The organism is Gracilibacillus thailandensis, from assembly GCF_010994055.1.
In the GTDB taxonomy this organism is placed as follows: domain Bacteria; phylum Bacillota; class Bacilli; order Bacillales; family Amphibacillaceae; genus Gracilibacillus; species Gracilibacillus lacisalsi.
Genome location: NZ_WJID01000010.1, coordinates 1 through 57,671, shown reverse-complemented (window position 1 = coordinate 57,671; position 57,671 = coordinate 1). Strand labels below are relative to the sequence as shown.

Below are 57,671 nucleotides of genomic sequence, written 5' to 3'. Positions count from 1 at the left end.
ACCAGAAGGCTTTCGAGCGATTACCACTAGCCCACTATTTATGGAATAGCTTTTTTGTTTCAACTGTCGTGATGCTAGGACAATTAATCGTAAGTGCGTTAGCTGCTTATGCTTTTGTTTTCATTCCTTTTAAAGGTAGACACATTGTCTTTTTTATCTTTATCTCAACCATGATGATTCCATGGGAAGCGACCATGATTCCCAACTTCCTCACGATTCAGCAACTAGACTGGATTAATAATTACCAAAGTTTAACGATACCTTTCTTTGCTATTGCATTCGGAACGTTCCTATTACGACAACACTTCCTTACCATACCTAAAGAACTAAAAGAAGCTAGCGATATCGCCGGATTACGCTCTTTTAAATTTTTTTGGAAGGTTGTCATTCCATACTGCCGTACATCCTTTGTAACATTAGGAGCTTATGGATTCTTGACAACGTGGAATATGTATTTATGGCCGCTACTTGTGACGAACAATGACCAGGTAAGAACCGTTCAAATCGGTTTAAAGCAGTTACAAACACAGGAAATAGCATCAGAATGGGGGGTGGTTATGGCAGGAGTCATTATCGTCATCATTCCAACGTTAATCTTGTTGTTTTTAGGGCAAAAACAATTGCAAAAAGGGCTTGCCCAAGGTGCACTTAAATAATAAGGGGGAATTATTCAAATGAAAAAGCTATTACTATTGTTTTTAACAGTAAGTTTACTAGTATTTATCTCGGCATGTTCTAATGATGCGGAGGGAGAGGAACCTGAAGAAGATACTTCAGGTGAAGAGCAACAAACTGATGAAAACAGCGAAAATGAAGACACAAACGAAGCAGAAGCAACTAATGAAAAGGTGGAAGCTGTGTTTTGGCATGCGATGTCCGGTGGTGGACAAGAGTCTATTGAAGCAATTGTTGATAATTTCAACCAATCTCAAGACCAATATACGATAATCCCTGAATTTCAAGGTTCTTATGAAGAGGCATTAACCAAATTCCGCAGTGTTGGTGGAACAGAAGATGCACCGGCGATCATCCAGACCTTTGAAGTCGGTACAAAATATATGATTGATAGTGGTTTTATTGAACCAGTTCAATCTTTCATTGATCAAGAAGGATATGATATTAATCAATTAGAAGAAAACATTTTGAACTATTACACTGTCGATGATCAACTATATTCAATGCCATTTAACTCCTCTACTCCAGTCATGTTATATAATAAAGATGCATTTGAGGAAGCAGGTTTAGATCCTGAGGATCCTCCACAAACCTTTGAAGAAATCAAGGAAGCAGCGGAAAAACTGACGGTTAAAGACGGTGATAACACAGAAAGATACGGTTTCTCGATTTTAAATTATGGATGGTTTATTGAAGAATTAATTGCTACGCAAGGTGGACTCTTTGTCAACAATGATAATGGTCGCAGTGAGGAAGCAACGGAAGCCGTATTCAACGGTGAAGAAGGGTTACGAGTATTCCAGTTAATCGACGAAATGAATAAAGCTGGTACATACGGTAACTTTGGATCTAATTGGGATGATATCCGTGCAGCATTTCAAACTGAAAATACGGCGATGTATTTAGACTCTTCAGCTGGTGTTGCTGGCACAGTTGAAAATGCACCGTTTGAAGTTGGCGTTGCCTATATTCCTTTTTCAGAAGAAGCTGAGCGTAATGGCGTTATTATCGGTGGTGCCTCCCTTTGGATGTCAAATGGAATTGAAGAAGAAAAACAACAAGCAGCTTGGGAGTTTATGAAATTCTTACAAACACCAGAAAGCCAAGCAAAATGGCATATTGATACAGGGTATTTTGCTATTAACCCTGCTGCGTATGATGAAGAAATTGTACAAGAAAGATGGGAAGAGTTTCCTCAACTAAAAGTTACGGTTGATCAATTACAAGAAACAAAACCTTCTTATGCAACACAAGGTGCATTAATTTCCGTTTTTCCTGAAGCTAGACAACAAGTTGTTACCGCCATGGAAAATGTATTACAAGGCACTGATCCACAAGAAGCTTTAGATCAAGCAGCTGAAGAAACGAATCGTGTAATCGAACAAGCAAACCGTGCAAATGAATAAGTTAAAAACTAATGGTGCTTAATTAGTAAAAACCCAGTTCAAATGAACCGGGTTTTTACTGCTTCCACTTTCTATTTACCTTAACGATAGATCTGATCTATTTTGTTATACTCGTCATCTGTTAACTGAACATCTAATGTTTTTAAATTATCGGAAACTTGACTTGGTCGTTTTGCACCTGGAATGATCGCATCAATGACTGGATTTTTCAAATACCAAGCTAGTACGACATGAGCAGTTTCTGCCCCTTTGGCAGCTGCAATTTGTTTTACTTCTTCCAAACGAACTAATTCTCGTTCAAAACGCTCTCCTTTAAAATGTTCCATGTTTTGACGTAAATCTTGGAACTGATCACCTTTTTTATATTTACCTGCTAATAGACCGGCAGCGAGTGGAAAATAAGGCACAAATGAGATCCCATGCTCCTTCAAATAAGGGAAAAGTTCTTCTTCTGCCTGACGGTTGATTAAGTTATACTCCCCTTGAAAAACATCAACATATCCATCTTTGTTAGCTTCTTTTAGTTGTTCAAGTGAAAAATTCGATACACCGATTGATCTTATTTTACCTTGCTTTTTTAATTCAAATAACGCTCCAACCGCTTCATCTTTAGGAGTTTCCTCGTCAGGAAAATGAATATAAAACAAATCGATATAATCTGTCTGTAACCGGTTCAGACTCTCTTCTACGGTCTGTTTTAGAAAAGCTGGTGAATTATCCGTAATCATGTCATTTCCTTTTGGACGATGAGCACCTTTTGTGGCAATGATCATTTCCTTTCTTTTACCAGTTTCAGTTAATACTTTACCAATCAATTCTTCAGACCTTCCAGGTCCATAAATATAGGCGGTGTCTAAAAAGTTAATCCCTTCATTCATTGCTGTACGAATTAACTCTTTTCCTGTTTCTTCATTTAAATCAGGATACAAATTATGACCACCAACTGCATTTGTTCCTAGACCGATTGGATTGATATATAAATCTGTGTTCCCCAATTGAATATTCGCCATCATAATCCCTCCGTTATTATTGTAATTCTTTAATGACGGCCTCCGGTTGTTTACCACTTAAACCTTGTAACATATTTTTAGCCTCGAATAATTTCATTTCTTCTCGTGTCTCTGCGGTTGCAGATCCTATATGCGGTAAAGTAACGACATTATCCATTTTCAATAGTGGATTATCTGGTTCTATAGGTTCTTGTTCAAACACATCCAGCCCAGCTCCAGCAATTTCCTTTCCTTCTAAAGCTTTAATCATCGCTGCTTCATCGACCACTTTACCTCGCGATGCATTAATAAAAAAGCAAGAGTCCTTCATTTTTTTAAAAGCATCTGCATTAATTAAATGCAATGTTTCTTTTGTTAATGGAGTCATCAGTAATATAAAATCAGATTCTTGCAACAAAGAATCAAGCTCCTGATATATTACCCCTAACTCGTTTTCCACTGTTTCTTTACGAGATCGGTTATAGTATGTAACCTCCATTTCAAAGTCTAGTTTTGCTCTTCTAGCCACTTTCTCTCCGATTCTGCCCATCCCTATAATTCCTAGTTGCTTATGATGGACATTGTGACCAAATAATGGGGTGTCAACTGCTTTATCCCATTTACCTTGCTTGACATATTGATCTAACTCGGTAATTCTTCTTGCGCTACTAAGAATTAACCCGAAAATAAGATCTGCAACTGTTTCATCTAATACATATGGTGTGTGTGTCGCTATGACTTCTGAACGTTTTAATGCATCGACATCAAAATTGTCATAACCAACAGAAATATTACTCACTACTTCCAGTTGACCTGCTTGATCTAGTAATTCATCATCAATGAGGTCTTTCGCTGTTATCAATCCATGAAAGTTGCCAATTGTATCTAATAGTTCTTCTCGAGGCATTTGTTCTGGACTATCCCATGTTGTTAACTCTACATGTTCTTGCAGATAATTTTTTACTGTTTCGGGAATTGGTTCGGTGACTAATACTCTTTTTCGCATATGTACCTCCTGAATTTACCAAGTTAATCTTATAATATCACGAACTGTTTGAATAATCGAAAAATGCGCATATAAGAAAAACCGGGAAGCCCACCCGGTCCTTTTCATTGACCAAAATAATATATCGATGGTATAAAGTAGTTATTTTGAGATGGATATTGAACGTAACAACCGCTACGGCTTGCCCACTTCGCTTTCCGTGGGGCGTGTCTTCAGCTAACTTTTGTAAAGAAGATCGCTTTGCAAAAGTGGATCTTCAGATCACGCTGATCCCACAGGAGTCGAAGTGGACGCCTACGCTAATTAATGCTCTACAATGAATGTACTCACTGACATTTCAATTTTATTACACAGGTTAAGAAAGCTCGAGAAGTTAGCAGTCACAAACGTTGTAGAACAGTTTCGTAGCGGAGGCCGTCCACTTCCACTCCTACGGGATGATTTTCGACTAAGATCCACTTTGGTAAGCGCTCTTTGCTTACCAAAGTTAGCTTAGGCGAAAATCCCGTGGAAAGGGAAGTGGACAGCCGCAGCGATGGTTTCCTGTACAAGCTATTTCAAAATGGTTACTATGCTTGCAAATGCGCTGATACCACGGATTATATACTTTCTTATATTATAAGAAAAACCGGCAAACTCTGCCGGTCCTCCCTGTCACACTTTTAAATTAGATATAAACTGCGAACTTATGAAAATTTGTTGCTAACATTTATTGAGCGGACATTGAATCCCTTATTTGGTTCATTTTGGCTTAAATGAGCACAAATTTCGATGAATAGCGGAATAGATGTCCGCGACCACGCTAAAAACAGCACTTTTGTTACAAATAACGGAACAAATGTCCGTACTCAGCTAAATTTCACCCGGGGATCACTATACTTCACACTTGAGTATTTGGTGTAAACTATTCTTCACAGTATGCATGGTACTTAACTATGTATACCCCTTTAGCCTTCCGCACGCATTTTCATGATGACACCTGCTGTTTCTTCAATTGACTTATCAGAAACGTTAATGACAGGACAATCGAGTTTTTTCATCAACTCATTAGCAGTTTTTAATTCTCGCTTAATTTGATCCATAGAAGCATACTTAGACTCTGCAGGTAATCCTAACGTTTTTAGTCTTTCGGATCTGATTTTTAATAAATGACCTGGATCAATGGTCAACCCGACAATCATGCGATCAGCTGGTTGAAATAACTCTTCCGGAGCTTCCATATCTGGTAGGATAGGAAGGTTGGCTGTTTTGATTCCTTTATGTGCTAGAAATATGCTTAATGGCGTTTTAGAAGTTCTTGAAACTCCAATTAATACTACATCAGCTAGTAATAAACCTTTTACATCTTTTCCATCATCATATTTGACTGCGAATTCTACTGCTTCTATTCTTTTAAAATACTCTTCATCTAATACTTGGCGCTGGCCAGGTTCTGGTTTCGGATTGCCATTGAATGTGTCTATATATGCTTGCATCATAGGCCCCATTACATCAACTGCTCGTATATCATAACGAATAGCATCTTGTTGCATTTTAGCTCTCAACTCAGGTTGAACGAGTGTATATGCAATAAAACTATCGTTTGACCTTACTTCTTGAACAATTGCTTCAATTTCTTCTTCTGTTTGGATATGACTATATCTTTTTACTTGCACATCTCTACTAGTAAATTGTCTAACTGTTGCCCTTACAACCGCTTCTGCAGTTTCACCAACTGCATCCGAACACACAAAAATAAACGACTGATTATCTTGCATTTTAAGACTCCCCTTTATGCTGTACTTCAGATCCCATGTTAATTAATGCTTTTACAATATTTGTTTTGGTTATTCGACCAATCACTTTATAAACTCGGCTATTGTCAATGTGTTTCACAACTGGTAAACTATCTACTTCGTAATACACCATCATTTTCGCTGCTTCGTAAACACTTTGATCAGGGGAAATTGTGTAGACTTTTGGTTGCCTTGTCATGACTAATTGCACTGGCATTGACGCCGCTTGAGGATTTCCTAAAGTAACCTTTAGGAGATCTTTACGAGATACAATTCCCTCTAATTGGTTATTATCATCTACAACGATTAATGTTCCAACATCCTCTAAAAAAAGTGATATAACAGCATCATTCACTGTTGTCGTACCCTTTACAGTAACAGCAACTCCTTGAATATCTTTGACAAGCGTTTGTTTCCAAATATCATGTTGATTCGTCTGATTTACATTCTTAGATAAAAAGTAACCTACTTTCGGTTTGGCTTCGATATGCCCTGTCATTACTAACACGGCTAAATCAGAACGAAGTGTGCCTTTGCTTACACCAAGCATTTCTGCAATTTGTTCTGCAGTAATAGGTTCATGCTTTGTTAAAATATTCATAATTTCTTTTTGTCTTTTAGTAAAATCGATCATAATCTTCCTCCCAAATTTCAAACCAAAACAAACGCAATGATTATAGGACCATCATAACATAATTTCAAAAGGGAAATGGGAAAGTACATATTAATATCAGATTAATTATATGTAGAGTTCTTTTTGCTACAAAGGAAGCGTTATCCAATAGTATAAAAAAGGACGAATCACAATAGATTACAAATCTATTTTATTATTGTATGATTAAATTTAACGCTTACATGAGAGGACTTGTACATATGCATTTAAATAAGAAGACAAATTTTTATTTATTATTATTTGTGATTTTCGGAGGTTTTTTAATTTTTGGTGTCTCCGAAAATATAAAAGGTCCAGCAATTCCTGATATGCAACAGGAATTATCATTATCTGATGGAACATTGGGTGCTTTATTAGCAATTAACGCTTTTGGATTCTTACTTGCTTGTACATATACGTCTTGGCTGATTGCCAAAATCGGAGCAAAAACTACGAGTATACTAACCTTTACTTTAATGGCGATTTCTGGCCTATTTATCTATTTTTCTACTAATTTCGCCTCTTTGGTAGGTGCTTATTTCCTACTATATATCGGAAATGGCATGCTTGAAATTAGTCTTGCGATCATTGCTGCTCGATTATTCACCAAAAATACTGGAACCATGCTGAATTTATCGCATTTCTTTTACGGACTTGGATCAACAGTTGCACCAATTGTTGCTGCACAAATGATGGGGTGGGAAATCAATGCCACTGTTTTAGGGTGGCGAGGAATGTATTTAATCATGCTCTCCTTATCGGTTTTGCCTATTATTCCAGTTGTGTTAAGTCGTTTTCCGAAAGAGGAAGGTGATGATGAAGAAGACCGAACATCTATCAAAAAATTAACCAAAGATCCAATCGCTTGGCTGATTGTATTTGCATTAACAATGGGTGTTACAGCCGAATTAGGAATCGCAGCCTGGCTTGTTAACTATTTAGTCAAAGTTAGTGAATGGACCATTGCAGATGCTTCAGGTATGCTATCCATTTTCTTCTTTTCCTTTATGTTAGCAAGACTTTTACTTGGCCCTGTAACCGATAAATTTGGTTATGCGATATCGATTATTGTTTTTTCGTTTTTAGCAGGTGTGTTAAGTTTAATCCCTATTTTTACTGGTGATCGTCTCGCTATTCTCTTTGCAATTGCTGGCTTCGGAATCGGCCCTATTTATCCAACAATGATGGCACTCTTAGCAAGGAAATATACACGAGGAACAGATACAGCAATTACGTTTACAGTGGTTCTTATTGGAATCGGTGGTGTAATAACCAATTTAATTATTGGTTATATCATTGAATGGGTAACAAATCTCTCTTTCGGTACTACATTTGCAGAGAGTAACAAAATCGGAATGCAAGCAGGTTATTTCTTTATCAGCATGACCGCGATACTATGTGGACTTGCAACGATAGAGATATATAGAAGATTGAGAAAAGAAGGAAACGTATTATAGATTGGATTTTTCGTTTTTTTCATGCATAGACTGTTTTTTCAGAACTATATACTGTCGGTGAGATAGATATGTTCTTCTAATCTCACCAACAGTTTTATTTCAAAAGGTAGGACTCCTATATAAATACTGCCCCACCATTTGGGCTGATAAACTGACCACAGAAAAAGTCACCTTCGTTGGAAGCTAGTAAAAGTGCTGTTGCAGCAATCTCTTCCACTTTCCCTAATCTTTGAAGCGGGATATCTTTCTCTTTTTCAATCCATTCAGGTTCCATATCTGATAAGATCATATCAGTACCCACTGGGCCAGGTGCTAAAGTGTTTACTAAAATATTCGGAGCCAATTCTAAGGCAAGACTTCTCGTTAAACTATTTACAGCGCCTTTAGCTGCAGTATAATGGGTATAATTTGCCCTACCTTTAATCGACAATTCAGATGAGATGTTGATTATTTTTCCAACACTTTCCGAATCAATGATAGGAATAAAGTTTTTACACATGAGAAACACCCCTCGAAGATCTACATTCATCAGATGGTCCCACTCCTCTGTAGACATCTCAACTAGAGGTTTTTCCTCTCCTATTGTCCCAGCGTTATTGACCAGTATATTAATTTTCCCAAATCTATCTTCTGTCAACTTAGCTAGTCGATTGATATCTTCTTCCTTACTAATATCTGTTGGAACAGCTAAACACTCTACACCGAATGATTGGATCTGCTGGAGAACGGAATCAACATTTTCTTCATTAGGCAAATGGGTAAAAATGATATTTGCTCCTTCTTTTGCAAATTGAATAGCAATGCCCTTTCCTATCCCTTTACTACCTCCTGTAATTAGTGCAACTTGATTTTTTAACTTCATCATCATTGCCCCTTTCTATAATTGATTAAGCGTTTTGTTCATGAGTTAATGAGACATTTTCATCATTAGAAGGTGTCGTCTCCACTTTATGAGCCTCTAGAGCTGCTTCACTAGGGGTGGTAACAAAGGAAACGGCAAACATAACAATACCAGATATAAGAAAACTAAAAAATCCGGGAACTTGAAGCAGCGTCCAAATTAAGCCACCTTCACCTGGCAAAGGAACACCAAACATCGTTGTTGCTAAGTAAACAACGAGTCCTACACCAATACTCCACCACACAGCTTTTCCAGTTACCCCTTTCCAAAATGGCGGTATAACTAGTGGCCAAATTAATGTTACAAGAATGATATCCCATGCTAAGTATGCTAAGGATAAGATTTCTTCAAAGGCAATTGATAGCACTAGAGCAACTAATCCACAAACAACAATCGCAATTCGAGAAATAAGCAGAAAGCGGTCTTGTTTTGGTTTCGAATCAATAAAATCTAAATAAATATTTTTAGTGAATACACCAACAGCTGCCATATAACACGCAGCAAGAGTTGACATCGCCATACCTGCCATAGCTGTCAGAAATAGACCAGCAAAGATAGGATGCCAATACGTAACGGTGTAAGTTAGTAATAAAGGTTCTGCATTGTCTACACCTGGAAATATTGTCCTAAAAGCTTCTCCGATCATACCTGGCGTCCATGCAATTAATAAAACTACGATACCGGCAATGATCATTGATTTAGAAGCGACTTTTGGACTTTTGGCTCCACATACTCTTTGTCCCAAATCAGCTGCAGCTATGTCGCCAATCGCTAGTACTAGAAATAACGACCAAAATTCTGCTCCTGCTTTTTGGAACAATTTATTAGGGTCCCACCACTCAGGATTAAAAATAGTTCCATCTGATGTGACTGCTATCACGACTGTGACGGCAATAATGCCGATGACCGATATAATTCCATTCAAAATGTCAGCATATGCTAGTGACCATAAACCACCCATAATACAATAAACTAAAGTTAAAATAACAAAAATAATAGCTGCTGCCCAAAGTGGTATATTAAAGATGGTTTCAATTATTAATGCACCACCGACAGTCAGTGCTCCAGCATTAAAAAAACCAAATGCAATAATGGTAATCGTCCCAGCAAAAGCTCCTAATTTTTTATCAGCAAATCGAAGACCGTAATAATCACCAATTGTCCAACCTTTTAGTCTTCTGAGAGGCTTTACCCAAGTAAAAGCTCCAATTATCATACAAGTTCCTAAACCACCCATTGTGGCAAATGCTTCCCAACCTCCTAGAAAGTAACCTGAATCAATTGCACCAAGATAAAAAGGTGCTGCAAGTAAAGCTGCTGTCAGACTCCATGTAACTAGGGGCAACGGAAGGTCCCAGTTAGCAATGATTAAATCCTCTGCGGAATTAACACGTTTATAGCCTTTAAACCCTAAATAATAGATTGCTATCATAAAAATAATAAAGATTGATATTATCATACGCTTTTTCCCCAATCTGTCTGTATATTTTATTCTGTACGAAGTAGTAATTTTCTCTTTCAAAAATTGATGTTGTCTATCTTGTCATGAGGAAAAATCAACAGCGAATAATTTCCTTTTTTCGCTGTTGATTTAATGGTTGCTTGTAACCTATTACAACTTGAATTGACCTACTAATTTACGCAGATCTTCAGACAATTTTGCAAGTTGCTCAGAGCTATCCGCAACACTTTCCATAGAACTACTAGTTTGTTGAGATGAAGCTGTGGTTTGCTCAACTCCAGCTGCAGCTTCTTCCGAAGTAGAAGCAATATTTTCAATTGAAACGCTCATCGTGTTACTACTTTGCGATATGTCTGCTAAATTACTAGAAACAGTTTGTATGTTGCTAGCCATTTCTGATAAAGAACCTGTAATGTTTTTAAAGGTTTCATCTGTATTTTTGATGAGATTTGTTCCATGTTCTACTTCTTTATATCCACCTTGTAATGATTGAGCTACATTACTAGACTCTGCTTGAATAGTATCAACAATTCCGGTAATGTCAGTAACAGATACGGAAACTTGCTCAGCCAATTTTCTTACTTCATCGGCAACTACCGCAAAACCTTGGCCATGTTCACCTGCTCTTGCAGCTTCGATTGCTGCATTTAATGCTAATAAGTTCGTTTGTTCGGCAATATCCATAATAACGGAGACAAGCTTAGAAATTTCTTGTGATTGTTGATCTAAGCCTTGAACTTTTTGAACGGCATCTTGTACAATTTGATCAATTTTAACCATTTGTTGATTAGACGATGCCATCAACGAACTACCATTTTCTGTTAATTCTTGTACTTCATTGGATGACTGGAGTATGTAATCACCATTCTTATTAGCATCTTTTACTTTATCGGAAAATGTTTCCATCAAGGAAGAAAGCTCTGCCACACTTTCTGCTTGTTGCTCAGATCCTGTTGCTAATTCTTCCATAGTGGTAGTAATTTGTTCAGAGCCAACTTGTACTTCTTTTGCCGACTTATTTAACTCCTCACTTTGGTTTGATAACACTACCGTTGTATTAGAAATACCTGAGATTAATTCTCTTAACTTTACTAACATATTGTTAAATGCTTCTGTTAATTTACCTACTTCATCGTTGGAATTGACTTCTAAATTTTCATGAGTCAAATCACCTTGAGCTATGCCCGTAGCTACTTGAACAACTCGGTCGAGAGGTTTAGTCATTTGACGAATAACGATGTAAATAAGCAGACTTAATACAATTACACTAATTACACCTATAATGGATTGAAGTAGAATCGCTCCATTAATAACTGATGATATGTAATCAGCTGAATAATCAATACCTAGCACGGCAACCTGGTTACCTGATTCATCTTTTAAAGGGACAAAAACAGTTCGCCAAGTTCCGAAAGGATCTTCAAAAATATCTGTTACACTCGGCTCTCCTGTTTCCATAGCTTGATGAGCATGTAATAAGTGAATATCTGCTAAATCATTAAAAGACTCACCAGCATTATAAATCTCATTTAAATTTTCTGTATATGCTACAGGAATAATACTATCTTCACTTTCCATCTCCCAAATGTAGCTCCACTCCATAATACCTTGTTCATTCTTAATCTCTTCCAGCATTTGTTGTGCTTCTATGAAGCCTGGATCATTTTCACTATCAGCTTCAAGCATTTGACTCACTGTTTCCCCATTCAGTTGCATTGCAGTTAATATACCTACACTACGCAACTCCTGTTCCAGGTCATCCTGTGCATTACTTTCTAGACTTCGAACACTGAGCCAAGTCAATATTACTATACACAAAATAACAACCGGCAAGATAATGAGGGATATCTTGTTTCTTAATGATAAATTGGCAATTTTAAATTTCATAATAATCCACCTTTTCTGTATGATTGATTGTTGTGAAAGATAAGGAATTTTATCCTTAAACAGGCATTAAATAGATATAAAGAATCAGTCATTACGCACCATTTTCAACTATACAACATATCAAGAAGATTGTAATGGGACTTTTAGATGAAAATTATAACTTTTTATCTAGGACTTAAGAATAGGTATCATGAAGAATAGCTGATAGACACTTGAATCCACTTAAAAATCCATACTGATTGAGAAAAAGCTTAGTGCGGCCGTTTAACTTTAGAATCAACTGAGATAATGTTCGTTTCATGAGGGAAGCTGCCTAATAATACTGTTAGATTTCCTTGTAAAATTGAATTAACAAGGAAATTTGCCCATGAAAATGAACAGTTTTCCGTGTAAAAAGTAAGTCTATCATTAGTCCGATGTATGCAAATTAACCTAACTCTTTTAAAGAGTTTGCTTTTTTTATAATCTTTGCAATTGTTTATTGCGAAATTGCTCTCGTTTGTAGCTTAGTCAACCAGTCTAATTCAAAGAAAAAGAGCTTTGTGACATAAAAAAAGTGACCCCTGTATAGCACAGGAGTCACCTTTCTTGCATAGTCTTTTTTAAAGCATTGCTACTCTTCATAGCAATTGTTGACTTTTTATTATTCAGTTAACTCTTCAATTAATAATTCTTCGACAGTTGCTGTTCCATTGTCTAGCATTTGAACTTCAGCGTCAATGCTGTCTCCTTTTTCCAAGAAAATGGCTAGTGGTGATTTACTCGCATTTACTGTATAAATGGTCGAATCGTCTGTTAATAAAAACTGTACGATTTGCCCTTGTTCAGATGATGTAACTAATACGCGATCCACTTCACCTGTTACTTGCTCTGTCACCGTTTCATCTGTTGCGCCAACATTGCCAGGGGCTTGTAACAATGCCATTCGATAAGCATCTAGTGTTTCATTGGCAGTATCACCAAAGACAACAAAATCAGAATCATTCGCCTTAATATAAGCGTATTGCTTATGCAATCCATTTGGATCTAAGACGTTGACCACCCATGTCGGGTTACCATCAACATTATAAAGAACTGGCATATAGCCTTTCCATTTTTTCTCAGGGAATTCTTTATTCACAATTTGTTTCGCACCCTCACTGTCCATAATTCCATTGTTCTTTTCTCCACCATAATAGATGAGTTCTCCCGTTCTCGCATCTACTAATGTATAGCCTAAAGCTGAATCGATATTTTCCTTTGGTGATGTCATATCAGTAAAGTAGAACATGTCACCATTCTCATCAAATATTGGTGTTACTCCAGATTCTGAACCAGATTCATTAGGAATTTTAACATCTCTTTTACCAAACACACTGTTCAACCAACCATGAATATATTTACCAAAGTAATTATTCTCTAAAGTAGCCATTTCAGAGCTGACAGAGCCTTCTATAAATTCTGGGGCTTCATTAGTATCAAACATCTGCATATCCCCAGAAGTAGGATCGATCACCACTACTTTCAAGTCTTCCAAATTCGGTTTATTCGTTACATGCATCGGGCGATATATGGTTTGCACATACCAAGGTTTTCCCTCATCATCCACTTCAATCTGTGCTTCACCACTTTGAATGTAATGTGGATACTTATTATAAATGACCCTTTGAACATATTTATTGAAGTAACTTGAGTTTGTATATTGCATGGCGCTATCATGAAACGCTGGTTGGGCATTTACATTCGTTGCTGAAATGGTAAAGTAACCTGCTGTTTCTTTTCCTCTAAGATACTTCCAAAAGCCTGCAAATTCTACAGGAGCCACATATACAATCTCTTCCTTAACTTTTTGAACTTGGAGTTTTCCTAAATCATAAAATTGCGGATTCGGAACAACACTCATTGCTTTCTGAATTTTATTTCGCGCAAATTCTGGCGCTACTGTGATTGGCGTTTCATCTTTAGTTAACGGCTCTGCCTCTTCTTCTTCTTGAACGGTAATACTTTGATGTGCTTCATCTAGTGTCGTAAATCCTAAGATAATTACAACAATTAACCCTATTAACCCAACTCCAAAAAAGATAATAAGAGGACTTAATACCTTTGTTTCTACTTTTTCCCCTGGTTGAATCACATATAATAATAATGGCAATAACACTACTACTACGATTAAATTAGCGATCAACATGTTCGGTACAGTAATCGCCGGCATCATAAAATAGAAAATGACACCTGTAATCACATAACCGATTACGAAAATAATCAGACCATGTTTCATAATCCGTGAAGCATTTAAAGAAGAAATGCTTACGGTAATGATTAAGCCTACCACATATAAAAGCATTGCAATAACAGTTGCAATTAACACACCTATCATTCTAAATTCCTCCTCTTCTCACTATTAATTAATACGAACAAAAGAAAGGAAAGTTTCAAATTTTTATTGTAATTCATCTTCAGTTAGGCGAAAAATTGGCTTAATACCCCCACCAAACCTTGAGCCAAACTCACTCACAGTATAGTCATCAACTGACAATATTTTTTCATTTGACCCATATGGTACCCAACCAAACGTTACCTCTGTTGGAGGAGATGAAATGGTCAAAAAATCATCTACTTGATCTGAGGTTTGTTGGAGATCAACACTCACTTCTTTCCAAACACCTGAGATCTCTTCCACTCCGTATTTTTCCCTTGCTACATCGATTCTTTTCGTTAATTGTAATGCTGGGTAATAATAATTGTTTCCTTTCGTTGTGCCATACTGTCGCTCTCGTTGTCCAATTATTTCAACATAACTTAACGTGGGGTCCGGAAGAACATTCCAAATTAAATACAAATCACTTTCGTTCAAATTCCATACCGTATAAGATCCCATCGCATTATGTCCCATCAGTAACCAATCATTATCTTGCCATTTCCAAAATGCTTGTGCATACATTTCATCTGTAGAGATGAAAAAAACTACAACGTGCTGTTCATCTAAAAAAATAATTTCCTGTATTTCCGCTACCTCTAGTTGATGATGTTCATTAATATGGTCTATGATCATGTCTTCCGATAAAAAGGGATCTGGTTCTGAAAAATAGTAATGCCAGAAACTACTATAAGTAGAATTAAAATACTAATGAAAATGACCGTTTTTTTATGCTTCATTCGTTAGTCACTCCCACAATCGCTTCTCCGTCTCAAAATAGTACTGTTGCTCTCGAGTAGAAATAAGCAGATGTTTACCATCTTTACTTACATATACAACAGGAATATAACCGCTTCCCCACTCAGCTTTGACACCTTCTACCAAATAAGGGAATTCTTCAGCATGCTCTTGCTCCACATTCATTTGTTCATCACGCCATTGGTTAAAGTCTAGTTCTTTTCTTGTAGCTGTATCCAATGCTTCAGAAAATGTATCTGGGTCCAATGAGATATTATATTCTCCTGAAGAATGAATTGTCTTTACCTCTGCATTTTCAACATTTGCCAGAAAGGTTTGCACTTCATCATCTGGATAGATTATCGATTGTAATAATATCGCTATTAGTCCTGACAAGATAAATAAATAACTAGACAAAAACCCCCACCAGACAAACGTACGTGCTCGCTGCCAACGCTCTGAATCCTTACGCATAAAAAAATAGACAATCCAAACACCTAAAGGTAAAACAGGAATTCTCCATTCATTTTCTATATTCCAATGAAAATCAAACGTAAACATTCCAACAAAAATAAGGATGGCAACTTTCCAAATCGCCATCTCTTCCTCATTCTTGCGATAAAAATAAATAGCCCCTAATACAATCACTAGCCATACGGGAATAAAGGATAGAAACTCGACTATGTGTACAGTAATCATCAAGACACCTCCTACGGTAATGGAACATACCCAGTTTGTTCGACAAGAGATTGGCCTTGCGGTGACTGCATCCATTCAATAAAGGGTGATACATTCGGATTATCACTTCCCGCAGTTATCGCATAAAATGCTGCAACGACTGGATAGGTATTGTTTTGGATATTTTCTTTTGTTGGTGCTACATCATTAACGGCAACATGTTTTATATCACCATTCTCCACCATTTCTTGTGAAAAATAACGGAAGGAATAACCGATCGCATTTCCCTTATTTCGATAGTTCAACGTTTCGCGGATAATGCCAGCCATACCAGTTACAATCTCATCAGCTGGTGGATCCATTAGCGATTTTCCATCCATAAAACGAATTAAGGCAGACTGACTGCCACTTCCCTCCGGACGTTGAAAAGCGAGAATTTCCTCATCATTCCCCCCTAGCTCTTTCCAGTTGGTAATCTCTCCAGCATAGATTCCTTGAATTTCTTCCACTGTTAATGATTCTACCGGATTATCATGATGAACAAAAAAGACAAATGCTTCTCTACCAATTGGTGTGAGTGACAAATCTACGTTTTTTCTTTCTGCTTGTTGATATTGTTCTTCTGACGGTTCGGCAAGAAATGCAATATCTATCGCTCCGTCTATTAGATTATCGAAAGCACCAGAAGTCTGACTAGATATCACTTCACTGTTGCTTACACGATACTCTTTATCCGGATAAACTGCTTGAGCAAACGCAGCATAAACGGGGTATAGTGCTGTAGCACCATCTAATCGCGGCAAATTCTCTTCTATTTGTAAAGTTGACTCTTCCCCAAGTGTAACTGCTTGCGTATTCTCTGCAAATGGTTGATATTTGCTAAGATCAACATCTTGTGTACTGACAATTTCTAGACTTCTTAAATAATATTGATAACCTTCATAACTTCCAACAGCGATACCGGCTAACAATAAAAAAGTAATGCTAATTATTTTCACAGCACGGTTTTTCCATTTTTCATAAACAAGTAGAATAGAAATTATGATGAAGCCAATTGTCACAATTGGAATAAAACTCCCATAAAACGCTTGACTCTTTGTCGAAAAAGAAGCGAACCACAAAACCGCTCCAGCAAAACCAATTCCAAATACCATGATCAAACTAGCAAAAAACTTCATATGTACACCCTCCGGAAAATACTAAATTATACACAATATGGAATGAATCAGATTATATCATATTTCAAAGGGTGTGAGAATATTGCATTTTAGTATATTTGCTCTAGCCAATCTTGAATCGTCGTCTCCTCCCTGATTTGTTCCACTTGCTTTTGTTCAATAATAGTTCCATTCTTCATAACGATTACTTCATCTAGAATGGGCTCTACCTCCAATAACTCATGAGTAGTTATAATTAAAGACTGTGATTCTAAATCAATAAATTGAATAATACCTTTAATTATTTTTTCTTTTACTAGCGGATCAAGACCTGCCAACGGTTCATCTAATACTAAGAAAGGAGCTTCTCTTGCAATTGTCACTGCAATTTTGACTCTGCCTAATTGCCCTTTGGAAAGGTATTTGATCTTTTCTTTTCGATTTAATGTAAAAAACTTTATCAATGCATTAGCACGTTCCTGGTTAAAATCTGGATATTGTGACTGATAAAATTCGATTAACTCCTCAATGGAAAAATAATCATAGAAATAAGATTGGTCCGGACTATAAGAAATCTGTTGACTTCGGTCATTTTCAAGATTAATAGTCCCTTGATTAGCTCGTAATATACCAGCTAACACTTTTAAAAGGGTTGTTTTCCCACTACCATTTTCACCGATTATTCCAATGATTTTGCCAGTCTCAATTACAAATGAACAATCTTGCAACACTTTACGAAACTTCCTTCTTTTACTGATATGCTGTACTTCAAGCATCATGCTCCCCCTCTTTTAAACTTAAGATTATTTCCTCTTTACTAAACCCTAGTGCCCCCATATCCTCCACAAATTGGTCAACATATTGCTTTTTCAACTCTTCGCGAACCTGAGTAATTAACCGGCTATCCTCTGTAACAAATGTGCCCTGTCCTCTTTTCGTGATCGTGATCTGACGCTGATCCAATTCTCGATAAACTCTTTGAATCGTATTCGGGTTAACTCCTACTTCGATCGCATACTCACGAACTGACGGCAATTTTTCTCCAGATTGCCTTATGCCACTCACTATTTCCTGAATAATTGTATCGACCACCTGTAAATAGATCGGCTTATCCCGTTGAAACTGCTGAGGCATTGGCTACACCTCCACTCTTTTTACAAGCACCCATGTAAAAAAGCGGTAAAAGCCATATAAAATCAAGCCAAACGTTAAGAGTAAGCTTAGTGACAATTGGTCATCCACCATAAAAATGGTAAAGGGGACATCAACAAAAGATTTGGCTTCGACTAACCAAACATTTTCTAAAAAAGACAGGACCGACAAAATCGACCCTAGAATCCTGATCACTACATATAGTAAAAAAAAGACAGCTACAATACTTAAAATAAACCCGAGATTTTCTTTCAGCCATTGATGTATTACCCACGCAATATAAACCGACACTGAAATTTGAATTGAAATAAACAGGATAAATAAAAAAGTGGCAAGTAATATCTTTAATAGTTGAGCAAAAGTGTAGTTGGTCATGTTAAAAAGGAAAAAAATAATTGCCATTGCAATCATTAACCCAAAATATATTCCAGTCAAAAACAATCCATGCAAAAATTTCAGCTGTATTTGCTTCGATATTTGTAACTTTGAAAAGAGAAACATGGAGAGTTGATTCGTTTCCATATTAAGACTAAATAACAGAGTCGCTGGTAAAACAATCATACTCATTGTAGATAAATCTAATAGAAAATGTTCATCCAACGGAGAAGATCTTTGATACATCATAAAACAGGTTAATGCGATAAATACTAAGAGCATAACAACATGATACCCTCTCATCATTACCATTTCTTTTTTCCATAAACCTTTGTAAATACTCACTTCCATCGCTCCTTGTATTAGTGTACTATCTAAATAGTACACTAATACAAGGAAGGATGCAATATAAAAAAGCTCGGTTCGCTCCGAACTTTTTACAGCAATAATACCATTCGTATTGTTTTTAGTATATGTCCATCGAAGTTATCATCAAATTCTTCCACTTCCTGAAAACCTTTTGCATCATAAAAATGCCGTCCAATGCTGTTTTCCTTTTCCACATCCACATATATTTCCTTGACAGCTTGAAGTTTTTGGATGCCTTTGTCTAGTAATGATGTACCGATTCCCTTTCCTTGATACGCAGGCATTAAATAGATAGCATGCAACTCTACCTCCCCGTTATTTTTCACCGTTGAGAAGTTGGCAAAACCGACAAGTTGTTCTTCCATTTCAGCAACTAATAGTATCGAATTTTCCAGCCTTTTTTTCATCATTTCTTCACTATATGCCGAAGCTAAAAATTTCTTTTGTATTTCAGTGGGGATAATTCCTTGATATGTAGCAAACCAACTTGTTCTCGCAATTATCTGTACCTGTTTTATATCTCCATACTCCATATTTCTAATAGTTAATGTCATTTATTATCACCTCTCCCATTTATTGTACAACAAGGAGATCGAAAAAAGAGGTACCAATCTAGAAAAAAGATTGTACCTCAAGTCATTTTATTCATATCTTGTAACATCAATTTCATCCAATATCATATCATTTAACTTTTCATTTACCACTAACTGAAAACGATGAAGCTGCTCCCGTTGTTGCGCATTAGCACTTGCCATTACCCGATCAATGCTCTGTGATAATTTCTCCAATTCCAAATGTGCGTTTGTATAATCTTCGTTTAATAAAAACTGATTACGATTAGACATATCTAACTGCTCTTCCGCTTGTTGAATAATATGTTGTCCTTCAATAAGTAAATTTTCTATTGAATCTCTTGTTGCCATCGTGATCACCTCAAATTTATTGTATGACAATCGCTAAATATCATACACTTTTTAACAATTGTTTGCTAAAATACAGAAGAACACAGAACACTTTTTTCAGAGGAGTAATCAACATGAAAGCAATCATCCCTTTTTCTCATCAATTATTAGAAGAGGTTGTCAGAGAAGGAGACAGTGTTATTGACGCAACCTGTGGAAACGGTAATGATACCTTAAAGCTAAGTAAGCTCGTTGGTGACACAGGAAAGGTATACGCATTTGATATTCAGAAAGAAGCTATTGAACAAACCAAAGGCTTGTTAGCAGATCACCAAATAAACAATGTCAATCTCATTCATGATGGTCATGAGCACGTAGCTTCTTATGTAAAAGAACAGTTGATTTCAGCTGCTATTTTTAATTTAGGTTATTTACCTAAAGGAGACCATTCGATTATTACGACACCAGATACAACGATCAAAGCGATCCGCTCCATGCTTTCACTATTAACAACTAAAGGACGAATTGTATTAGTGATATATCACGGACATAAAGGTGGTACTACAGAAAAAAATCATGTATTAAACTTTTGCACAGAATTGGACCAAAAACAATATCAAGTCTTGCAATATCAATTTATTAACCAGATAAATAATCCACCGTTTGTAATTGCGATTGAAAAGCTTAAATAATGTAAAGGGCTGAAAGTTAATGAAGCAAAATAAATATGATAATGATCAGTTTTTTTCTGCTTATAAAAGTATGCCAAGATCAACTAATGGTCTTGAAGCAGCGGGAGAATGGCATATTGTTAAAGAGTTAATCCCTGACCTACAAAATAAAGATGTTCTCGACTTAGGTTGTGGTTTCGGATGGCATTGTCGATATGCACGTGAGCAAAAGGCAAATTCAGTAATCGGTGTAGACATTTCAGAAAAAATGTTGCAAGAAGCAATAGAGTTGACCAATGATTCAGCAATATCTTATATCAAACAACCGATAGAAGACATCCGTTTTAATAATGCTACATTTGATGTTGTATTCAGTTCATTAGCGCTACATTATGTAAAAGATTATCAAGCAATCTGTAACAAAATATTTGATTATCTCAAACCTAGTGGCACTTTTCTTTTTTCTGTTGAACATCCGATTTTCACAGCAAGAGAAGAACAGGACTGGTATTATGATCTGAACGGCCAACGATTACATTGGCCTGTTGATCATTATCATACAGAAGGTATACGGCAAACCTCATTCCTTGCTGATAATGTCATCAAATATCATCGGACGATTTCGACATATATCAATGGTTTAATAGCAGCTGGTTTTAGTATTAAAGCAGTCGAGGAATCCACCCCATCTGAGGAGATGCTACCAGACATGCAGGATGAACTACGCAGACCTATGTTTTTAATTATATTGGCTAAAAAAATATAAAGTGTGACTTTCTTTGTTGGGGTTTTAATGGCAATTAGTACCGTGATGAATAATATACGGCGATCACCGCTCTCGTTGGATAACTAGCTCCCCTTCAATATCAAGAGATCTTCCTTGAATATCTGCCTTTATTCAAGGAAGAAGGTTACTTTTCCAAAGAAATACATACTATCGCTCCGAAAAGAGGGCTTCAACCGGCTCTATTGTTTCTTTTAGTTGATAAGCTATTTCTCCTTCACCAACATCATTTCGCTTCACAAATAGATTATCATCAGAAAACAAAAGTTTAATTACGATATTTCCCTGAAGTTCGATCACTAATTCTCCCTCAGTCTCGTCGATATTTTTTCTACGATTTTCGTTGCAGGATAGTCGTTAAAAGCTTTAATAATCTTCTGATTTATATTGATTTCCTTTTGATTTACATACATTCCCTCAACCGCTTCGATATCTATGGGCTGATGAAGTAAAAGATCATCCATCAAAGCGCTTTGTTCTTGTTGCTGTTTTCCAACAAATAGTCCAAACAAAATGAAAACTAAAGCAATAGAAACATACATGTACTTCTTCATCTTATTAACCTTCCACCAGAGCTTGGTAAACAAGTAATTGACCATCTTTTTCAACTAGTATTGTAGATAAAAACTCACTACTTTGATAATCGCTACTCTTATTGGCATAAAGGATCGTACCTTTTTCTAATTTAGTAGCAAAGCGATCGCGATAAAACCATTGGCGATCTGTTTGTTTGACTATTTCGCCGATCACTTCACCTGTCTGGTAACCTGTCCGTAGCCATTCTCTATCTGTTACATTTTGATAAACCACTCCATCCCATTGGATAATATCGGCATCAGGATTTTCACTTAAGATATTTCGTGCATTTGGATTGCTAATGGAAGAGGAATTTGCCGAAACCAATAATATAACGATGAGGAATAAAATAGATCCAGCGACAAAGTATGTTAACCTCATTAACCACCCTCCAATCGTTTATCACAGTCAAGCAACACAATAATGATAAGTAAGTATGAAAGATAGCAAACACCAACCTAATAAGTTTCGCTAATGATCAGTACCGTCTCACCTTATATAATAGGTCGTTTTTTAAACGGAAAGGTTACAAAATAGATTAATTGTCCTTCCCTTTGAAACCAAATAACAGACAACCTGAGCAGACTGCTAATCTGCTCAGGTTAATTTCTTCCTGCCAATCGATTGTATATTTTAATATTCCAATGAAAGAATTGAGACTTACGCCCACTTACTCGAATTAAGCGTTTGACAATCGTTTCAAACTGTTTCATCTTTTTCACTTTGGGGTCTGCTAAATAAAGACCGACTAAGCCGTGCTGGATCATTTCGTGAAAAGCGCGGTCCGGTAAAGTTTGAACATGGTGATTGGTCTGTTCTACAAAATAGACAAGACGTTGTTCTAATTCCTGTGGAGTTTGATAGTAATTACAGAAGTTTAAATCCCCTTCCTCTTCATCTTCCTGTTGATCAATAAAATAATCCAACATAATATGTAAGCCTTGTAAGAAAGGAAAATAACTATCAAATATTTTTTCTGCTAATTCTTCTGTCATTTGATCGTTTAGTCCATATGAAACCATACAAAAAATCCCTAGCGTAGAACCTGTACAAGCGGAAAACTCATACCAGCTTAACATCGGCCATCTTTGTTGGTGTTGCTGAAACCAACTTTCTAACCGTGGAATACGCTCATTATGAACGACATGTTTATGTACTTGCAAGTCGCTGTAAAGTGATTCTAATTGAACCATGTGGGATTGAAAAATCGAGTAATGACGAATCTTAAGTAGTACTTGTTGACATGTTTGGACCAGATCAACTAAATAATCACCATCTGCTTGTTCCTCACGATATTGATAATAGTTCTTAACTTCGTTTCCCGGTGATAACGCATCCTCCATGGATTGGTGGAGCATACGGAAATCGGTTGGATCAAGTGACGTACTCCGATCACATAAATTATCTAAATAATCACTAATCGTTTGATAGGCAACAATAAACCGAATTGCCTCACGCCACATATCTCCAGCTAATAAGCTGTATACACTGCCACCCTGACAGTGGAATTTTTTATCCTTAATACTAGCTAAAGCTTGTGTACGAAGTTCTTCATTAGGTATTTCTTTGGCACGCTTTGACCAATATCTCAATTCACTTTTTACTTGTGGAAATATTTTTTGATAGACATTTTTCATTAAGATTGGTGCATTTGTTGGGACGTTTGTGGACAACTTTTTTCCCTCACTTTACTGTTATTACTTCTATATCAATATGATATCATATATTTAACTAGATACTAGGAGGTTATCATACATGTTATATGGTTATAAAGGAAAAACACCTTCAATTGACCAAACTGCTTACATTGCACCAGATTGTGTCATTACGGGAGATGTTGAAATTGGAGCATATTCTAGCATTTGGTTCAAAACAGTGATTCGCGGTGATGTCGCACCGGTTAAAATCGGGTCCTATTCCAATATTCAGGATTTATCCTTACTCCATCAAAGTCCGGACATGCCCTTGATCATTGAAGACCAAGTTACAGTCGGACATCAAGTTACGTTACATTCCGCTGTGATTCGTAAACATGCATTAGTCGGCATGGGATCGATCATATTAGATGGTGCAGAAATTGGGGAAGGGGCATTTGTTGGTGCAGGCAGTTTAGTACCACCCGGTAAAAAAATTCCACCACGTACACTTGCTTTTGGCAGTCCTGCTAAAGTAGTTCGGGAATTAACGAAAGAAGATATTGATGAAATGGAACGCATTCAAGAAGATTATGTGAAAAAGGCCCAAATCTATAAAAAGACTCAGCCATCAGATTTGGAGCTGTGATACAGAAAAACAAGCTTGCTCATTATACATGAACAAGCTTGCTTTCTGTTTTATCCTCTTCCTGTAATTCTGAAATATCAAATCTTTTCTCGATATAAATTTGGTGCCATAACATAAACATGAAAACTGTCCATAGTTTTCTGCTATTATCTTTTTTACCTTTACCGTGTTGCTCAAGCAAATTAAAAATAACATGTTTTTCTAGCAAATGATCTGTTGCACTCTCTTGGATAAGATTTTTTGCCCATCCATATATCTCATTCTTTAACCAGTGACGAATGGGAACAGGAAAACCTAACTTCTTACGATTCAATACATGATCAGGGACTATGCCACTTGCGGCTTCACGTAAAATATGTTTGGTCGTGCCATTTGCTATTTTCTTGGATACTGGTATCTCTCTAGCAACGTTAAATACTTCCTTATCTAAAAACGGAACGCGTAATTCCAATCCATGTGCCATTGTCATTTTATCTGCTTTCAGTAGAATATCACCTTGTAACCATGTTTGCATATCAATATATTGCATTTGATGTACTGGATGCTCTTGTTCGATTTGATCATAAAGTGGAGCTGTTACTTTTTGATAGTAGAATTCTTTCCGATAAGTCCTTAACAGCCATTGTTTCTCTTCCTCTTCAAACATTTTGGCATTTCCAATATACCGCTGCCTTATTGGAGTTGTACCTCTCGCTAAGAAGCTTTTTCCTTTAACCCCTTCTGGTAGCACATCAGCAACGCGCGCTAGTAAATCTTTTGCTGGTGTTGGAATCGATTCAAAGACTCGTAGTGATTCAGGCTCGCGATATATATTGTAACCTCCAAATAATTCGTCCGCTCCTTCCCCTGATAACACTACCGTTACATGTTTCTTTGCTTCTCTAGCAACAAAATATAAAGGGACACAAGCCGGATCTGCCAATGGTTCATCCAAATGCCAAATAATCTTAGGTAATTTCGCTACATACTCCTCTGGTGAAATTATATAAGTATAGTTTTCTACTCCTAATCGATCCGCTGTCTCTTGTGCAACATCGATTTCAGAATAACCGTTTTGTTCAAATCCAACCGAAAAGGTTTTTATATTCGGATGGTATCTTTTTGCTATGGCAACAATAAATGAAGAATCGATACCACCAGACAAAAAAGAACCTACCGGAACATCACTACGCATATGCATCGCAACAGATTGATCTAAAGCAGTCTGAATCCGTTCTATCCAATCCTTATTTTCATAATGTTTCACTTTAAAATCTGGTTGAAAATAACGATAGCTTACTAATTGCCTATCTTTTTCTTTTATAAAATAACTACCCGACTCTAACTTACTTATATCTTCATTCATTGACAGTGGCTCAGGTACATATTGATAGGTGAAATAATGTTGGAATGCTTCTTGATCTATTTGCTCTGACTCTGTAAGTAAACTTTTCTTTTCAGAAGCAAAATATACCCCCTCTTCCGACTCTTTATAATAAAACGGTTTGATGCCGAACATATCTCTAGCTCCATATAGACATTGCTCTTCTTTATCCCATATTAATAATGCAAACATGCCCCGGAGTTCACGAAATATATCAACACCTTTTTGTGAAAACATGGAAATAATCACTTCTGTATCAGATTCTGTCGAAAAAGTCATTCCTTGATTCTCTAGTGTTGCTTTCAATTCTAGGTAATTATATATTTCGCCATTGAATACCATGCAATAGCGATCGTCATGATAAGTGAATGGTTGTTGTCCACTTTCAACATCAATAATACTTAACCTTCTAAAACCAAATATAATATGCTCATCTTCATAGTATCCTTCATCATCAGGTCCTCTATGCTGGATGATACTATTACGGTTTTCAAATTCTTTTCGTTCTATAGAATCTAACCATTTTGGTTCTGCTTTTAATAGGCCAATAAAACCGCACATCCTGTTTCCTTCTTTCCTAAGAAATTTTCCATCACTTATTTGACGATATTTATTTCTTAGTGTTACACATATTTTTCTTTTCTATTAGAAAAACGCAGAGTAACCATTAGCAACGTTCAAAATAGACCAATGCTCATTTTCACACATGGCCTTACATGCCCTTTTTCGAACCAAAAACTAGTGGATCTTTAGGTCAAACAATTCTCACAGGAGTGCAAGTGGGCTGATTTTATCCTTTCTTTTCATATTAAGAAAAGCGCAGAGCGCCCGTTTAGAAACGTAGCGACTGGAACGCATCAACTGAGATAAAGGAATCACGGTGAGTTTACGAACCGATGATGACTTATCGTAGGGCGATTCGTGAAGTCGCCTAGTTTCTGGGCGCTCGGAGCTAGACATCTTCGCAAATTTTATACTTTCTTGTCTATTTAAGAAAAACCGGGAAAGCCCACCCAGTAGTTATTATGACATGAATAATAGGCGTAATAACCGCAGCGATGGTTTCCTGTACAAGCTATTTCAAAACGGCTACTCTGCTTACAAATGCGTTGATACCGCGGATTATACTTATAAAAAAAGACCAAATACTATTAATTGTACTTGGCCTTTGTTCATTATATTTAATTTACGCTTTGGACAAGAATGACTTTAGCACGTCTACTTTGTCTGTATTTTCCCATGGGAAATCTCCATCTGTACGTCCAAAGTGACCGTACGCAGCTGTATTTCGGTATATTGGTCTTCTTAGATCTAACATTTTAATAATGCCTGCTGGTCGAAGATCGAAGTTTTCACGAACTGCTTCAACCAATTCTTCTTCTGAATACTTTCCAGTACCAAAAGTATTAATTGAGATAGATACAGGCTGTGCTACACCGATAGCATATGCCAATTGTACTTCACAATTTTCTGCTAAACCTGCAGCCACGATATTTTTCGCCACGTAACGAGCAGCATATGCAGCTGAGCGATCAACTTTTGTTGCATCTTTACCACTGAAAGCTCCACCGCCATGGCGGGCATAGCCACCATACGTATCAACGATAATTTTTCGGCCTGTTAAACCAGCATCACCTTGAGGGCCTCCAATAACAAAACGGCCAGTTGGATTAATAAAATATTTCGTATCCTCATCTAATAGTTCAGCTGGTACGACAGGATTGATAACATGTTCTTTTATATCCTTTTGGATTTGCTCTAGCGTAATATCTTGATGATGTTGTGTTGAAATAACAATAGTATCAATACGTTGTGGTTTGTCGTTTTCATCGTATTCCACTGTTACTTGTGTTTTACCATCGGGACGCAGATAGTCTAGTGTTTTATTTTTTCGAACATCCGATAATTGTTTTGCTAAGCGGTGTGCCAAGCTGATTGGCAACGGCATTAATTCCGGTGTCTCATTATTGGCATAACCAAACATAAGACCTTGATCTCCAGCACCAATTGCTTCGATTTCATTATCTGTCATCTGACCTTCACGTGCTTCAAGTGCCTGATCAACACCACCAGCAATATCAGCTGATTGTTCATCGATAGCAGTTAATACACCACAAGTTTCGGCATCAAAGCCATACTTCGCTCTTGTATATCCTATTTCTTTAATCGTATTACGAACTATTTTCGGAATATCCACATACGTGGATGTAGTAATTTCACCAGAAACTAATATCAATCCAGTTGTTACTGTTGTTTCACAAGCTACCCTTGCATTTGGATCTTTTGCTATAATTTCATCTAAGATTGCATCAGAGATCTGGTCACAAATTTTATCCGGATGACCTTCTGTAACCGATTCTGACGTAAATAAGCGTCTATTTTTCGCCATTTTTTTGTTTCCTCCTTCTTAGTCTACACCAAGACTTTCATCATTCACTTTTATATAAAGTTGGACTTCCATAAGCCGGGTTTCTTCATTCCCACTGATGGTTAGCGAAACTTATCAGGGAGTTAGCGTCCGTGATCACCCACTGTGTTTCACGGACGGTTAGCGCCGTGATAAAAGTCTAATTAAAGAATGTATGTTATAAAAAAATCTACATCTTCAACTATACAACTTTTCCTTTAAAAATGCACGAGTCAAGTTAATTATTAAATCGATAAAATTAACTTATTAATCCTATAAAAATACTTGGTTATAAAAACAATATATGACTCTAGACTTTGTTGGTGTAAGTCTAGAGTTATCTTTTTCATAGTTATAGCTTATATCGTATCGAATTCAGGTAATGAAGTCAACCGATTAGCGATATATTGTGAGTATTAAAAAACGTATAGCTAGCAATCAGCTATACGTTAATTCCATTATTTTTTCGATATAGTCTAAACTATATGATAGAACATCATCTTTCATAATAAAACTATAGTTTTCATTGGATTTAATATTTTCAGGAAGCTTTTCTAATAAAACTGGCCCTTCTGTTTCATAGTAAGAATCTTGTTCTCTTAATTTCTTTACCATTGCAAAGTAGATATTTTTCGCCAGCTTTTCTCTCTTTCCCGATACAAAATATTGTCCAATATACTTAATTTGATCTACTTCGCCTCCTGTCTCCTCTAATACTTCTCTTATTGCTGCTTGTTTTGGCGTTTCATTTTGCTCTACTTTGCCACCTGGGAATTCTAGCCCGCGATTTTTATGCTTTGTTAACAGCCACTTCTTTTCGAAACGGCAAATCACCCAGACATGCTTCGGGTCTGAATCAAATGGCTGATCTTCGAATGATAATTGTATTTTGTTATTATAGTAATCATAAAAAGTTTTCATACCTCTATACTACCTTTTATTTTTACTCATGGCTAATGTTTACTATTTTCCATGTATCATCTATTTTTTTAAATACAATTTCTATCGTGTAAGCCCCATATAACTCGTTTTCGTTGGATTGTGTAATAATTACTTTGTTATCTTTTGATTCTTTTTCGTAGTCTTCATCCTTTTCGAACCATGGTGGAGTTTCAGTTGGTACGATATATAATCCGTCTTCTTTCTCTTCATAATAGTAATCAATATAAGGTTTTACGGCACCTTTTACAACATAGGGCTCAAAAGCATTTAGCAGCTCCTCTTTTGTATCGAATCTTACTACTTTATAATGATCATCAATTTCCTGTACTAATAGGTCCATGAATGTATCTGTCAGCTTCACAATTTCTTCATGTGTTATCTCATTCGCTTCAGCTGCTTGCTTGATATTGTCAACATGTAGTTGTTTGGGCCCGGCGGTTTTGTGTGCATATTCATGATTTTGCTTTGCATATGTTTGTGTGTCTGGTTGATTGATCGTGATAATCGCAAATGCAAAAAGGACTACAAATGTTATGATCGTGATGATTTTTTTCATGGTTTCTCCCTCCTAGTGTCCTTTTATATATCTATTCCTTTTATTATTTATTGTAAACATCTATTTATATAATTAGACGTATAAGCCTACTGATTTGTTTCAATTATTTTCATTTTTCGGACTGATCCCAGATTCGTCCATCGCTTGTTTTGTTTCGGGGGTTGCTAATTGATAGATCATCTGCATAACGTCTTGTAAATCCGTATCATAATCATCATTTTCCGGATCCTGGTGATACTGAACAAAAGGAATATGTGCACGTACAAAGGTACCGATATCATCTTCATGTATCTCATTAAATTTTTCCCTTAGTAGAAAAACTTCTTCGTCTGTTGCTTGAATAGTGTATTCTGCATTGTTACCATATGGGATTTGTGAGATTTCCTGTGAAGCTATATTGACGTAGTATGTTTTCTTTTCCATGTTTATTCACCTCTTCACAGGTATTGTATGTAAAATTACCAGAAACATGCGGACCTATGTATATAGATAGAAAAACGCCCTGCATTCTCGTTAGAACACAGGGCGTTTTCTTAACTACCTATAGATTGCATTTGTTGTTGTTTCGATTCTTCGACAACCTCTTTAATAAGACAACGGCCACGACCATGTGGAATACACATTGGTGTACCGAACATCGGGTCATACATTACATCAGCTTTCATTTGAAATACATCATGTACCAAACTACAGTTAACGATTTCTTCTGGTTTTCCTTGCGCATATACTTGCTTATCTTTAATGGCAACAATGTGATGTGCATAACGACAAGCCAAGTTCAAGTCATGTAATACCATGACAATCGTGCTATTCCGGCGCTCATTTAATTCAAAGAGCAAATCAAGTATTTCGATTTGATGTGTCATATCTAAATAAGTAGTAGGCTCATCTAATAATATGGTATCTGTTCCTTGAGCAAGTGTCATCGCAATCCATGCACGCTGACGCTGACCACCTGATAAGGAATCAACAGCACGGTCCTTCAAGTCTGTCATATTGGTCGCATCTAAAGCCTCTACAACAGCCTTTTCGTCTTCTTCAGACCAACGCTTAAACATTGTTTTATATGGATGTCTTCCCTGTTTGACTAGATCTTCTACTGTTAATCCTTCTGGACTGATAGGACTTTGTGGCAAAATAGCTAACTGTTTTGCAACTTCCTTGGTTGGAACTTTTGCAATGTCTTCTCCATTTAAAACAACATCACCTTGTTTTGGCTTTAACAAACGAGCTAATGAACGTAATAATGTTGATTTGCCACAACCATTACCACCAATAAAGACGGTTATTTCTCCTTTAGGGATGGTAATATCCAATTCATCTATAATAATTTCATCGCCATATCCAAGCGTCAAATCCTTTGTTACTAATGTTTCCATGCTGAACCTCTCCCTTATTCACACTGTTTCGGGCTTTTTAATATCTTCGATTCAAACTTTTACTCTGTCTCTAGTTTATTAGCTTTTGGCAATTAAGTCAATGAGTTTGAGAATCGTTTTCAACCTTTTCTCTACTTTCACAAGTCTTACATTATGGTAACTTTACCTTAATGACGCCTAGCTCAAGCCAATAATTATATCTAAAAATTCATAAAATGATCACATTGAAAAAGGAAGCTTGACTCTGAATGATCTTTAACTCTTTTTCCACTAGAACCCTTGAAGTTATTACTATATTTTAACACTATTATTTTTTAGACGCATAGGCTATACTAATGAATAGAACGAATGTTCGTTAGAGGTGTTGAACAATGGATTATAGCTCTTTCCCTAAACATAATGTGCTTTGCATCGATATGCGATCTTTTTACGCAAGCATTGAATGTGTTAAACGCGGATTGGATCCGATGACAACCATGCTTGCAGTTGTTGGGGATAAAAATCGATCTGGCAGTATTATTCTAGCTGCTTCCCCTGCCTTAAAACAACGGCATGGGGTTAAAAATGTAAGTCGCTATTTTGAATTACCTAAAGATCCTGCAATCTATGTTGTCGAGGCAAAAATGGGCGATTACGTTAATATGTCAATGCAAATCACCAAATTGTTGCATCATTATGTTCCCAAAGAAGCAATCCATCCCTATTCCGTTGATGAAATGTGGATTACCGTCGATGGATTAGAGGATTTATACGGGGACGCTCACCACGTTGCTCAAATGCTTAAGGACGAAATATATGACACGATGGGATTGACCTGTGCAATCGGAATTGGCGATAATAAATTTTTGGCAAAGGTAGTCATGGACCTCTATGCGAAAAAAACTGGCATTGCTACATGTCGTTATCAAGATGTCGAGCGTTTATTATGGCCAGTTCCGATTGAAAAAATATGGGGAATTGGAAAACAACTGACAACACACTTGAACCGGATGGGAATTGTTTATTTAGGCCAATTGGCTAATTATCCCTTAGACCGACTCCAAAAACGATTCGGTGTCATTGGAGAGCAATTATATTGGCATGCGTGGGGAGTTGATTTAAGTCCCGTTTATGATTCATTTGGAAAAAAAGAAGAACAAAAAGGCTTTGGACACGGCATTACCTTATTACGTGATTATACTGCAGAAGAAACATTAATATGTATGCTTGATTTATGTGAAGAAGTATGTAGGCGTGCTCGTACACACCGCAGAGCAGGAAGAACAATTCATTTGGGCATTGGCTATGCCGATAACAGTGGAGGTTTTCATCGCTCACGTTCCCTTCACCTCCCCACCAATGTGACGATGGATATTTATCATGTATGCTTACAATTATTTCATGAATTTTATAATCAGCATAGTAAAATTCGCCGTGTCACTGTTTCATTGAACAACTTGTATGATGATATAGAAACACAGTTGAATTTATTTGAAGATCAACCGAAAAAGAAAGATGTCGGTTATGTGATGGATGCCATTCGCGCCAAATATGGATCAACTGCTATTTTACGTGCAACAAGCTATACCGAAGCGGGTATTACCCGAGAACGAAGCAAGAAAATTGGGGGACATTATGCATAGAAAAAAGGACAGCAGTTGGAGCAATGCTGTCCTTTTTTTGTTACTATCAATTTTGGGCTAGTTTCTATCAACTCTGCAATAAATGACGCTGCAGTTTATTTGTGGCATTGCGTGGCAATTGGTCACGAAAATAGATTGTCTTTGGTACTTTAAAGGAAGCAAGCCTAGCACTGCAATGTACTAACAATTGCTCGGCTGTTACGCCCTCATTTGCCACTACATAAGCAACAGGTACTTGCCCCCATTTACTATCTTCTATTGCGGTAACTCCAGCTTCTTGCACCCCTTTAAATGATAAGAGTACTTCTTCTACCTCAGCTGGATAGATATTTTCACCACCGGAAATGATTAAATCACTTCGGCGATCAACTACAAAGAGGAACCCTTCTTCATCTACATAGCCTAAGTCACCAGTGTGAAACCAGCCATTTCGAAAAGCTTCTTTATTAGCTTTTTCTCGATGATAATAACCTGATGTCACCATCGGCCCCTTGACGACTATTTCACCTACTTCGTTAGGTTTCGTTGTTTTATTATTAGCGTGAATTTGCAAGGATGCCGAGAAAAGTGGCTTTCCGGCAGATCCTAGTTTCCGTAATGCATCAGCTTCGCTTAAAGTCACAATCTGGGAAGATGTCTCGGTCATACCATATGTTTGCACGATCGGTACATTTTTTTCTTTCGCCTTTTCTAATAAAGGTTTTGGTGCCGGTCCACCACCTAATAACATACAACGAAAAGAGCTTGGATAATAACCATCTGCTAACCTGTCTAATAACCGGGAACAAGTTACCGCTACAACGGATATTATGGTAACATCTTGGTTCATTATCGCATTGTGCACCTTTTCTTCATCAAACCGTTCTAATAAATAAACTGGCATACCATATATCACACTTTTGAATAAAATCGATAAGCCGCCGATATGGAATAACGGAAGACATGCAAGCCATTTATCATTTGGCATTAATCCTAGGTTTAAAGCAGACGCTACTGCACTAGACCAATGATTATGATACGTGTGGATCACAGGCTTGGCCCTTCCAGTTGTTCCGGAAGTAAACATCAGGGAACAAACTGAATTAAGATCCATATCAGTAGTTAATGTGCACGCTGAAGACTTGAAAGTATCAATATCAGCAAAAGGATAAGTAGGTAAAGCTAAAGATTCCACGCTTTCCTTATACTGATCGGCGTAAATCACCGTCTCAACATCCGCATCTTCACATTGTATTTGCCATTCTCTAGTAGTTAATCGTGTATTGAGAAAAACCACTGGAACATTCAAATACGTGCATGCCCAAAAAGCAACCACCATGTCGATGGAATTGTTCGACAACATAGCGATATGGCCATTTTGGTGAACCGTATAGACTTTGGAAGCAAACGCACATGCTCTCTCATATAATTGAGCAAACGTCAGCGTCTCGCCATTACTTAACTCAATCGCAATGTTGTCCGGTGTTAAATAAGCTCGTTTCGTCAACCAATGCTCCATTCTTTCTCACACCTTTTTTTCATTCTAAAAAACGAGCGCAATCCATCATGCACTGTTCTGATTCATATAAGATACATACTGGTTATAAAATGAACAGGACTTCTCTTCCGAGGATATCCCCTTCTGTTCCGGGGATATGCGCTTCTCTTCCCTGGATATAGTCATTTATCCCCGGAAGAGAAGATCTTTTCCACGGAAGAGAAGGCTTTTTCCTCGGAACAGAAGGGCGCTTCCGGGGATATACCCTTCTCTTCCCTGGATATAGTCGTTTATCCTTGGAAGAGAAGATCTTTTCCCTGGAAGAGAAGCCTTTTTCCTTGGAACAGATCGACGCTTCCGGGGATATCTCTTTTCCATATCTACGTTACTTCGTAGTAAATGTATTTTGTGCACCTACATTACATTTCCTATTTTATTATGAAAAAGAACTGGCCAACACGTATGTATTGGCCACTTTTGTTCTTTTAGGAAATATAGGGTTGTAATTTTTAGAACGATGTGGAGCCACAACCAGCCCCAAGCGCTCTGCACTATTGTACTTCTTATGGAAAACGCGGGAATTGTTTGAAGTCCGGTTTACGTTTTTCTTTGAACGCATCGCGGCCTTCTTTTGCTTCGTCTGTTGTATAGTAAAGCAATGTCGCATCTCCACCCATTTGTTGCAGACCAGCTAGTCCATCTGTATCTGCGTTAAATGATGCTTTTAAGAAGCGAAGTGCAGTTGGTGATTTCTCCAACATTTCTTCACACCATTGAATCGTTTCTTCTTCTAACTTCTCTAGTGGTACTACTGTGTTAACTAAGCCCATATCCAATGCTTCTTGTGCATTATATTGACGGCATAAATACCAAATTTCGCGAGCTTTCTTATGACCGACAATACGTGCTAATAAACCTGCTCCATAACCTGCATCAAAGCTTCCTACCTTTGGCCCTGTTTGTCCGAAAATCGCATTGTCTGCAGCAATTGTTAAGTCACATACAATATGTAGTACATGACCGCCACCAATCGCATAGCCCGAAACCATCGCTACAACTGGTTTTGGAATAACACGAATTAAACGTTGTAAGTCTAGAACATTAAGACGTGGAACCTCGTCTTCACCAACATAACCGCCATGACCACGAACTTTTTGGTCTCCTCCGGAACAAAATGCTTTGTCTCCTGCACCTGCTAGCACGATCACACCTACATTGGAATCATCACGTGCATATGTAAAAGCATCAATTAATTCGTTCACCGTTTGCGGACGAAATGCATTTCGTACCTCTGGGCGATTAATAGTAATTTTGGCAATACCATTATATGTTTCATATAAAATATCTTCATAAGTACGTTCACTTACCCATTCTACCGTCATTTGAATGACCCTCCTCTAAAATAAATTCCTCTAATATTGTACCAAAAATTTTTATTTGTTCCACATGAATTGCATGTCCAGCATTCTCAATAATTTCTAACCGACTATTCGGCAGCCATTTATCCATTTTTTTATTGATCGCAACAAACTTCTGGTCCCACTCGCCCACCATTAATAATACCGGCATTTTCAATTGATCAAGTTGGTTCCATAGCGGAGGCATCATTCCAGTCCCCATCGTTAATAACGAATGTACTAAGCCTTCTTTTGCTTGTGATAAGCGCTCATGGCGAATTTTTTCTCTTATTTCTAAAGGCAATTGTTTTTGGGAAGCAAATAGTGGTATATTCTCCCATTTATTCACAAATGCTTCAAGAGAGTGGTTGGCAATATAAGCAGCAAGCTCTTGGTCTTTATGTTGCCTTGCGTCACGCTCTGCTTTGGTAGCTAAACCTGGTGATGCACTTTCCAACGTCAATGTTCTTACCATTTCAGGATATTTACAGGCAAATGATAAAGCTGTTCTTCCTCCCATCGAATAACCGACGAGATCAAACAGCTTGAGCCCCAATTCACTAAAAACACGATAAAGGTCCCTACAACAGTCATCCATTGACTCCACTTTAGCCCTTGTATGACCGTGCCCAGGCAAATCAATGACAATCAACTGTTGCTTAGGAAAAAAAGGACGCAGTGATTGCCACGTTTGTGAAGAACCGGTAAAACCATGCAATAACACAACAGGCTGACCGTTACCATAGCGTTCTACCCAATAGTTATCAATATACATTACGATACTCCTCTAAAATAGTGAGAGTATGCTTTTCGATATTTTGCCATTTTTGTTGGTGCCAAATGACATTTTCATTCCGATCTGTTTTTACTTCGATTAGCGATACACCTTGCTGTCGATAGCTGTTTTCAAGCGCATGTAGATAAGCTGACCACTCCTCTACCGAAGTGAAATCAATATCATAAAGCGCTGCTACCTTTTCAAATTCAACAGATTGCGGTGTTCCAAATAACATTTCATAATGAGGACTTTCTTCTTTCGCTTGTGGTAGAAAAGAAAAAATTCCTCCACCTTGATTGTTAATTAACACAATAGTCAAATCGAGTTGATAATTTTTTGTTAGTAATAAACCATTGATGCTATGCAAAAAGGAAATATCGCCGATCAATAACGTAACACGCTTTCCACTCGTCGCCATCCCTAGTGCCGTTGATAGAACACCATCGATACCATTGGCACCACGGTTCGCATGAATATTTATCGTTTTATCTGTTGCCAACCAGAATGTATCTACATCTCGAATCGGCATGCTGTTCCCAACAAATAGATTACTTTCATCAGGGATAATCGTTTGGATGCCACGAACTGCCAAACCTTCCGTTAAAGTTTGTTGCTCTTCAATCAGTACGTTTTTTGCTGACTTATTTAATTGTTGCCACATGAATAACCAATCATGATCAAATGATAGCGAAAGACTTGCTAGTTGTTTGGCAATATCTGCTGGTTTTCCATATATGTAATGAGCACCCTTGATCGAGGGATTTCGAAATGTTACATCTTCATCGATAATAAATTGCTCGATATCATTTTCCTGCAAAAGCTGTAAAATAGGCTTCGAAACAGGCATTGCACCAAAACGAACGATAAAATCTACATGGACGAGTTCTCTTACTTTTTTAGATTTCAAGATACTGTCATAGCTTTCTATCACTACATTTTCTCCATCCAAATGTCTTAAAGACGAAAGTGGATCAGCAAATAGAGGTAATTGCCATTTTTCCGCTAAGTCTAATACTTCATCCGCTAAATCAAGATAATCATGTGGGCCACAAATAATGATTCCACGTTTTCTTCCATGCAATTGCTGATCAATACCCTTTAACACCGAACTAGTCATCTGCGTCTCTTCAAAAGGAAAATGCTGTGTAATGACAGCATCATTCCCCCAAACATCATCTAAGCGGAAGTCGGGAATAAGCGGTTCACGAAAAGGAAAATTTAAATGAACTGGTCCTTTCACTTGATATTGCGAAGTATGTACCGCTCGATCTGCATGATTTCGTGCATATTGCAATATGTTCGGCGTTGCTTCTGGCAAAGCCATTTCGTGAAACCATTTCACATAGTCTCCATAGAGCTTAATTTGATCAATGGCTTGTGGTGCACCAACATCACGTAATTCATGTGGGCGATCTGCTGTCAGGACAATTAAAGGAATGCGACTATAGGCAGCTTCAATAATGGCCGGATAATAATTAGCAGCAGCTGTACCAGAAGAACAGACTAGTACGACTGCTTTCTGGGTTTGCTTAGCGATCCCTGTTGCAAAAAATCCCGCAGAGCGTTCATCTATATCTACCCAGATATTAAATTGCTTGTACTCCGCAAAGGTTAGAGATAACGGTGTTGAGCGTGATCCTGGAGAAATAACAACATCACGCACACCACTTTGATAAAGTTGGTCAATGAAATGACCAACATATTTGGTTAAAGATTCCTTATGACTCATCATTATCCTCCCAGCGCTTGTAACATTGGGGTAAATTTAATACTTGTTTCCTGATACTCTATTTCAGGGTCTGAATCTTGAACAACTCCACAACCGGCAAATAACGATGCTTTGTCTCCAGAAACAAGTCCAGATCGAATTGCCACTGCAAATTCTCCATCAAAATACTGATCAAACCAGCCAATGGGAGCACCATACCAGCCACGTTCCAATTGTTCGAATTTACGAATAAAGTCTAACGAACTTTCTCGTGGAAAACCACATAAAGCCGGTGTTGGATGAAGTTTTTCCACTACATCCAATAGTGTATAGCCTTGATCTAATTCCGCTTGAACAGGCGTAAATAAATGCTGAAGGTTTTTTAATGGGTATAAAATCGGTTGATCCGGAATTTCAACATACTTGGCAAAGGAACTAACCGCATCCTTAATCATATCTACTACAATTTGGTGCTCATTACGGTTTTTCTGGTCGTGTAATAATTGCTCTCCCAATTGGTTATCTTCTTCTTTCGTTTTACCTCTTGGAGCAGTTCCAGCAAGACAAGTAGAAAATAGTTGTTGCTGATCTACCTTCACTAAACGCTCAGGTGTTGCACCAATAAAACATACAGATTCTTTTTCCCATGCAAAAATAAAACTATTCTCTTGTGTATTTCGTAATTGATCAAGCACTAGTCCAATATCACAAGAATCACCAAATTCAATTTGTAATTCTCTTGCTAAAACAATTTTGTCCACCTTTTCTGAATCAATCGTACTGGTCGCTTGCTTCACAAGTTTCTTCCATTGGATAGGATCTACTTCATGCTTTAATACGATGTTGTTCTCCTGATATGTTGGTTCTTGCGCATATAATAACTGATTCTTTCTCGTTATTAGTTCTGCAGCTAATTGATCAACATTACTTCCTTGCTCTACATAAGCTGTTGTCGTCAAAAAGGTTTGATTGCTTTCAATCGTTAATAAAAAGGTAGGTACCCGAAATTGACTCCCGTTGAAGGATTTCCATAATTCTGCTACCTTTTCGTCTGCATCAAATGGGAAACCACCAAAAGCAATTGGGCCTGTTTTATATTGATCAAAAGGATTAACTATCCAACTGTTTTTCAAGACTTGTTTCCAGCTTGCTTTCAATTCCTGATAAGAATCATCCTCATCATGAAAGAGCAATGCCTCTCCAACTCCAACAAATGTAGTTTTTTGGTCTGCACTCTGCCAAAAAACTCGATCTTCCCCCATCGATTTTCCAGTTTGAAAGAAATCAATCGGATCGAGTCCTTCTATTTGCTCTGTAATACTAACAAAGGTTGGTGCCGATTTATTTATAGAGTGTTTTTGTGCTGAGTGTAAAACACCATCTATCTTTATTTCCTTTGTTTCAATCATGGATAAACCCTCCAATATAATAGGGCATTTTTTCATAAACGCTATTCATTATAGTATAAATTGCTCTATTTTTAAAGATAATAATGTCTTCTCTAGCTTATATACCCTTTAATAGTATAACAAAAAACTTAACATTGGTGATGGAAATTGTTTATGACAATAGTTTGACACATATATAAGTATTCACTAAACTTATAATGTTACTTAATTTTTATCAAGGAGATTTCTTACAATGGAAACAAAAGCAAACCATTTAAATGAGAAGCCTGGATTTCATATATGGTGGAGACTACTGAGACCACATACGTTGACCGCTTCTTTCATCCCTGTTTTTGTCGGAACGATGCTAGCGGTATTAGATAATAGTTTCCGACCACTGTTATTTATTGCAATGTTAATAGCAGCCATGTTGATCCAAGCAGCTACTAACATGTTTAACGAGTATTATGATTTTGCAAGAGGCTTGGATAACGAAAACTCTGTTGGCATTGGTGGAACCATCGTCAGAGACGGTGTAAAACCAATCGTCGTAAAAAGATTAGCCTTTAGCTTTTTCGGAGTGTCCATCTTATTAGGAGTATACATTTGTATGACATCGAGTTGGTGGATCGCACTAATCGGCAGCTTATGTATGCTAGTGGGATACTTATATACCGGCGGACCGATACCAATTGCCTATACACCCTTCGGAGAAATTTTTTCTGGATTATTAATGGGAACAGTCATTATCGGAATTAGCTATTATATTCAAACATTAACAATCACATGGCAAGTAGTCGTTATTTCTATACCAATCGCTATCTTTATTGGCTGTATTCTGTTAGCCAACAATATTCGTGACCTAGATGGTGACAAAGAAAATGGTCGAAAAACGATCGCTATTTTGATTGGGAGAGGTCGTGCTATCTTTCTTTTATCTAGTTTAATGTTACTTAGTTATGCGTTAACAGCCGCTTATATTATCTCTGGACTATTACCTATTTATAGTATTATAAGTTTATTAAGCATATGGAAAGCACGCAAGGCAGTTCGTACATTCCAAGCGAATACAACAAATGTTGGGATGATACCCGCCATGGTCGCAACAGCTCAAACCAATACCATTTATGGGGCATTAATCGGTATATCCTTATTATTACAAATTTTGATGCCACTGCCATTGTAATCGGGAGGTATACTGATGCATAACACTTTAATGGAAGCATTACAAATGAAAGTGAAAGAACAAGCAAAAAGTCTTGTTGCTATTGAAATGCCAATTACCGGAACTGTCAAGCAACCAATGGGGTTTCTACACGGAGGTGCAACCGTTGCTTTGGCCGAGACAGCTGCAAGCATCGGCGGCATGGAACATGTTGATACTAGCTCTCAAGCGATTGTCGGGATCGAAATTAATTGTAATCATCTTAAAGCGAAAAAAGATGGCGTTATTACTGCAAAAGCAACTCCTCTTCACATTGGCAAGCGTACAATGGTATGGAACATTCAAGTGGAAGATGAAGAGGGAGATCTAATTGCCATTTCACGCTGTACATTAGGAGTTATTAATAAATAAGCAGAAAAAAATCGAGCCACTGCGCTCGATTTTTTATTTCTTCTGTATCCAGTTTTTAAGTTTGGTGAAGACTAGTGCAAAAACAACACCTACGATGATTCCCTTTATCAGGTTAAATGGCAGGATACCAACTAGTACTGTACTACGCTTTACACTTTCGGACATTTCTTCCCAACCCATAAACCAACTGTATGCCGGGATAAAGAAGATGTAGTTTAAAAGGCTTAAACCAATGGCCATCAGCAAAGTGCCGATCCCTAAACCGATTAGCACGCTTTTCATCGAACGGTATTTCATATACATAAAACTAACCGGTACAACATAGAAAATTCCGGCAAAAAAATTGGCAAGTGCTCCAATTGGATCAGAAATCGCAGTTACAAGCACATACAATATATTTTTAATGGCTACAACCACTACTCCAGCGACTGGTGAAAAAATAATCCCTGCAATTAGGGCTGGAATATCACTTACATCTATTCGCAAATAGGCTGGAATAAAAGGAAATGGTAAAGGAAAATTTAAAAACATTAATAATACCGAAATCGTACCCATAATGGAAATCACGATTAAACGATAGAGGTTACTTGTTTGGGCAGAAGATGTATTCAATATGTTTGCCTCCCATCGAGATAATAATTTAATCGTATGGTTTTTAACATTTTATGTCAACATTTTTTAATCATCTAATGGATTTAAACTTTCCTTCCCAGTCATATTGGTGATCATTTCTACCAATAAAGAAATTTCTTCTTCGATATCCTTCATACTCGCCGTTTCAACAGGTGAATGCATATACCGTAATGGAAGCGAAACTAAACTGATCGGTACACCTTTACCAGTTAAACGCATTTTATCTGCATCTGTTCCAGTATGTCGTGGTGTTAATTCATATTGGAGATCGGTACTTAATTTTTTGGCGTTATTTTCTAACAATTGATTTAATTTACGATTAATTGGTGCTCCTTTTGCCAATACAGGACCACCATCTAAACGAATGTCACCATGCTTTCGTTTATCAACAGGTGGATAGTCTGTAGCAAAAGTAACATCTATTGCTAAGGCGGCATCAGGTTTAAGGCCAGCTGCTGCGAAATAGGCACCACCCATGTTTGTTTCTTCATTCACTGTACTGACACCATAAACCCCAATATTGATATTCTTATCAGAAAGTCTCCTCATCACTTCAGCCACAATAAAAGCACCTGTACGATTATCTAAACCTCTTCCCGAAATATAGCGGTTTTTTAAAATTTCTGATTGACGACGGTACACGACTAAATCCCCGATTTGAACCTCTGCTTCTATTTCCGATTTATCTTTTGCTCCACAATCGATAAATAGCTCATCTACATCAAAATCACCTTTTATTCCTCCGTGATGTTGAGCATTGACACCAATGACACCTGGTACATGGTGTACTTTCCCTATAATCTCCACTTTCATGCCAATTGCTGCCTTTGGATTAATACCACCCATTTTATCAACAAAGACAAAGCCATTTTCATCAATTCGGTTAACAACAAAGGCAATCTCGTCACAATGACCAGCCAAAAGTAAATGAAAATCTGCATCTTCATTCCTTACCGCAATAACATTACCAGCATGGTCAGTACGTATTTCATCAACATAAGGCTCCACGTATTTCATCCATTTTTTCTGAATTTCCATCTCCATACTTGACGGAGATGGTGTATGTAATAACTCTTGTAAAAACATTATTCTTTCTTTTTCCATAATGAACATTCCTCCTAAGTAAGAATAAGGTACTTGAACTTGTTTAGACTATATTAAAAAAGGTGATCACATGTTTTGGCATAAATGTGTACAGTTCTACTTCCATCTTCCCATTATTCTACGATTATTATTAAGTGTATCGATACTAATGATAATGTTCGGATCTCTTATCCATTTAATTGAACCTGATCATTTCCCCTCTGTGTTTGACGGAATTTGGTGGGCGATAGTCACAGGATCAACAGTTGGATATGGAGATTATGTACCGCTTAGTACAATCGGCAAAATTATAGCTATCCTGCTAATATTAGCAGGGGGTGGTTTCGTTACCTTTTACATGGCTACCTTGTCTGCTGGAACAATCAAATTTGAACAAGATTTGTCAGAAGGGAAAACTGCATATAAAGGTACGAACCACACTATTATTATCGGTTGGAATGAGCGAACGAAACAATTAATTGATATGTTTGAGGCTCATAACTTTGATACAGAAGCGGTATTGATCGATCATTCTTTAAATAAGCTATCATATCAGGATCACCACATACATTATATCAAAGGTGAGCCTACTTCAGATAAAATATTACAAAAAGCTAATATTGAACAAGCAAAATATATTGTTATTACTTCAGATCCTAATTTAACGGAAGAACAAGCTGACCGGCAAACGATTTTAAGTATTATTGCTGCACGTGGCAATAATGCTTCCATCCGTATCATTTCCGAAATTTTAACCGAAATGCAGCGAAAAAATGCAATACGGGCAGGTGCTGATGTAATAGTCCGTTCTAATAATTTCATGAGTTCCTTATTTTATCAATCACTTTTCCAAACCGATCCTCAAGTTACAGAAATTATAGCAAAAACTTTGGAAGAACAACAATTTTGCTCAGAATTAGTTGACGAAGATTTGATTGATAAAGATTTTTATTTCTGTGCCCAACATTTTTTAACAGATAGAAAATGGTTGATTGGCTTATTTAGAGAAGAGGAAATGATCTTACATCCCGACTTTGCCTTACGTACGAAAAAAGGAGATTATCTCATATTTTTACAGCCATTAGAACATAACCGAAAAAAAGTTGAATAATTCCAAAAACTGAGCAAAAAGCTCAGTCCTTATGACTAAAAGTCAAGAATTTACCATTAAATCCATCATCAAATAATTGAACTGCTTAACCACCACTCCGGCTGCCCACTTCCCGTTCCGTGGGGTTTGTCCTTCAGCTGATTTTATACTTTCTTGTCTGAGAATAAAAAACCCATTTCTTCTTTTTCGAAATGGGTTAAATAAATTTTCGATCATTTTCAATCCGAAATTTGCGCAAGTAACACTTCCAAATTTTGCAATACGACTTTTCCTTTTTCAATATAATTGGATGGAATATCTCCGTCTTTTTCTGTCGGAGCTTGAAATTGATTAAAAGCAGCTTGTATAACACTACTCTCTGCATAGGCATCAACATCATCCTGATAACGATGGGTTAATATATACGGCTTCCCCATTCTTATTACTGCCGCATCATGTTCAATCTCTCCTCTTTCGGATTGAAAAGGAATACGTAGAAAATGATAACCACCATCATTCGCTAATTTATAATCAAAATAGCCATGATCATAATCCCAGGCCCCACCTAATGCATATCCTTCTTTTTCAAGGATTGCTTTTACTTGCTGATAGGAATACACATGATTCTCAATTTTTGAATCTAATTCGTACAACACATTCACCCCTTTTTCGATTAGGGTACCCCTCACAATAGCAAGATATGTAAGGAACATTTGTAGTTTAGATCAAATCAAGCAAAATTAAACTTTTCCATGTAAAAAGGCCTGTCCTATTTGAGGGCAGACCTTTTAAACCTTAAAGGCGTTTTTCTAATTTTGCTTTTTCTTCTTCAAAACCTGGTTTACCTAGTAAGGCAAACATATTTTTCTTATACGCTTCTACACCTGGCTGGTCAAATGGATTGACACCTAGTAAGTATCCACTAATCGCACATGCTTTTTCGAAGAAATAAACTACATATCCGAATGTGTACGCATCTAATTTAGGTAGGTGTACAAGTAAGTTTGGTACTTCACCATCCGTATGTGCTAGTAATGTACCCTGAAATGCTTTCTCATTAACAAAGTCCAGTGTTTCACCAGCCAAATAGTTTAATCCATCTAAGTCCTGATCTTCCTTTTCAATAGTGATATTTGATTTTGGTTCTTCCACATGAAGTACTGTTTCAAAAATATCACGACGACCTTCTTGTACATACTGACCTAATGAGTGAAGGTCTGTCGAGAAGTTAGCAGAAGATGGATAAATACCTTTGAAATCTTTCCCTTCACTTTCACCGTAAAGCTGCTTCCACCATTCAGAGAAATACTGAAGTGCTGGCTCGTAATTAATAAGCATTTCAATTGTTTTTCCTTTATTGTATAAGACATTACGAACTGCAGCATACTGATAAGCTGGGTTCTTCGCTAAGTCTGCTTCACTCAATTCTTCTTGAGCTTTTTGCGCACCTTGCATCATTTCGTCAATGTCTACTCCACTTACCGCAATTGGTAATAACCCTACTGCTGTAAGAACAGAGTAACGTCCACCAACATCATCTGGAATAACGAAGCTTTCGTATCCTTCTTCATTCGCTAGTGTCTTTAGGGCACCTTTAGCTTTATCCGTTGTAGCATAGATACGTTTTTTCGCTTCTTCTACCCCGTACTTTTCTTCAAGGAACTTACGGAAAATACGGAAGGCGATTGCTGGCTCTGTCGTTGTTCCACTCTTGGAAATAACATTGACAGATACATCTTTATCCTTTAACACATCAAATAGATCATTGATATAAGGAGCGCTAATGCTATTACCAACAAAGAAAACTTGTGGAGTCTTACGTTGTTCTTTCGCTAATTCATTATAGAAAGAATGATTTAGCATTTCGATTGCTGCACGTGCACCTAAATAAGAACCTCCAATACCTACAACTAATAGCACATCAGAATCTGATTTTATTTTTTCGGCTGCTTTCTTAATACGGGAAAATTCTTCTTTATCATAGTCTGTTGGAAGATCTACCCAACCTAGAAAATCATTCCCTGCACCTGTCTTATTATGTACCATTTCATGTGCTAATTTTACCGGTTCTTTCAGGTACTCTAATTCGTGTTCCCCGAAAAAGGCTAGTGCTTTCTCGTAATCAAAGCGTACATGTGTCATGTTTTTGTAACCTCCAATAATTATTCTCACTATTTAAATGTACCGAATCCTGCTTACTAAATCAAGCAATGCAACAGGAGAATTAATAAATGGTTCTGAATTTAAGAATTATTTCTGTTAGGATCAGAACATTCAAGCTACCAAATGTAAAATACCCGCTTTTTTTCATAAAGCGGGTAAAAAACTTATTCGGATTGTTTGATCCATTCTTTTAGCTTGTCCTTCAGTGTATTAAATCCGTGTTCTCCTTCTTTTTCAGCAATTGAATTGGTATTGCGCTCCTCTTCTCGAGCAGGCTGAAGTGCGCGGATTGATAATGCATATTTATTCTCCGTTTCGTCAACTTCAATTATTTTAACAGTTACTTTATCTCCTTCTTTGACATGATCTGTAATATCCTTGACAAATCCATTTGTAACTTCAGATATATGAACTAAACCTTGTACGTCCTCACCAAGAGAAACGAATGCCCCATAGGGTTGAACACCTGTGATTACTCCTTCCACCACGTCTCCTATTTGATATTTATCTGACATACTTCCAACTCCTCTAAGCATTTTCTTACCAATTAATGACCCTATAAACATTAAGTAATCTTAGCATACTTAGGATAAAAATAGCAAAAGAAAGCTGAATCATTTGATCTAAAAACTATCTCAAAAAAAATGAAATTTTTTCATTAAAAAAGGTTTAAAATATATGGAAATGGGCAATTTATATATATGTAAGACTTTCTCGTATTCCCCCTGGATAGCAAAGCGATCCGTCGCTTTGCTTATTTTTTTATATAAATGTAAAAACAGATACAAAATAACATTGGAATGAGTGATTTGATGCACTTGCTCCTCTATTACTGACAAAAGTGGCATTTTGAATCATGTTTAAGTGAGGTTTCAACATATGAGAAGTACTATCCCGTATAAAGGTCACATTATCAGCTTCACTTTTTATAAACATTCGTTAAAGCCGACCATAATTATGCTACATGGTTTCTTAGCTTCAACATATTGCTTTCGAAAATTAATTCCATTATTACAAGAAAATTTTCAAATTATGTCCATCGACATCCCTCCCTTCGGAGAAAGTGAAAAGTCCAACACATGTTTATTTTCCTATGACCATATGGCAGATGCGGTCCGTTACATCATGAAAGACCAATCCATTGATAAAGCGATTTTTCTCGGCCATTCAATGGGTGGACAAATTTCTTTACGATTTGCTTACAAGTATCCTGACCATATCGACCGATTATATTTATTAGCTCCCTGTAGTTTTATGAGACATTCCCCATTGTTTGCTAAAGCAATCTGTCATAATCCATTATCTCCTTTTATCGCTAGAAGCTTATTAAAGCGAAAAGGAGTTTATGAAATGCTGAGACATTCGATTTATCAGGATCATATCATCACAGATGAAATGCTGGAACACTATAAAAAACCTTTTCTAAACAAAAAAATATATCCATGTATCATCAAAATCTTAAACGATCACCAAGGGGATTTATCTGAAGAAGAACTCACAACTATTGATATCCCTACTAATATTTTATGGGGAAAAAACGATGAAATAATCCCATACGAAATTGGATATGAGCTTATTAAATACCTTCCAAATGCAACATTAACAACCTTAGACAAAACTGGTCACCTACTCCCAGAAGAAAGTGCACACCATATTGCAAAAATGGTTAGACAGGCAAATTCATAAATCGAGTATTAGACTTTTCTTTGAGTGAGCGGTATGATTAAAGTGGAATAACAAGAAACGTTATAAAGGGAGTGCTAAAACATATGACATTTTCTTTTGATAAAAAAATTGAGAGACGAAATACAAGAGCAGTTAAGTGGGATCTGGTCAAATCACTTTATGGATCAGAAGATGTCTTACCAATGTGGGTAGCAGATATGGACTTTGAAGTTCCACCTGCTGTTAAAGACGCATTAACCGAGCGCGCACAACACGGTGTATTCGGCTATACTTATACAGATAATGCGCTGCAAAATACCATTACCGATTGGCTCGAGTACAAACACGATTGGAAAGTGAAAAGTGCTTCAATCCTGTACAGCCCAGGTGTGATTGCTACGTTATATATGGCTATTCAAACTTTCACAGACAAAGGGGATAAAGTATTAATTCAGACACCTGTATATCCCCCTTTTTATGACATTGTAAAAAATCATGACCGAGAATTAGTGACTAATTCCCTCATTGTACAGGAAAATAGATATGAGATTGATTTCGAGGATTTTGAGGCGAAATTACAACAAGGAGTAAAAGTTTTTATTCTCTGCAATCCACATAATCCTGTTGGGCGTGTCTGGACGCAAGCAGAATTAGAAAAAATCGTTGCACTATGTAAAAAATATAACGTGATGATTTTTGCTGACGAAATCCATGCTGACCTTGTTTATCATCCAAATAAACATATACCTATTGCTAAAATCGATGAAGACATGGAAGAACAGATCATCACTTGTATGTCACCAACTAAAACATTTAATTTGGCAGGTCTGCAAGTCTCCTACGTAATCGTAGCTAATAAACAAAAAAGAGACGCTTTAGAAAAGACATTCCATAAACAAGGAATGCATATCTTAAATACAATGGGAATCACTGCTTTAGATGCAGCCTATAATAACGGGCGAGAATGGCTCGAACAATTACTCAAACAATTACAAACAAATATAGATTATGTAGTTAACACATTTGCCAACCATCCTAAAGTGAAGGTATTCCGTCCAGAAGGTACATATTTAATATGGCTTGACTTTAGTAAACTTGAGCTTTCCCAAGATGAACTTAAAGAGTTCTTACAAACACGAGCTCAAGTTGGTTTAAACGACGGAGCCTCATTTGGCGAAGAAGGTTCAGGTTTTATGCGGATGAATATCGCCTGTCCTTTAGATATAGTAAAAGAAGGTACTACCAGAATTAAAAATGCACTGGATAATGCTTAGAAAATCTAAAAGAAGAGTAAGCAATTGAATGCCTACTCTTCTTCTTCTTTATTAGATTCAGTGGGATCAGTCGGTTTCTCATCATCGGTTGCTTCTTCTAGTGAGATTACACCACAAACGATGCGGTCACCTGCATCACCTGCAGGTTGGGAAACACCGTCATCCTCTCCTCCATGAATAATAATAGAGGTACCATCTTCTCTTAGTAACGACTTATCTCCGTCCATTAATGTTGCGCCTGGAAGCTCTAATTCTACATCTGCCGTTCCATCTGCCTCTACTTCTAGATTTGGCATATCACCTAGATGAGCCCCATCAGGATGCATGAGTCCATGTTCATTTCCTTCTGGATTAAAATGATTGCCGGCAGATTGAAAATCCGGACCTTCACATTTAGCATATTCATGAATATGTACGCCATGTAGACCTTGTTCTAAGCCTTCCACCTTAATTTGTACAGATACCATATCTTCCTGTTCTTTGAACGTAGCAGTTCCCACAGCATCATTATCCACATTATACAACCGGACTTCTAACGGAGAGCGATCCTCTGCCTGACAGCCTGCAAGGAACATGAGCACAGCTAAACAGAAACAAAGTACATACCTTTTCATATTATCTACTCCTCTTCACTTATCCACTAACTATTATGGACAATGAGAAGTAAACTTAATCAATCTTTTAAATCGTCATATTTTTGTTTCCATTTCTCTTCTTCTTTTCGAGATGCTTTCTTAATGAAATGCATCGCAACAAAAGCACCGATTACAAATACTAATAAACTTAGGACAGCTGGAATATATAACGTTTTATCTTCTGGGAAATAAAGAAATTCCATCATCGTACATCACTTCCCTTTTTATAAAGAATTACTAATTAAGATCTTATTATAACATAAAAAAAGCTAGTTATTTAACTAGCTTTTTCTTATAAGATAAGAAAGTATAAATTTTACGCAGATGTCTAGCTCCGAGCGCCCAGAAACTAGGCGACTTCACGAATTGCCCTACGATAAAGAAGACTTGCCGATTGGTGAAACCAGAGGCTTAGTCGCACTTATACCTTTAGGTGAAAGTCATCATCGGTTCGTAAACTCACCGTGATTCCTTTATCTCAGTTAATTCTGAAGTCGCTACGTTTCTAATCGGGCGCTCTGCGCTTTTCTTACTTATTTTCCTAAATGTTCTGCAATAGTTTCTGCAATTCCTTCTAGAGCTTGATCTTCATCATTACCATCAACTGTAATACGAATTTCTGCTCCTTTCGGTACACCTAGTGACATAACACCCATGATGGATTTTAAATTTACTGTCTTACCATTATAATGTAATTCCACATGTGATTCATATTGCCCAGCTTTATTTACTAATAAAGTAGCTGGTCGTGCGTGAATACCCGTGTCACTTTGAATAGTAAAAGATTGTTCTTTCATAACCATAACTCCTCCTCATCACTCGTTCATCTTTCGAGAATCAACTAATTGCCCAAACTTGTGAAATGACTAACTAAAACTATTATATACGATAAAAGCAAATTAAGAAACTAAAAAAAGAAAAATTTCCGTAAACCATGAAAGGGATACCATTATATACCGGAAGGGTTCCATTTGTATTTCGATTTTTATTATGATATTTTCTAATTATAACATCTTGCCTAGAAGGAGGGCTTATACATTGAGTGTACATATTGGAGCAAAAAAAGGTGATATTGCAGATACGATCTTACTTCCCGGAGATCCATTGCGTGCTAAATATATAGCAGAAAATTTCTTAGAGAATGTCACTTGTTATAATGAAGTTCGTGGGATGTACGGCTTTACGGGTACATACAAGGGAAAAGACATCTCTGTTCAAGGGACCGGAATGGGCGTACCGTCTATTTCAATCTATGCGAATGAATTAATTCAAAGTTATGATGTGCAAAATTTGATCCGTGTCGGTACATGCGGAGCCATTCAAAAAGATGTTCAAGTAAGAGATGTTATACTAGCAAGTACATCTTCAACAGATTCGCAAATGAACAGAATGGTTTTTGGTGGTATTGATTACGCGCCAACCGCTGATTTTGATTTACTAAAAAAAGCATATGACACAGGTGTGGAAAAAGGACTTTCCCTCAGAGTTGGGAATGTGTTCACGAGCGATAGTTTTTATCGTGATAATATGAAGGAATTACTGGCATTACTTGACCAATATAATGTGTTAGCTATTGAAATGGAAACAACTGCATTGTATACCTTGGCAGCTAAACACAATCGTAATGCCTTATCTGTACTGACCGTTTCCGACCATATTATTACTGGTGAAGAAACTACTGCAGAGGAGCGTCAAACAACATTTAACGACATGATTGAAGTATCTTTGGATGCTGCAATTAAATAAGAGCCAAAAAGATGAGAGCAGCATCAGTTCGTTCTCATCTTTTTTAAATATTAAAAGCATGTTAATTGATGTGTAATCCATTCTAAAGACGTAAAAGCTATGCTATAATGGTAAAGAAATTGGTCAGTAGATACATACATATCATAAGTCGTATACTGCTCATGAAATCATTATATCCACCTAAGAGACAGAGAGGATGTTCTAATTGGAGCTTTTCGAAAACTTTCCACTTTGGGCAGCCATTATTGCAATTACTTTTGCCCAAATCATTAAAGTTCCCCTACATTTTATCGCTACAAAAGAATTCAAACCTGGCCTAACATTTAGTACAGGTGGAATGCCGAGTAGTCATTCAGCTGCTGTTACAGCAGTCACTACCGGAATTGGCATTGAACACGGTGTATCATCCGGCATTTTTGCGGTATCTTGTGTGTTAGCTATTATTATCATGTTTGATGCGACAGGCATTCGCAGACAAGCTGGAGAACAAGCCATTTTGATAAACACACTTGTAAAGGACTTCCACCATTTTGTCTCCGAGGCAAAAGGATGGTCTAAAAAAGGGGAATATGAGAAACAAAAAGAATTAAAAGAACTACTCGGACATCAGCCAATTGAAGTTTTCTTCGGTGGATTAACTGGAGTCCTTTTAGCTTTCTTACTTTATCCGCTATTTTAAAATTTCTTCTCTATACCTAACAAAAAAACAGCCACAATGGCTGTTTTTTGTCGTGATACTATTAATCTTCATTTAATAAGCTTATTCTGCCTTATATTGATGTCTAAATACTTGTAATGATTCTGTATTATTTAACGATGCCAATACTTCTTCGGTCAATTCTCCGGTTCCATATTCAATCACATATACATCAACTTCTTTTTTACCCCATTTTTCATATACATCATTCACTGTTGGGTAATATAAGTCAATCTTGTTTCCTTTGATTGCACCACCTTTATCCGCTACAATACCATATCCATAATCAGGAATATACAGTATCGTACCAATCGGATAAACATCTAAATCTGCAGCGATTGTAGAATACAAATCTCTAGTAACCTTAACCCCAGAATACGTCACACCATAAGCGGGATGATCTGGCGTTTTCCCAGTAGATTCCACACCTGCTGTATACCCAGTGGCTACGACATTATGTTTCTCATATTGACTTAAATCCAACGTTTCTTCCAGAGTAGATGGCTCTGTTATTTCTTCACTTGAAATGTATGTGACGCGATTGTTATGATGTTTGACGTATTTCTTTTTGTTTAGAATGTCTCGATCTTGCTGATAGCCAATATCAAGTGATTCATTTGTTTCCTCTGTTAAGCTATTAAACATTTCTTGTGCTGATACATTAGATACCATAGTGAAACTAGACATTAATGCCCCCAAAAACAGAATCATCATCAATAGACTTTTGGAAATTTTCCTTATAAACATAAAAAGATCACACCTCTCTTAGGTGTAATCTTTTCCACTAACAACAAGAAATATACATCGGGTTTGTATTAGAACATTTGATAACCATTTTTTCTAAGAAACTTAATCACGATCCCAGCAACTAATGTGCCGATAAAACCAGATGATAATATAATCGCATCTTGTACACTTAGGGAAATTAACTCATTCCACAGTGTTGGAAATGCATGACTTGGGTCAGTGAAATATGTAGAAAAAGGAAAAGTATCAACAATAAAGATAACAATGATCGGAAAAACGAAGGCCATTAGCCATGTTTGACGCAAAATCATGTTAAGTATAAAGCTAATCCCAAAAAATAAAACAAAAAATAAAAGAACAGAGATAAAAAGTTGAATCATTCGTATACTCCTCTTCGTTCATATAAAGTGAGTCTATAATCAGCGGGGCTTACAGACATTAACCACCGTGATCTAAATTAATAACTCTTCTTATTTTATACTGACATGTGAACTTGTGCAATAAAGTTCATTTATTTGTAATAAATAAAGCATTTAGAACTGGTGGACATTTGTTCCGTTATTTGTGACAAAAAAGCCATTTTCAGGGTACTTGCGGACATCTATTCCGCTATTCGGCAAAAATAATGCTAATTTTCACCGCAACGGACCGAATAAGGGATTAAATGTCCGCTAACACATAAAAACGGCTAATATTGCGTTAAATAACGTACTAAATGTCCGTTACAGCTAATAGTTACATAAGCTTGCATGTAAAAAGCAGAGGACCTTATCCTCTGCTTTGATTTGTGATATTAAAAGATGTTAAATTTACCTTTTTTCAACACTAATCCTACACCACCGATTTTGAATAGTGCACGGTTATCGATTACTTTCTTCATGAAAGAAGCAGTCCAACCGAAGATCTTCTTGCCGCCGAAGATAGATCCCATTGCATCTTTATCACCAAGTGAACATACTGTTCCTCGATTAATAAATTCAAATGGTTCTAACTCGCCACCTTTTACAAGGGCAATTAAATTGTGTGCACAGACTTCTGCTTGTTGCATAGCAATTTGAGCAGTTGGTGGGTATGGACGATCAATTTCTTTGTTCCATACTAATGCACAATCTCCAACGACGAAGACATCTTCATGTGATGGCGCACGTAGTTCAGGTGTTACTTCAACTTTACCACGATTGTCTTCTAATGCAGATTCTTCGACTAGATGGTTTGCACGAACTCCAGCTGCCCAGACAGTTGTCATGGTTGGAATATCTTCTTTTTCGCCATTTTGCTCGATCGTAATTCCATCTGCACGAACCTCTTTCAACATAGCACCTAGTTTAAACTCGACACCACGGGCTTCAAGAGAGTTCATGGCATATTCAATTAATTCTGGATCAAAGCCAGGCATAATCGTGTCCATTCCTTCTACAACCATGAGACGAACCTTACTACGATCAATATCATATTCTTCACATAGTTCAGGAATACGGTTTGCTAATTCCCCAACAAACTCAATTCCAGTGAAACCGCCACCGCCAACAACAATGTTTAAACGTTCTTGCTTAGTTTCAGCTTCATTATTATACGTTGCAAATTGGTAATCAATATGTTCACGAATCTGACGCGCTTTATTAATGCTTCCAATCGTAAAGGCATTATCCAATAAACCTGGAATTCCAAATGTAGCAGCTTCAAAACCTAAAGCAACTACTAGATAGTCATACTCTAATACGTCACCATCTTGCAATTCTACTTTCTTCTCATCAGGCTTAATTGCTGTTACCGTATCTTGTACAAAATTAACCTTTGCTGAGTTAATTAGGTCAGAAATTTTCACACGACTGCGGTCATGATGTAATGTACCTGCTGCAGCTTCATGTAACCAAGTTGACTCATAGTGATAATCATGCTTGTTTACAAGCGTAATGTGTGCGTCATTAACACCTAATTTTTTTTGTAACTTTGCTACTGTCGTTAAGCCGCCATAGCCAGCTCCCAAAATGACAATTTTTGGTCTGTTCATCTTTCTCACATCCATTTAAGTATTTTTTTGAAACTATTCGTGATGTATTTCACGTACTATCACGTAATAATACATATGTCTTAATAATTAGTCCATAGTATATGTTAGCCCTTTTTACGACATTTTTCAACCCTTGATTTTAATTTTGTGAATTTTTTTAACCTCTTTTTTTGAATTTGGCAGAATTCACAAATATTCAATCACTTTCTTGTAAAAATGACATGAAAGATACTGTTATGTTAAAATATAAGGCATTGATGTAAGTATTAGGGGGAATCTAATATGTCAAAGGAAGTTTATGATATAACCATTATTGGAGCAGGACCTGTTGGATTGTTTACAGCTTTTTATGGTGGCTTACGACAATCTTCTGTAAAAATCATCGAGAGTTTACCACAAATCGGTGGACAGCTAAGTGCATTATATCCAGAAAAATATATCTATGATATAGCCGGCTTTCCTAAGGTTCGTGCACAAGAACTCGTCGATAACTTAAAAGAACAGACGGATCTATTTGAACCGGAAATCGTTTTAAATCAATCTGTTGAGAAAGTCGAGCGTTTAGAGGATGAAACGTTCCGGATTACCACACCGACAGAAGAGCATCTATCTAAAGTAATCATTATTACGGGTGGAAATGGTGCTTTTCAGCCAAGAAAATTATCAATAAATAATGCAGAGCATTTTGAAGATAAAAACCTTCACTATTTCGTGGATAATATGGATAAATTCCGTGACCAACGTGTTGTATTATTCGGTGGAGGCGATTCAGCTGTTGATTGGGCGCTTATGTTAGAGCCCATTGCCAAAGAAGTGACATTAGTACACAGAAGAGATTCGTTCCGTGCACATGAGGCAAGCGTGGAGAATTTAATGAATTCTAATGTGAATATTTTAACACCGTATGTTCCAGAAAGTCTGATCGGACAAGACAAGATCGATCAAGTCCGATTAAAAGAAGTGAAAGGTGACAAGGAAGTCGTAATAGATGTAGATCATGTACTAGTAAATTATGGCTTTATTTCATCGTTAGGACCAATCAAAAATTGGGGATTAGAAATTGACAAGAACAGCATTGTAGTCAATTCGAAAATGGAAACAAATGTCCCAGGTATCTATGCTGCGGGGGATATTTGTACGTATCCTGGTAAAGTAAACTTAATTGCTGCTGGATTTGGTGAAGGACCGACTGCCGTTAACAATGCCAAAGCATATATGGATCCAAAGGCGAGAATTCAGCCAAAACATTCAACGAGTATGTTTTAATGGTAAAAACATAATTATAAAAATATAACGAAACACCTATACAAAAGCATTTAAGTCGTTTGGAAAAAAATAGAATAAAATTATTTTTTGGGTTAAAACTGTATCATTTATAGTATCACATAATTAAAGCACCTATTTATTAAAATGTACCCTATAGAGTAGACACTTTTAAAAAAGTCTACCCATAGGGTACTTTTGTGTATAATTAAGAAAAAATAGTAATAGTAAATGGGGAAATAAAATGAGTAAGAGGTTGTTTACGGAAAAGGAAGTAAAATTGTTAACTAAAAATATCTATGTAAAATCTGTTAGTGCTAAAGGAAAAAGGCACAAAATAACTTATTAAAAGCAGAGATGGAATTACTAAAAAAGATGACCTCTATACAATACAGGAATCATCTTGCCAGTATAGCATAGTCTTTTTTTAAAAAAGTCCTTTACAAAGGGTACAGATTAATATTCGGTATGCTCTTTTTTAGTATATCATTCCTTTTTTAATTTCATTACAACATATTTTTGTTATACTGTACATATCGTAAGATAGCAAAGAATAGTTTTTGGTACTATCCTTGTTGTTAATCCACATCTTAGGAGGACAAGTATGAAAAAATCGTTTCTATTTTGGACATTGCCAGGTTTGGTTTACTTCTTAGTTATGTTACTAATTGATATATTTCGTGATCAACCAATAGATTATATAGGTAATTTGATTCAAACAGTATTTGTCATCATTTTCTTTAGGCTTTGTTATTGGGCCGAAGGACAGCTGAGAAAAAAGGATAAAGAGAGCGATTATTAATGCTCTCTTTTTTTATTCACACAGGTATAATTTACTGTTTTTAACAAATTTTCTATAAACTGTTGAAACTATGCAACTCATACCTTATCATTGTAACCGTATTAAAAAATAGGAGGTATGCAGAATATGAACCACAAATTTCTCAAAATTTTAGTGGTAGGACTGGTGATGACTTTTATTTTCAACACAATAGCTCCTCTGGGTGTTTCAGCAAAAGAACATTCGGATGCTAAAGAATTAGCTGAACAATTAGAATTTATCTTTGAAGAAGCTGCTATTAAAGATTTTAATGGTAAAATAATAGGTTTAGATATTGATATGATAGAAGAAAAATATGGTACAAGCACGGAATTGGAACAACTTAAACAAGAAATGAATGCAATCGGTATGATTCAGGATAGACAGACAGTTGAACAATCTCAACAAGAAAACCTTATCACGCCATATATGTTGATAGTGGAATTTGATGAAGCGTGTATGAGAAAAGAATTTAGTTCATTCCTTGCTAGCTATAGTATAAATTTTGCTTTTTCAACGTTTTATCAATATATGCTTGACAAAGAATATTACAAAGCTGCTAAAAAATTAATTAAAGCTGGTGTAAAAGGAAGTCCATGGGCTATTGCTGCAACACTTACTCAAATTTCTTTCAAATGTAGTTTGTAGTTAGTATTGATAACTAATAACCCAATAAATACCTTTAATTACACATAAAAAAGAAAAACACAGTTAAATGGTGCATATAGTGTGAGTATTGCAGACAGATTGAGCCAGATGTGCGTAGTTTTGAGCCACTATTTGCGGATGTTTATACCAGTGAATGCGAGATAGGAAGCCATTGGAACTATAGTTCCAATGGCTTTTACTATTATTTAAAGCTTTTATCCTCTAAATGGTTATTAATATTTCTCAATGTCCCAACTTCGAGTACCATCCTTCTGGTTGTATTTGGCAAGTAAAAAATGTATGAAATGGCAAT

General features: G+C 36.7%; 59 protein-coding genes (1 of these 59 running past the window's edge). 17 read left to right on the top strand and 42 right to left on the bottom strand.

All coding sequences use genetic code 11. The annotated features are described in order from the left end of the window. Nucleotides 1–656 carry the 3' portion of a carbohydrate ABC transporter permease gene (locus GH715_RS04565; protein ID WP_153834429.1) on the top strand. 157 nt of this gene lie to the left of the window's left edge, so only the last 656 of its 813 coding nucleotides appear in the window; its start codon lies off the left edge, out of view; the stop codon is at nucleotides 654–656. An 18-nt stretch (nucleotides 657–674) separates the two neighbouring features. Next, nucleotides 675–2,081 carry an ABC transporter substrate-binding protein gene (locus GH715_RS04560; RefSeq protein WP_153834430.1) on the top strand — a complete coding sequence of 469 codons (1,407 nt, stop codon included), beginning with the start codon at nucleotides 675–677 and terminating at the stop codon, nucleotides 2,079–2,081. A gap of 80 nt (nucleotides 2,082–2,161) precedes the next feature. On the opposite strand, the gene GH715_RS04555 is transcribed toward GH715_RS04560, so the two are convergent. From GH715_RS04555 to GH715_RS04540, 4 genes are all read right to left on the bottom strand, one after another. Further along, nucleotides 2,162–3,094 (bottom strand): aldo/keto reductase, encoded by a 933-nt coding sequence (locus GH715_RS04555; RefSeq protein WP_153834431.1) that lies wholly within the window; start codon nucleotides 3,092–3,094, stop codon nucleotides 2,162–2,164. 13 nt (nucleotides 3,095–3,107) lie between these two features. Further along, nucleotides 3,108–4,076, bottom strand: a complete 969-nt coding sequence (locus GH715_RS04550; RefSeq protein ID WP_153834432.1) for a 2-hydroxyacid dehydrogenase — start codon at nucleotides 4,074–4,076, stop codon at nucleotides 3,108–3,110. A 947-nt stretch (nucleotides 4,077–5,023) separates the two neighbouring features. Next, a complete protein-coding gene (locus tag GH715_RS04545; protein ID WP_018934060.1) occupies nucleotides 5,024–5,833 on the bottom strand; it encodes a pyruvate, water dikinase regulatory protein in 810 nt (269 codons plus the stop codon). 1 nt (nucleotide 5,834) lies between these two features. Continuing rightward, nucleotides 5,835–6,485: a helix-turn-helix transcriptional regulator gene (locus GH715_RS04540; RefSeq protein WP_153834433.1), complete on the bottom strand. Its 651-nt coding sequence runs from the start codon at nucleotides 6,483–6,485 to the stop codon at nucleotides 5,835–5,837. A 200-nt stretch (nucleotides 6,486–6,685) separates the two neighbouring features. Here GH715_RS04540 and GH715_RS04535 point away from each other — a divergent pair, with 200 nt between their 5' ends. Beyond that, nucleotides 6,686–7,960, top strand: a complete 1,275-nt coding sequence (locus GH715_RS04535; RefSeq protein WP_240469347.1) for an MFS transporter — start codon at nucleotides 6,686–6,688, stop codon at nucleotides 7,958–7,960. A 115-nt stretch (nucleotides 7,961–8,075) separates the two neighbouring features. Here the strand turns inward: GH715_RS04535 and GH715_RS04530 are convergent, their stop codons facing one another. The 12 genes from GH715_RS04530 to GH715_RS04475 form a co-directional block, all read right to left on the bottom strand. Then, nucleotides 8,076–8,825 carry an SDR family NAD(P)-dependent oxidoreductase gene (locus GH715_RS04530; RefSeq protein ID WP_163578452.1) on the bottom strand — a complete coding sequence of 250 codons (750 nt, stop codon included), beginning with the start codon at nucleotides 8,823–8,825 and terminating at the stop codon, nucleotides 8,076–8,078. A gap of 22 nt (nucleotides 8,826–8,847) precedes the next feature. Beyond that, on the bottom strand, nucleotides 8,848–10,320 hold the full coding sequence (locus GH715_RS04525) for a sodium:solute symporter family protein (RefSeq protein ID WP_153834436.1): 1,473 nt from the start codon (nucleotides 10,318–10,320) through the stop codon (nucleotides 8,848–8,850). Between the two features lie 153 nt (nucleotides 10,321–10,473). Beyond that, the gene (locus GH715_RS04520; protein WP_153834437.1) at nucleotides 10,474–12,210 is read right to left on the bottom strand and encodes a methyl-accepting chemotaxis protein; all 1,737 of its coding nucleotides are present in this window, start codon (nucleotides 12,208–12,210) and stop codon (nucleotides 10,474–10,476) included. 643 nt (nucleotides 12,211–12,853) lie between these two features. Beyond that, a complete protein-coding gene (locus tag GH715_RS04515; RefSeq protein WP_153834438.1) occupies nucleotides 12,854–14,566 on the bottom strand; it encodes a DNA-binding protein in 1,713 nt (570 codons plus the stop codon). Between the two features lie 63 nt (nucleotides 14,567–14,629). After that, nucleotides 14,630–15,241 (bottom strand): hypothetical protein, encoded by a 612-nt coding sequence (locus GH715_RS04510; protein ID WP_153834439.1) that lies wholly within the window; start codon nucleotides 15,239–15,241, stop codon nucleotides 14,630–14,632. Between the two features lie 111 nt (nucleotides 15,242–15,352). Next, complete coding sequence (locus GH715_RS04505) at nucleotides 15,353–16,042, bottom strand: hypothetical protein (protein ID WP_153834440.1); 690 nt, start codon at nucleotides 16,040–16,042, stop codon at nucleotides 15,353–15,355. Nucleotides 16,043–16,053: 11 nt separating this feature from the next. Next, entirely contained in the window at nucleotides 16,054–17,199 is a 1,146-nt protein-coding gene (locus GH715_RS04500; protein ID WP_153834441.1) for a PstS family phosphate ABC transporter substrate-binding protein, read from the bottom strand. An 89-nt stretch (nucleotides 17,200–17,288) separates the two neighbouring features. After that, nucleotides 17,289–17,954, bottom strand: a complete 666-nt coding sequence (locus tag GH715_RS04495; protein ID WP_153834442.1) for an ATP-binding cassette domain-containing protein — start codon at nucleotides 17,952–17,954, stop codon at nucleotides 17,289–17,291. Further along, entirely contained in the window at nucleotides 17,947–18,312 is a 366-nt protein-coding gene (locus tag GH715_RS04490; RefSeq protein ID WP_153834443.1) for a GntR family transcriptional regulator, read from the bottom strand. The genes GH715_RS04495 and GH715_RS04490 overlap by 8 nt, the downstream gene beginning before the upstream one ends. Before the next feature lie 3 nt (nucleotides 18,313–18,315). Beyond that, nucleotides 18,316–19,050 (bottom strand): hypothetical protein, encoded by a 735-nt coding sequence (locus GH715_RS04485; RefSeq protein ID WP_153834444.1) that lies wholly within the window; start codon nucleotides 19,048–19,050, stop codon nucleotides 18,316–18,318. A 92-nt stretch (nucleotides 19,051–19,142) separates the two neighbouring features. Further along, on the bottom strand, nucleotides 19,143–19,628 hold the full coding sequence (locus tag GH715_RS04480; RefSeq protein ID WP_153834445.1) for a GNAT family N-acetyltransferase: 486 nt from the start codon (nucleotides 19,626–19,628) through the stop codon (nucleotides 19,143–19,145). 87 nt (nucleotides 19,629–19,715) lie between these two features. Beyond that, the gene (locus tag GH715_RS04475; RefSeq protein ID WP_240469346.1) at nucleotides 19,716–20,027 is read right to left on the bottom strand and encodes a DUF2524 family protein; all 312 of its coding nucleotides are present in this window, start codon (nucleotides 20,025–20,027) and stop codon (nucleotides 19,716–19,718) included. Between the two features lie 83 nt (nucleotides 20,028–20,110). Between GH715_RS04475 and mnmM the strand changes: the two genes are divergently transcribed. Together mnmM and GH715_RS04465 are read left to right on the top strand one after the other, a co-directional pair. Beyond that, complete coding sequence (gene mnmM / locus GH715_RS04470) at nucleotides 20,111–20,668, top strand: tRNA 5-(aminomethyl)-2-thiouridylate-methyltransferase MnmM (protein WP_240469345.1); 558 nt, start codon at nucleotides 20,111–20,113, stop codon at nucleotides 20,666–20,668. 19 nt (nucleotides 20,669–20,687) lie between these two features. Next, nucleotides 20,688–21,413, top strand: a complete 726-nt coding sequence (locus tag GH715_RS04465; protein WP_153834446.1) for a class I SAM-dependent methyltransferase — start codon at nucleotides 20,688–20,690, stop codon at nucleotides 21,411–21,413. Nucleotides 21,414–21,581: 168 nt separating this feature from the next. Here the strand turns inward: GH715_RS04465 and GH715_RS04460 are convergent, their stop codons facing one another. The 4 genes from GH715_RS04460 to GH715_RS04445 all read right to left on the bottom strand — a co-directional run bounded on the left by GH715_RS04460 (nucleotide 21,582) and on the right by GH715_RS04445 (nucleotide 23,680). After that, nucleotides 21,582–21,731 carry a hypothetical protein gene (locus GH715_RS04460; RefSeq protein ID WP_153834447.1) on the bottom strand — a complete coding sequence of 50 codons (150 nt, stop codon included), beginning with the start codon at nucleotides 21,729–21,731 and terminating at the stop codon, nucleotides 21,582–21,584. Continuing rightward, nucleotides 21,731–21,985 carry a hypothetical protein gene (locus GH715_RS04455; RefSeq protein WP_153834448.1) on the bottom strand — a complete coding sequence of 85 codons (255 nt, stop codon included), beginning with the start codon at nucleotides 21,983–21,985 and terminating at the stop codon, nucleotides 21,731–21,733. The genes GH715_RS04460 and GH715_RS04455 overlap by 1 nt, the downstream gene beginning before the upstream one ends. Before the next feature lie 4 nt (nucleotides 21,986–21,989). Then, on the bottom strand, nucleotides 21,990–22,388 hold the full coding sequence (locus tag GH715_RS04450; protein ID WP_153834449.1) for a hypothetical protein: 399 nt from the start codon (nucleotides 22,386–22,388) through the stop codon (nucleotides 21,990–21,992). A gap of 221 nt (nucleotides 22,389–22,609) precedes the next feature. Beyond that, nucleotides 22,610–23,680, bottom strand: a complete 1,071-nt coding sequence (locus GH715_RS04445; RefSeq protein ID WP_276208097.1) for a tetraprenyl-beta-curcumene synthase family protein — start codon at nucleotides 23,678–23,680, stop codon at nucleotides 22,610–22,612. Nucleotides 23,681–23,762: 82 nt separating this feature from the next. Between GH715_RS04445 and GH715_RS04440 the strand changes: the two genes are divergently transcribed. Next, nucleotides 23,763–24,290 carry a gamma carbonic anhydrase gene (locus GH715_RS04440; protein WP_153834450.1) on the top strand — a complete coding sequence of 176 codons (528 nt, stop codon included), beginning with the start codon at nucleotides 23,763–23,765 and terminating at the stop codon, nucleotides 24,288–24,290. 22 nt (nucleotides 24,291–24,312) lie between these two features. On the opposite strand, the gene asnB is transcribed toward GH715_RS04440, so the two are convergent. The 6 genes from asnB to GH715_RS04410 all read right to left on the bottom strand — a co-directional run bounded on the left by asnB (nucleotide 24,313) and on the right by GH715_RS04410 (nucleotide 30,937). Continuing rightward, nucleotides 24,313–26,214 (bottom strand): asparagine synthase (glutamine-hydrolyzing), encoded by a 1,902-nt coding sequence (gene asnB, locus GH715_RS04435; protein ID WP_153834451.1) that lies wholly within the window; start codon nucleotides 26,212–26,214, stop codon nucleotides 24,313–24,315. A gap of 625 nt (nucleotides 26,215–26,839) precedes the next feature. Further along, nucleotides 26,840–28,042, bottom strand: coding sequence for a methionine adenosyltransferase (metK, locus tag GH715_RS04430; RefSeq protein WP_153834452.1), 1,203 nt, complete (start codon nucleotides 28,040–28,042; stop codon nucleotides 26,840–26,842). A gap of 456 nt (nucleotides 28,043–28,498) precedes the next feature. Beyond that, on the bottom strand, nucleotides 28,499–28,981 hold the full coding sequence (ytkD, locus tag GH715_RS04425) for an RNA deprotection pyrophosphohydrolase (protein WP_153834453.1): 483 nt from the start codon (nucleotides 28,979–28,981) through the stop codon (nucleotides 28,499–28,501). Nucleotides 28,982–29,003: 22 nt separating this feature from the next. Beyond that, entirely contained in the window at nucleotides 29,004–29,558 is a 555-nt protein-coding gene (locus GH715_RS04420; RefSeq protein WP_153834454.1) for a hypothetical protein, read from the bottom strand. A 99-nt stretch (nucleotides 29,559–29,657) separates the two neighbouring features. Further along, nucleotides 29,658–29,981: a hydrolase gene (locus GH715_RS04415; protein ID WP_153834455.1), complete on the bottom strand. Its 324-nt coding sequence runs from the start codon at nucleotides 29,979–29,981 to the stop codon at nucleotides 29,658–29,660. A gap of 110 nt (nucleotides 29,982–30,091) precedes the next feature. Continuing rightward, entirely contained in the window at nucleotides 30,092–30,937 is an 846-nt protein-coding gene (locus tag GH715_RS04410) for an ABC transporter ATP-binding protein (RefSeq protein WP_153834456.1), read from the bottom strand. Nucleotides 30,938–31,308: 371 nt separating this feature from the next. Here GH715_RS04410 and GH715_RS04405 point away from each other — a divergent pair, with 371 nt between their 5' ends. Further along, nucleotides 31,309–32,559, top strand: a complete 1,251-nt coding sequence (locus GH715_RS04405) for a DNA polymerase IV (RefSeq protein ID WP_153834457.1) — start codon at nucleotides 31,309–31,311, stop codon at nucleotides 32,557–32,559. 67 nt (nucleotides 32,560–32,626) lie between these two features. Here GH715_RS04405 and GH715_RS04400 read toward each other — a convergent pair whose 3' ends face one another. From GH715_RS04400 to GH715_RS04380, 5 genes are all read right to left on the bottom strand, one after another. After that, nucleotides 32,627–34,057: an o-succinylbenzoate--CoA ligase gene (locus tag GH715_RS04400; protein ID WP_153834458.1), complete on the bottom strand. Its 1,431-nt coding sequence runs from the start codon at nucleotides 34,055–34,057 to the stop codon at nucleotides 32,627–32,629. Nucleotides 34,058–34,599: 542 nt separating this feature from the next. Further along, nucleotides 34,600–35,418 (bottom strand): 1,4-dihydroxy-2-naphthoyl-CoA synthase, encoded by an 819-nt coding sequence (menB, locus tag GH715_RS04395; RefSeq protein ID WP_018934093.1) that lies wholly within the window; start codon nucleotides 35,416–35,418, stop codon nucleotides 34,600–34,602. After that, nucleotides 35,396–36,208: a 2-succinyl-6-hydroxy-2,4-cyclohexadiene-1-carboxylate synthase gene (gene menH, locus GH715_RS04390; protein ID WP_153834459.1), complete on the bottom strand. Its 813-nt coding sequence runs from the start codon at nucleotides 36,206–36,208 to the stop codon at nucleotides 35,396–35,398. Before menH ends, menB begins: the two co-directional genes overlap by 23 nt. Further along, complete coding sequence (menD, locus tag GH715_RS04385; RefSeq protein ID WP_153834460.1) at nucleotides 36,198–37,940, bottom strand: 2-succinyl-5-enolpyruvyl-6-hydroxy-3-cyclohexene-1-carboxylic-acid synthase; 1,743 nt, start codon at nucleotides 37,938–37,940, stop codon at nucleotides 36,198–36,200. Before menD ends, menH begins: the two co-directional genes overlap by 11 nt. A gap of 2 nt (nucleotides 37,941–37,942) precedes the next feature. Continuing rightward, nucleotides 37,943–39,328 (bottom strand): isochorismate synthase, encoded by a 1,386-nt coding sequence (locus GH715_RS04380; RefSeq protein WP_153834461.1) that lies wholly within the window; start codon nucleotides 39,326–39,328, stop codon nucleotides 37,943–37,945. Nucleotides 39,329–39,560: 232 nt separating this feature from the next. Between GH715_RS04380 and GH715_RS04375 the strand changes: the two genes are divergently transcribed. Together GH715_RS04375 and GH715_RS04370 are read left to right on the top strand one after the other, a co-directional pair. Further along, the gene (locus GH715_RS04375) at nucleotides 39,561–40,493 is read left to right on the top strand and encodes a 1,4-dihydroxy-2-naphthoate polyprenyltransferase (RefSeq protein WP_153834462.1); all 933 of its coding nucleotides are present in this window, start codon (nucleotides 39,561–39,563) and stop codon (nucleotides 40,491–40,493) included. 15 nt (nucleotides 40,494–40,508) lie between these two features. Next, nucleotides 40,509–40,883 (top strand): PaaI family thioesterase, encoded by a 375-nt coding sequence (locus tag GH715_RS04370; protein WP_153834463.1) that lies wholly within the window; start codon nucleotides 40,509–40,511, stop codon nucleotides 40,881–40,883. A gap of 33 nt (nucleotides 40,884–40,916) precedes the next feature. On the opposite strand, the gene GH715_RS04365 is transcribed toward GH715_RS04370, so the two are convergent. Together GH715_RS04365 and GH715_RS04360 are read right to left on the bottom strand one after the other, a co-directional pair. Next, nucleotides 40,917–41,495, bottom strand: a complete 579-nt coding sequence (locus GH715_RS04365; RefSeq protein WP_153834464.1) for an ECF transporter S component — start codon at nucleotides 41,493–41,495, stop codon at nucleotides 40,917–40,919. A gap of 66 nt (nucleotides 41,496–41,561) precedes the next feature. Continuing rightward, entirely contained in the window at nucleotides 41,562–42,620 is a 1,059-nt protein-coding gene (locus tag GH715_RS04360) for a M20/M25/M40 family metallo-hydrolase (RefSeq protein WP_153834465.1), read from the bottom strand. 148 nt (nucleotides 42,621–42,768) lie between these two features. Between GH715_RS04360 and GH715_RS04355 the strand changes: the two genes are divergently transcribed. Further along, nucleotides 42,769–43,710 (top strand): potassium channel family protein, encoded by a 942-nt coding sequence (locus GH715_RS04355; protein ID WP_228760250.1) that lies wholly within the window; start codon nucleotides 42,769–42,771, stop codon nucleotides 43,708–43,710. 218 nt (nucleotides 43,711–43,928) lie between these two features. On the opposite strand, the gene GH715_RS04350 is transcribed toward GH715_RS04355, so the two are convergent. The 3 genes from GH715_RS04350 to yugI all read right to left on the bottom strand — a co-directional run bounded on the left by GH715_RS04350 (nucleotide 43,929) and on the right by yugI (nucleotide 46,367). After that, the gene (locus GH715_RS04350; protein ID WP_240469344.1) at nucleotides 43,929–44,345 is read right to left on the bottom strand and encodes a YugN family protein; all 417 of its coding nucleotides are present in this window, start codon (nucleotides 44,343–44,345) and stop codon (nucleotides 43,929–43,931) included. A 139-nt stretch (nucleotides 44,346–44,484) separates the two neighbouring features. After that, nucleotides 44,485–45,831 (bottom strand): glucose-6-phosphate isomerase, encoded by a 1,347-nt coding sequence (locus tag GH715_RS04345; protein WP_153834468.1) that lies wholly within the window; start codon nucleotides 45,829–45,831, stop codon nucleotides 44,485–44,487. Between the two features lie 185 nt (nucleotides 45,832–46,016). Continuing rightward, nucleotides 46,017–46,367, bottom strand: a complete 351-nt coding sequence (yugI, locus tag GH715_RS04340) for a S1 domain-containing post-transcriptional regulator GSP13 (protein ID WP_153834469.1) — start codon at nucleotides 46,365–46,367, stop codon at nucleotides 46,017–46,019. Nucleotides 46,368–46,731: 364 nt separating this feature from the next. Between yugI and GH715_RS04335 the strand changes: the two genes are divergently transcribed. Both GH715_RS04335 and GH715_RS04330 read left to right on the top strand, forming a co-directional pair. After that, a complete protein-coding gene (locus tag GH715_RS04335; protein WP_153834470.1) occupies nucleotides 46,732–47,538 on the top strand; it encodes an alpha/beta fold hydrolase in 807 nt (268 codons plus the stop codon). An 83-nt stretch (nucleotides 47,539–47,621) separates the two neighbouring features. Continuing rightward, nucleotides 47,622–48,791: a MalY/PatB family protein gene (locus GH715_RS04330; protein WP_153834471.1), complete on the top strand. Its 1,170-nt coding sequence runs from the start codon at nucleotides 47,622–47,624 to the stop codon at nucleotides 48,789–48,791. Between the two features lie 32 nt (nucleotides 48,792–48,823). Here GH715_RS04330 and GH715_RS04325 read toward each other — a convergent pair whose 3' ends face one another. The 3 genes from GH715_RS04325 to GH715_RS04315 all read right to left on the bottom strand — a co-directional run bounded on the left by GH715_RS04325 (nucleotide 48,824) and on the right by GH715_RS04315 (nucleotide 50,223). After that, a complete protein-coding gene (locus GH715_RS04325; protein WP_153834472.1) occupies nucleotides 48,824–49,405 on the bottom strand; it encodes a superoxide dismutase family protein in 582 nt (193 codons plus the stop codon). A gap of 59 nt (nucleotides 49,406–49,464) precedes the next feature. After that, nucleotides 49,465–49,632, bottom strand: coding sequence for a hypothetical protein (locus GH715_RS04320; protein WP_018930809.1), 168 nt, complete (start codon nucleotides 49,630–49,632; stop codon nucleotides 49,465–49,467). A gap of 327 nt (nucleotides 49,633–49,959) precedes the next feature. Next, nucleotides 49,960–50,223: a phosphocarrier protein HPr gene (locus GH715_RS04315; RefSeq protein ID WP_018930810.1), complete on the bottom strand. Its 264-nt coding sequence runs from the start codon at nucleotides 50,221–50,223 to the stop codon at nucleotides 49,960–49,962. A 241-nt stretch (nucleotides 50,224–50,464) separates the two neighbouring features. Between GH715_RS04315 and deoD the strand changes: the two genes are divergently transcribed. Continuing rightward, on the top strand, nucleotides 50,465–51,172 hold the full coding sequence (gene deoD / locus GH715_RS04310; RefSeq protein WP_153834473.1) for a purine-nucleoside phosphorylase: 708 nt from the start codon (nucleotides 50,465–50,467) through the stop codon (nucleotides 51,170–51,172). 205 nt (nucleotides 51,173–51,377) lie between these two features. After that, nucleotides 51,378–51,851, top strand: coding sequence for a divergent PAP2 family protein (locus GH715_RS04305; protein WP_153834474.1), 474 nt, complete (start codon nucleotides 51,378–51,380; stop codon nucleotides 51,849–51,851). An 81-nt stretch (nucleotides 51,852–51,932) separates the two neighbouring features. On the opposite strand, the gene GH715_RS04300 is transcribed toward GH715_RS04305, so the two are convergent. The 3 genes from GH715_RS04300 to GH715_RS04290 form a co-directional block, all read right to left on the bottom strand. Further along, complete coding sequence (locus tag GH715_RS04300; protein ID WP_153834475.1) at nucleotides 51,933–52,616, bottom strand: 3D domain-containing protein; 684 nt, start codon at nucleotides 52,614–52,616, stop codon at nucleotides 51,933–51,935. Nucleotides 52,617–52,684: 68 nt separating this feature from the next. Continuing rightward, on the bottom strand, nucleotides 52,685–52,996 hold the full coding sequence (locus tag GH715_RS04295; RefSeq protein ID WP_153834476.1) for a YuiB family protein: 312 nt from the start codon (nucleotides 52,994–52,996) through the stop codon (nucleotides 52,685–52,687). Nucleotides 52,997–53,409: 413 nt separating this feature from the next. Continuing rightward, entirely contained in the window at nucleotides 53,410–54,627 is a 1,218-nt protein-coding gene (locus GH715_RS04290) for an NAD(P)/FAD-dependent oxidoreductase (RefSeq protein ID WP_018930815.1), read from the bottom strand. A 282-nt stretch (nucleotides 54,628–54,909) separates the two neighbouring features. Between GH715_RS04290 and GH715_RS04285 the strand changes: the two genes are divergently transcribed. The 3 genes from GH715_RS04285 (at nucleotide 54,910) to GH715_RS04275 (ending at nucleotide 57,358) form a co-directional block, all read left to right on the top strand. Next, nucleotides 54,910–55,893: an NAD(P)/FAD-dependent oxidoreductase gene (locus GH715_RS04285; RefSeq protein ID WP_153834477.1), complete on the top strand. Its 984-nt coding sequence runs from the start codon at nucleotides 54,910–54,912 to the stop codon at nucleotides 55,891–55,893. 601 nt (nucleotides 55,894–56,494) lie between these two features. After that, complete coding sequence (locus GH715_RS04280) at nucleotides 56,495–56,692, top strand: hypothetical protein (RefSeq protein ID WP_153834478.1); 198 nt, start codon at nucleotides 56,495–56,497, stop codon at nucleotides 56,690–56,692. Between the two features lie 126 nt (nucleotides 56,693–56,818). Beyond that, a complete protein-coding gene (locus GH715_RS04275) occupies nucleotides 56,819–57,358 on the top strand; it encodes a hypothetical protein (protein ID WP_153834479.1) in 540 nt (179 codons plus the stop codon). Nucleotides 57,359–57,671: the final 313 nt, after the last annotated feature.

Excerpts from the sequence above, each read along its gene's own strand:
- yugI (WP_153834469.1), bottom strand. The coding sequence starts at position 46,367 with ATGTCAGATAAATATCAAATAGGAGACGTGGTGGAAGGAGTAATCACA.
- menD (WP_153834460.1), bottom strand. The coding sequence starts at position 37,940 with ATGAGTCATAAGGAATCTTTAACCAAATATGTTGGTCATTTCATTGAC.
- GH715_RS04515 (WP_153834438.1), bottom strand. The coding sequence starts at position 14,566 with ATGATAGGTGTGTTAATTGCAACTGTTATTGCAATGCTTTTATATGTG.
- GH715_RS04360 (WP_153834465.1), bottom strand. The coding sequence starts at position 42,620 with ATGGAAAAAGAAAGAATAATGTTTTTACAAGAGTTATTACATACACCA.
- GH715_RS04330 (WP_153834471.1), top strand. The coding sequence starts at position 47,622 with ATGACATTTTCTTTTGATAAAAAAATTGAGAGACGAAATACAAGAGCA.
- asnB (WP_153834451.1), bottom strand. The coding sequence starts at position 26,214 with ATGTGCGGTTTTATTGGCCTATTAAAAGCAGAACCAAAATGGTTAGAT.
- GH715_RS04325 (WP_153834472.1), bottom strand. The coding sequence starts at position 49,405 with ATGAAAAGGTATGTACTTTGTTTCTGTTTAGCTGTGCTCATGTTCCTT.
- GH715_RS04295 (WP_153834476.1), bottom strand. The coding sequence starts at position 52,996 with ATGATTCAACTTTTTATCTCTGTTCTTTTATTTTTTGTTTTATTTTTT.
- GH715_RS04345 (WP_153834468.1), bottom strand. The coding sequence starts at position 45,831 with ATGACACATGTACGCTTTGATTACGAGAAAGCACTAGCCTTTTTCGGG.
- GH715_RS04420 (WP_153834454.1), bottom strand. The coding sequence starts at position 29,558 with ATGAAAAAAATCATCACGATCATAACATTTGTAGTCCTTTTTGCATTT.
- GH715_RS04555 (WP_153834431.1), bottom strand. The coding sequence starts at position 3,094 with ATGATGGCGAATATTCAATTGGGGAACACAGATTTATATATCAATCCA.
- GH715_RS04490 (WP_153834443.1), bottom strand. The coding sequence starts at position 18,312 with ATGCCTCAGCAGTTTCAACGGGATAAGCCGATCTATTTACAGGTGGTC.
- GH715_RS04540 (WP_153834433.1), bottom strand. The coding sequence starts at position 6,485 with ATGATCGATTTTACTAAAAGACAAAAAGAAATTATGAATATTTTAACA.
- GH715_RS04370 (WP_153834463.1), top strand. The coding sequence starts at position 40,509 with ATGCATAACACTTTAATGGAAGCATTACAAATGAAAGTGAAAGAACAA.
- GH715_RS04415 (WP_153834455.1), bottom strand. The coding sequence starts at position 29,981 with ATGGAAAAGAAAACATACTACGTCAATATAGCTTCACAGGAAATCTCA.
- GH715_RS04525 (WP_153834436.1), bottom strand. The coding sequence starts at position 10,320 with ATGATAATATCAATCTTTATTATTTTTATGATAGCAATCTATTATTTA.
- mnmM (WP_240469345.1), top strand. The coding sequence starts at position 20,111 with ATGAAAGCAATCATCCCTTTTTCTCATCAATTATTAGAAGAGGTTGTC.
- GH715_RS04440 (WP_153834450.1), top strand. The coding sequence starts at position 23,763 with ATGTTATATGGTTATAAAGGAAAAACACCTTCAATTGACCAAACTGCT.
- GH715_RS04465 (WP_153834446.1), top strand. The coding sequence starts at position 20,688 with ATGAAGCAAAATAAATATGATAATGATCAGTTTTTTTCTGCTTATAAA.
- GH715_RS04560 (WP_153834430.1), top strand. The coding sequence starts at position 675 with ATGAAAAAGCTATTACTATTGTTTTTAACAGTAAGTTTACTAGTATTT.
- GH715_RS04530 (WP_163578452.1), bottom strand. The coding sequence starts at position 8,825 with ATGATGAAGTTAAAAAATCAAGTTGCACTAATTACAGGAGGTAGTAAA.
- GH715_RS04405 (WP_153834457.1), top strand. The coding sequence starts at position 31,309 with ATGGATTATAGCTCTTTCCCTAAACATAATGTGCTTTGCATCGATATG.
- GH715_RS04315 (WP_018930810.1), bottom strand. The coding sequence starts at position 50,223 with ATGAAAGAACAATCTTTTACTATTCAAAGTGACACGGGTATTCACGCA.
- GH715_RS04505 (WP_153834440.1), bottom strand. The coding sequence starts at position 16,042 with ATGATTACTGTACACATAGTCGAGTTTCTATCCTTTATTCCCGTATGG.
- GH715_RS04280 (WP_153834478.1), top strand. The coding sequence starts at position 56,495 with ATGAAAAAATCGTTTCTATTTTGGACATTGCCAGGTTTGGTTTACTTC.
- menB (WP_018934093.1), bottom strand. The coding sequence starts at position 35,418 with ATGACGGTAGAATGGGTAAGTGAACGTACTTATGAAGATATTTTATAT.
- GH715_RS04550 (WP_153834432.1), bottom strand. The coding sequence starts at position 4,076 with ATGCGAAAAAGAGTATTAGTCACCGAACCAATTCCCGAAACAGTAAAA.
- GH715_RS04520 (WP_153834437.1), bottom strand. The coding sequence starts at position 12,210 with ATGAAATTTAAAATTGCCAATTTATCATTAAGAAACAAGATATCCCTC.
- ytkD (WP_153834453.1), bottom strand. The coding sequence starts at position 28,981 with ATGAAAACTTTTTATGATTACTATAATAACAAAATACAATTATCATTC.
- GH715_RS04380 (WP_153834461.1), bottom strand. The coding sequence starts at position 39,328 with ATGATTGAAACAAAGGAAATAAAGATAGATGGTGTTTTACACTCAGCA.
- menH (WP_153834459.1), bottom strand. The coding sequence starts at position 36,208 with ATGTATATTGATAACTATTGGGTAGAACGCTATGGTAACGGTCAGCCT.
- GH715_RS04355 (WP_228760250.1), top strand. The coding sequence starts at position 42,769 with ATGATAATGTTCGGATCTCTTATCCATTTAATTGAACCTGATCATTTC.
- GH715_RS04410 (WP_153834456.1), bottom strand. The coding sequence starts at position 30,937 with ATGGAAACATTAGTAACAAAGGATTTGACGCTTGGATATGGCGATGAA.
- GH715_RS04285 (WP_153834477.1), top strand. The coding sequence starts at position 54,910 with ATGTCAAAGGAAGTTTATGATATAACCATTATTGGAGCAGGACCTGTT.
- GH715_RS04400 (WP_153834458.1), bottom strand. The coding sequence starts at position 34,057 with ATGGAGCATTGGTTGACGAAACGAGCTTATTTAACACCGGACAACATT.
- GH715_RS04375 (WP_153834462.1), top strand. The coding sequence starts at position 39,561 with ATGGAAACAAAAGCAAACCATTTAAATGAGAAGCCTGGATTTCATATA.
- GH715_RS04275 (WP_153834479.1), top strand. The coding sequence starts at position 56,819 with ATGAACCACAAATTTCTCAAAATTTTAGTGGTAGGACTGGTGATGACT.
- GH715_RS04300 (WP_153834475.1), bottom strand. The coding sequence starts at position 52,616 with ATGTTTATAAGGAAAATTTCCAAAAGTCTATTGATGATGATTCTGTTT.
- GH715_RS04495 (WP_153834442.1), bottom strand. The coding sequence starts at position 17,954 with ATGCTTGAAGTACAGCATATCAGTAAAAGAAGGAAGTTTCGTAAAGTG.
- GH715_RS04545 (WP_018934060.1), bottom strand. The coding sequence starts at position 5,833 with ATGCAAGATAATCAGTCGTTTATTTTTGTGTGTTCGGATGCAGTTGGT.
- GH715_RS04480 (WP_153834445.1), bottom strand. The coding sequence starts at position 19,628 with ATGACATTAACTATTAGAAATATGGAGTATGGAGATATAAAACAGGTA.
- GH715_RS04290 (WP_018930815.1), bottom strand. The coding sequence starts at position 54,627 with ATGAACAGACCAAAAATTGTCATTTTGGGAGCTGGCTATGGCGGCTTA.
- GH715_RS04320 (WP_018930809.1), bottom strand. The coding sequence starts at position 49,632 with ATGATGGAATTTCTTTATTTCCCAGAAGATAAAACGTTATATATTCCA.
- GH715_RS04535 (WP_240469347.1), top strand. The coding sequence starts at position 6,686 with ATGATTAAATTTAACGCTTACATGAGAGGACTTGTACATATGCATTTA.
- GH715_RS04510 (WP_153834439.1), bottom strand. The coding sequence starts at position 15,241 with ATGATCATAGACCATATTAATGAACATCATCAACTAGAGGTAGCGGAA.
- metK (WP_153834452.1), bottom strand. The coding sequence starts at position 28,042 with ATGGCGAAAAATAGACGCTTATTTACGTCAGAATCGGTTACAGAAGGT.
- GH715_RS04455 (WP_153834448.1), bottom strand. The coding sequence starts at position 21,985 with ATGAAGAAGTACATGTATGTTTCTATTGCTTTAGTTTTCATTTTGTTT.
- GH715_RS04450 (WP_153834449.1), bottom strand. The coding sequence starts at position 22,388 with ATGAGGTTAACATACTTTGTCGCTGGATCTATTTTATTCCTCATCGTT.
- GH715_RS04500 (WP_153834441.1), bottom strand. The coding sequence starts at position 17,199 with ATGAAGTTTTTTGCTAGTTTGATCATGGTATTTGGAATTGGTTTTGCT.
- GH715_RS04335 (WP_153834470.1), top strand. The coding sequence starts at position 46,732 with ATGAGAAGTACTATCCCGTATAAAGGTCACATTATCAGCTTCACTTTT.